This window comes from Thermotalea metallivorans, assembly GCF_001562415.1.
Taxonomy (GTDB): Bacteria; Bacillota; Clostridia; order Peptostreptococcales; family Thermotaleaceae; genus Thermotalea; species Thermotalea metallivorans.
The window spans coordinates 1-41,085 of record NZ_LOEE01000036.1 but is presented as its reverse complement, the minus strand read 5'-3'; the positions used below and the strand labels follow the sequence as shown (position 1 = coordinate 41,085).

The 41,085-nt window shown below is 42.9% G+C and carries 35 protein-coding genes; 24 read left to right on the top strand and 11 right to left on the bottom strand.

The window, feature by feature from the left end; genetic code table 11:
* Positions 1 to 224 precede the first annotated feature (224 nt).
* The 17 genes from AN619_RS09200 to AN619_RS09120 all read left to right on the top strand — a co-directional run bounded on the left by AN619_RS09200 (position 225) and on the right by AN619_RS09120 (position 16,116).
* The gene (locus AN619_RS09200) at positions 225 to 617 is read left to right on the top strand and encodes a hypothetical protein (RefSeq protein WP_068556414.1); all 393 of its coding nucleotides are present in this window, start codon (positions 225 to 227) and stop codon (positions 615 to 617) included.
* A gap of 954 nt (positions 618 to 1,571) precedes the next feature.
* Entirely contained in the window at positions 1,572 to 2,891 is a 1,320-nt protein-coding gene (locus tag AN619_RS09195; RefSeq protein ID WP_068556413.1) for an ABC transporter substrate-binding protein, read from the top strand.
* Between the two features lie 131 nt (positions 2,892 to 3,022).
* On the top strand, positions 3,023 to 3,877 hold the full coding sequence (locus tag AN619_RS09190) for a branched-chain amino acid ABC transporter permease (protein WP_068556412.1): 855 nt from the start codon (positions 3,023 to 3,025) through the stop codon (positions 3,875 to 3,877).
* Positions 3,871 to 4,866 carry a branched-chain amino acid ABC transporter permease gene (locus AN619_RS09185; RefSeq protein ID WP_083525065.1) on the top strand — a complete coding sequence of 332 codons (996 nt, stop codon included), beginning with the start codon at positions 3,871 to 3,873 and terminating at the stop codon, positions 4,864 to 4,866. Before AN619_RS09190 ends, AN619_RS09185 begins: the two co-directional genes overlap by 7 nt.
* Entirely contained in the window at positions 4,859 to 5,602 is a 744-nt protein-coding gene (locus AN619_RS09180; protein ID WP_083525064.1) for an ABC transporter ATP-binding protein, read from the top strand. The genes AN619_RS09185 and AN619_RS09180 overlap by 8 nt, the downstream gene beginning before the upstream one ends.
* Positions 5,580 to 6,284, top strand: a complete 705-nt coding sequence (locus tag AN619_RS09175) for an ABC transporter ATP-binding protein (protein WP_068556411.1) — start codon at positions 5,580 to 5,582, stop codon at positions 6,282 to 6,284. Before AN619_RS09180 ends, AN619_RS09175 begins: the two co-directional genes overlap by 23 nt.
* A gap of 157 nt (positions 6,285 to 6,441) precedes the next feature.
* A complete protein-coding gene (gene mutY / locus AN619_RS09170; RefSeq protein ID WP_083525063.1) occupies positions 6,442 to 7,560 on the top strand; it encodes an A/G-specific adenine glycosylase in 1,119 nt (372 codons plus the stop codon).
* 79 nt (positions 7,561 to 7,639) lie between these two features.
* Complete coding sequence (locus AN619_RS09165) at positions 7,640 to 9,019, top strand: MATE family efflux transporter (RefSeq protein ID WP_068556410.1); 1,380 nt, start codon at positions 7,640 to 7,642, stop codon at positions 9,017 to 9,019.
* A gap of 182 nt (positions 9,020 to 9,201) precedes the next feature.
* Positions 9,202 to 9,696, top strand: coding sequence for a rubrerythrin family protein (locus AN619_RS09160; protein ID WP_068556409.1), 495 nt, complete (start codon positions 9,202 to 9,204; stop codon positions 9,694 to 9,696).
* A 252-nt stretch (positions 9,697 to 9,948) separates the two neighbouring features.
* The gene (locus AN619_RS09155; RefSeq protein ID WP_068556408.1) at positions 9,949 to 11,277 is read left to right on the top strand and encodes an S-layer homology domain-containing protein; all 1,329 of its coding nucleotides are present in this window, start codon (positions 9,949 to 9,951) and stop codon (positions 11,275 to 11,277) included.
* Positions 11,278 to 11,328: 51 nt separating this feature from the next.
* Complete coding sequence (locus AN619_RS09150) at positions 11,329 to 11,967, top strand: hypothetical protein (RefSeq protein ID WP_068556407.1); 639 nt, start codon at positions 11,329 to 11,331, stop codon at positions 11,965 to 11,967.
* A 63-nt stretch (positions 11,968 to 12,030) separates the two neighbouring features.
* Positions 12,031 to 12,327 (top strand): helix-turn-helix domain-containing protein, encoded by a 297-nt coding sequence (locus AN619_RS09145; protein ID WP_068556406.1) that lies wholly within the window; start codon positions 12,031 to 12,033, stop codon positions 12,325 to 12,327.
* A 286-nt stretch (positions 12,328 to 12,613) separates the two neighbouring features.
* Positions 12,614 to 12,820 carry a type II toxin-antitoxin system HicB family antitoxin gene (locus AN619_RS09140; RefSeq protein ID WP_068556405.1) on the top strand — a complete coding sequence of 69 codons (207 nt, stop codon included), beginning with the start codon at positions 12,614 to 12,616 and terminating at the stop codon, positions 12,818 to 12,820.
* Complete coding sequence (locus AN619_RS09135; protein WP_068556404.1) at positions 12,820 to 13,047, top strand: type II toxin-antitoxin system HicA family toxin; 228 nt, start codon at positions 12,820 to 12,822, stop codon at positions 13,045 to 13,047. The genes AN619_RS09140 and AN619_RS09135 overlap by 1 nt, the downstream gene beginning before the upstream one ends.
* A gap of 163 nt (positions 13,048 to 13,210) precedes the next feature.
* Positions 13,211 to 13,660 carry a hypothetical protein gene (locus AN619_RS09130; RefSeq protein WP_068556403.1) on the top strand — a complete coding sequence of 150 codons (450 nt, stop codon included), beginning with the start codon at positions 13,211 to 13,213 and terminating at the stop codon, positions 13,658 to 13,660.
* Between the two features lie 234 nt (positions 13,661 to 13,894).
* Positions 13,895 to 14,740 (top strand): aminotransferase class IV, encoded by an 846-nt coding sequence (locus tag AN619_RS09125; RefSeq protein WP_068556402.1) that lies wholly within the window; start codon positions 13,895 to 13,897, stop codon positions 14,738 to 14,740.
* 152 nt (positions 14,741 to 14,892) lie between these two features.
* Positions 14,893 to 16,116 (top strand): S41 family peptidase, encoded by a 1,224-nt coding sequence (locus AN619_RS09120; RefSeq protein WP_068556401.1) that lies wholly within the window; start codon positions 14,893 to 14,895, stop codon positions 16,114 to 16,116.
* Between the two features lie 19 nt (positions 16,117 to 16,135).
* On the opposite strand, the gene AN619_RS09115 is transcribed toward AN619_RS09120, so the two are convergent.
* From AN619_RS09115 to glgB, 6 genes are all read right to left on the bottom strand, one after another.
* Complete coding sequence (locus AN619_RS09115; protein ID WP_068556400.1) at positions 16,136 to 18,100, bottom strand: glycoside hydrolase family 13 protein; 1,965 nt, start codon at positions 18,098 to 18,100, stop codon at positions 16,136 to 16,138.
* Between the two features lie 52 nt (positions 18,101 to 18,152).
* Positions 18,153 to 20,585: a glycogen/starch/alpha-glucan phosphorylase gene (locus AN619_RS09110; RefSeq protein ID WP_068556399.1), complete on the bottom strand. Its 2,433-nt coding sequence runs from the start codon at positions 20,583 to 20,585 to the stop codon at positions 18,153 to 18,155.
* Positions 20,586 to 20,603: 18 nt separating this feature from the next.
* Entirely contained in the window at positions 20,604 to 22,043 is a 1,440-nt protein-coding gene (gene glgA, locus AN619_RS09105) for a glycogen synthase GlgA (RefSeq protein WP_068556398.1), read from the bottom strand.
* A gap of 18 nt (positions 22,044 to 22,061) precedes the next feature.
* On the bottom strand, positions 22,062 to 23,171 hold the full coding sequence (gene glgD / locus AN619_RS09100; protein WP_068556397.1) for a glucose-1-phosphate adenylyltransferase subunit GlgD: 1,110 nt from the start codon (positions 23,169 to 23,171) through the stop codon (positions 22,062 to 22,064).
* Positions 23,172 to 23,234: 63 nt separating this feature from the next.
* The gene (locus AN619_RS09095; protein WP_068556396.1) at positions 23,235 to 24,452 is read right to left on the bottom strand and encodes a glucose-1-phosphate adenylyltransferase; all 1,218 of its coding nucleotides are present in this window, start codon (positions 24,450 to 24,452) and stop codon (positions 23,235 to 23,237) included.
* A 13-nt stretch (positions 24,453 to 24,465) separates the two neighbouring features.
* Positions 24,466 to 26,382 (bottom strand): 1,4-alpha-glucan branching protein GlgB, encoded by a 1,917-nt coding sequence (glgB, locus tag AN619_RS09090; protein ID WP_068556395.1) that lies wholly within the window; start codon positions 26,380 to 26,382, stop codon positions 24,466 to 24,468.
* Between the two features lie 335 nt (positions 26,383 to 26,717).
* Between glgB and AN619_RS09085 the strand changes: the two genes are divergently transcribed.
* Complete coding sequence (locus AN619_RS09085; protein ID WP_068556394.1) at positions 26,718 to 27,974, top strand: PDZ domain-containing protein; 1,257 nt, start codon at positions 26,718 to 26,720, stop codon at positions 27,972 to 27,974.
* A gap of 51 nt (positions 27,975 to 28,025) precedes the next feature.
* On the opposite strand, the gene AN619_RS09080 is transcribed toward AN619_RS09085, so the two are convergent.
* Positions 28,026 to 29,288 carry a sensor domain-containing diguanylate cyclase gene (locus AN619_RS09080; protein WP_068556393.1) on the bottom strand — a complete coding sequence of 421 codons (1,263 nt, stop codon included), beginning with the start codon at positions 29,286 to 29,288 and terminating at the stop codon, positions 28,026 to 28,028.
* A 240-nt stretch (positions 29,289 to 29,528) separates the two neighbouring features.
* Here AN619_RS09080 and uvrB point away from each other — a divergent pair, with 240 nt between their 5' ends.
* The 3 genes from uvrB to AN619_RS09065 all read left to right on the top strand — a co-directional run bounded on the left by uvrB (position 29,529) and on the right by AN619_RS09065 (position 35,298).
* Positions 29,529 to 31,514, top strand: coding sequence for an excinuclease ABC subunit UvrB (gene uvrB / locus AN619_RS09075; RefSeq protein ID WP_068556392.1), 1,986 nt, complete (start codon positions 29,529 to 29,531; stop codon positions 31,512 to 31,514).
* Between the two features lie 4 nt (positions 31,515 to 31,518).
* Complete coding sequence (uvrA, locus tag AN619_RS09070; RefSeq protein ID WP_068556391.1) at positions 31,519 to 34,356, top strand: excinuclease ABC subunit UvrA; 2,838 nt, start codon at positions 31,519 to 31,521, stop codon at positions 34,354 to 34,356.
* Positions 34,357 to 34,656: 300 nt separating this feature from the next.
* Complete coding sequence (locus tag AN619_RS09065) at positions 34,657 to 35,298, top strand: flagellar brake protein (RefSeq protein ID WP_068556390.1); 642 nt, start codon at positions 34,657 to 34,659, stop codon at positions 35,296 to 35,298.
* A 27-nt stretch (positions 35,299 to 35,325) separates the two neighbouring features.
* Here AN619_RS09065 and AN619_RS09060 read toward each other — a convergent pair whose 3' ends face one another.
* Positions 35,326 to 35,883 carry a stalk domain-containing protein gene (locus tag AN619_RS09060; RefSeq protein ID WP_068556389.1) on the bottom strand — a complete coding sequence of 186 codons (558 nt, stop codon included), beginning with the start codon at positions 35,881 to 35,883 and terminating at the stop codon, positions 35,326 to 35,328.
* Positions 35,884 to 35,919: 36 nt separating this feature from the next.
* Here AN619_RS09060 and AN619_RS15950 point away from each other — a divergent pair, with 36 nt between their 5' ends.
* From AN619_RS15950 to hprK, 3 genes are all read left to right on the top strand, one after another.
* On the top strand, positions 35,920 to 36,201 hold the full coding sequence (locus AN619_RS15950) for a hypothetical protein (RefSeq protein WP_157064967.1): 282 nt from the start codon (positions 35,920 to 35,922) through the stop codon (positions 36,199 to 36,201).
* Between the two features lie 286 nt (positions 36,202 to 36,487).
* Positions 36,488 to 38,374 carry an excinuclease ABC subunit UvrC gene (gene uvrC / locus AN619_RS09050; protein ID WP_068556387.1) on the top strand — a complete coding sequence of 629 codons (1,887 nt, stop codon included), beginning with the start codon at positions 36,488 to 36,490 and terminating at the stop codon, positions 38,372 to 38,374.
* The gene (gene hprK / locus AN619_RS09045) at positions 38,371 to 39,312 is read left to right on the top strand and encodes an HPr(Ser) kinase/phosphatase (RefSeq protein ID WP_068556386.1); all 942 of its coding nucleotides are present in this window, start codon (positions 38,371 to 38,373) and stop codon (positions 39,310 to 39,312) included. The genes uvrC and hprK overlap by 4 nt, the downstream gene beginning before the upstream one ends.
* A gap of 15 nt (positions 39,313 to 39,327) precedes the next feature.
* On the opposite strand, the gene AN619_RS09040 is transcribed toward hprK, so the two are convergent.
* From AN619_RS09040 to AN619_RS09030, 3 genes are all read right to left on the bottom strand, one after another.
* Positions 39,328 to 39,819: a MogA/MoaB family molybdenum cofactor biosynthesis protein gene (locus AN619_RS09040; protein ID WP_068556385.1), complete on the bottom strand. Its 492-nt coding sequence runs from the start codon at positions 39,817 to 39,819 to the stop codon at positions 39,328 to 39,330.
* Positions 39,820 to 39,998: 179 nt separating this feature from the next.
* A complete protein-coding gene (locus AN619_RS09035) occupies positions 39,999 to 40,682 on the bottom strand; it encodes a HesA/MoeB/ThiF family protein (RefSeq protein WP_330382062.1) in 684 nt (227 codons plus the stop codon).
* A complete protein-coding gene (locus AN619_RS09030; protein WP_068556415.1) occupies positions 40,682 to 40,906 on the bottom strand; it encodes a MoaD/ThiS family protein in 225 nt (74 codons plus the stop codon). Before AN619_RS09030 ends, AN619_RS09035 begins: the two co-directional genes overlap by 1 nt.
* Positions 40,907 to 41,085: the final 179 nt, after the last annotated feature.

Below are 41,085 nucleotides of genomic sequence, written 5' to 3'. Positions count from 1 at the left end.
AAGAATTAATATTTGATACTTTCGTATCCAGCTTCGAAAGTGCCAAAATTTATTCAACCGTTAAAGAAGCTGTGCAGAGCTTCCTTGACAAAGATCAGGTAGCTTAGTCAAACTTGTAAAGTGGTATCCTGTTTTATATAGTGTAGGGCAAAACGAACTGGCCAGAGAGTAGATTGCCTAACAAAATATAAAAAAATATAAAAATGAAAAGGAGATGGTGTTTTATGCCTAGCGCAGGAGATATTAAGAGCGTAAAAGTAACAATGTACAAAGAGGATGCTTGGAGAGCAAAAGAAGAGATCAATAACATGCAAAACTTTGATTTAGATGATATGATTGCATGGGGTGGTACTTTTATTGGCTTAGCTGGTCTATCAATAAGTCTTGCATCCTCAATAGTTGCAGCTGCATTTGGACTTACTGACATGTTTGCAGATGATTACCTTGAAGCACAAGAAGATTTTTATGAATACGTATATAGAGAAATGACTAAAGCAACCAATCCTGCACTCTATGCAGTAATTACTCAAAACTATAAGTACATTGTGACTGGTAAAGGTAGTGGCTGGATTTTAGATGGTCAACCAAAAGCAAACTATTATTTTACAGATTATTAAAAAAGAGGGAAATCCCTCTTTTTTAGTATCTACGTTTTGCCCAAGTTAGTAGAATACAGATAAATATAAAAATAATCCAACCTATTTTTCCTATTAAAGATAGATCATTTGAATGCAATAAGAAAAATGCTGCTGCTAGAATACAAATTAAAAGTACTCTGATTTCTCGGCTCATACTACACCCCTTATTTTCCGATATAATAAATGTTATACAAACATCAATCTATTTTCTACTCTAAAAATATATTCTAAGTATCTAAATTTTGTACAAAGACCTAATGCTAGATTGGATAACTTATCCATTAGAACATATCCCAAAAATAACGCAAGGTAATACCACATACCTGTCGAAGTGGTATTCTTACAATAAAAACTCTACGAAAGGTGGTATTACTTTACAAATAATATAACATTTCACCAGGGTAATTGCAAGGAAGAGACTGCTTCAGTATATAAGGGATATTCAGAAGATCAATTTAGTGATGATGATCCTGTTATGTTAATGCATATGAAATAATAGAATCAACACAAATTAGAAAAACATAAAAATATTGTAAAAAGGGTAAAGGGACAAGTTTATAAAAAGAATCGTTCCAAAGAATAAGGTTTTCCATTTTTGTTTATTAATACATATTTCAGGTTATTTTTCAAGAGGGTCCTATAGAGACCCTCTTATTTTTTTGGGTATTTTCAAGCTTTTATTTACCAATGGAAAATTGTACAACTCAGTAATATATCCGGTGTTTTAATAAATATAAATAGAATAGGATATTTTATCGGAGGGATATGTCCTATGATTTTTAAAAAATACAAACTGATCTTTTTCATTATGGCTGTATTTCTTATTGGTTTGTTTCTTTATATGAACAGACCCATTTCCCATGTACCGGCCTGACCATATCTTTAAAGGCTGGATTGCCTTTTTAAAAATGAGAATAAAGGGGGAATTCGTTTATGAAAAAAATTTTTATGGTTCTTTTGGCAGGACTGCTGGTATTTTCCTTAGCACTGTCAGGCTGTGCAAAGCAGCAGGTCCAGCAATCGGCACAGCCTGAGCAGGCCAAAACCCCAGAAGAAAAAGTGGATGTGGTAAAAATCGGTGCCATATTTCCTCTGACAGGTTCCGCGGCGTCCACCGGTGTGAAACTGAAATATGCAGTAGAAACGGCGGAGGAGATCATTAACGGTGAGCATCCGGAACTGGATATGCCCCTGGCTAGAGAAGCTGGATTGCCCAATCTGGGGAATGCAAAGGTAAAATTTATCTTTGCTGATCACCAGGCAAACCCGGAGGTGGCAAAATCGGAGGCAGAACGATTGATACAAAATGAAAAGGTTGTAGGCCTTATCGGCTGCTACCACAGCTCGGCCACAAAGCCTGCCAGCCAAGTTGCTGAAAGATTCCGGATTCCCTTTGTGGCGGGATCATCCAGTTCTGCAGCATTAACGGAAAGGGGATTGGAGTACTTTACAAGGATTGCACCCAATGACGATATGGAGACTGCATTTTTCTTTGAGTATCTAAAGTATCTGAATGCAACATACGATGCCGGCATCAAAACCATCGGCGTAGCCTATATCGACAATGAATATGGCGTGCACGCGGCCCAGATGGTGGATAAATGGCTCAAGGATAAATATCAAGGGGAAGGCTTTGAAAAAGTAGTGGATGTAAAATATCCAAAGGATCTCTCCAATGTGGATACGGAGGTACAAAAGATTAAGGCAGCTAAACCCGATGCCATTTTCCATGCTTCCTACATAGGAGACATCACACAATTTGTGAAAAAATATAAAGAGTTTGATGTGGTGCCAAAGGCTGTTGTCAATTACTGCGGAGGGTTCCAAGATCCTCAGTTTGTCGTAAACCTAGGCAAGGATGCTGACTTCTTCTCCGGTTCCAATGCAACGGCTCCCAGCTTGTTTGCCAAAATGGATACTTTAAATAAAATTAATGAAATCTATAAGAAAAAATCCGGTGTGGATTTTGACGGCCCTGCTTTGGAAGACTTTGCTTCAGCTATGGTTATTGCCGATGCCATTAACCAAGCGGGCACCATTGATTCTCAAAAAGTAATGGAGGCAATCAAATCCGCTGTCTTTGAGGCACCCTATTTTGTTTCAGGAAAGATCAAATTTGGCAAGAACGGACAAAATGAATATTCTGCTTCTGTCATGGTGCAAACCCAGAATGGAAAATATGAGGCTGTATGGCCTGTGGACTATCAAACGGCTGAACCTATTCCTACTTTTCCGGCATGGAAGAATCGATAAGCCCAACATGCAGATGGGAAATGGCAAAAGCATATAACAGATATGGAGGAAATTAGGGGAGAAGGGATTCTCCCCTAATTTCCAAAAATTTTACGGCTGTATGTCTATGAAAAAGAAAGGAGGAGGCACGGTTGATTTTACAAATCATTGTTTCGGGCATTCTGATGGGATTTGTCTATTCCCTGGTTGCCGTGGGGCTAACGTTAACCTGGGGTGTATTGGATATCATCAACTTTGCCCATGGAGAATTTTTAATGATGGGCATGTATTCAGCTTTTTGGATGTACAGTCTATTTGGGATGGATCCTCTGCTTTCCATTCCTTTTGCCATGGGGATTGTATTTGTAATGGGATATTTCACCTATAGGCTGATCATCAAAAAAGTAATCAATGCCCCTGGATTGACAGCCTTGCTGGCTACCTTTGGTCTAAGCTTGCTGTTGAGAAATCTGGCCCAATTCATCTGGTCACCCAACTATAGATTTATCAATCAGTCCATTGTCATGGACAAAAAGATTGTATTGGGCAGTATTACCCTCGGCGTTCCCCAGATGGTGGCTGCTATCAGCAGCATTGTCATGACCATGGCCGTCTTCTATTTCGTAGAAAAAACCAAAACAGGCAGAGCCATTCAGGCTACGGCCTTGGATAAAAATACGGCGAAACTAATGGGAATCCATACGGAAAAAATCTATGCCTTGACCTTTGGAATTTCCGGGGCTTGTGTTGGGATTGCAGGGGCATTGACGGCTACTTTCTTTCCCATTCACCCAGAATCGGGGGCCTTGTACAGCCTGCTGGCCTTTGTCATTGTCGCCTTGGGAGGCTTTGGCAATATCAAGGGGGCCCTGTATAGTGCCATTATTATTGGCATTACAGAAGCCTTGGGAGGTTTTCTGTTCGGAACACAATTCAAATATGCCCTCGTATTTCTCATCTATCTCATTGTAATACAAATAAAACCAAAGGGGTTGTTCGGATGGTAGAGACAAAGAAAATATTCAGCCAAAAGCAAGTCCTTTCGTGGATGTGCATCCTCATTGCGGTTCTCCCCTTGGCAATTCCCAATATGAATTTTCACCATGTAATGATCATGTTTGTCATCTTTGCAGCATTAGGGCAGTCCTGGAATATCATTACCGGCTTTGCGGGGCAGACATCCTTTGGACATGCAGCCTTCTTCGGCATAGGGGCCTATACATCCTCCGTACTGTTTTGGAAATATATGGTGAGCCCTTGGGTAGGCATGCTATTGGGAGCCCTGATTGCAATGGGGGTTGCCGTCATAGTGAGTTACCCCTGCTTTCAATTGAAAGGCCACTATTTCGCCATTGCTACTCTGGCTATAGGAGAAATCATTCAACAAATATTTGTCAGTTGGGAATATGTGGAGGGAGCTACGGGCATTTCTCTGCCCATATTGCCGGAAGGGTTTCTTCAATTGCAATTTCATCAATCAAAGCTGCCATATTTCTATATCGCCTATGTTTTGTTTGTCCTTGTGATTGTTGTTGCCTACGGCATTGAGCATTCAAAAATGGGCTACTACCTAAAGGCAATCCGGGAAAGCCAGGAAGCCGGAGAGGCCATCGGCATCAATCCTACACGGTATAAACTTTTTGCCATGATGATCAGTTCTTTTATGACAGCCATCTTTGGCTCCCTGTATGCCCAATATATTCTTTATATTGACCCTTTTATGGTGTTTAGCCTGCCCTTATCGATGAAAATTGTACTGCTGACGGTGTTGGGAGGCCTTGGAACTCTGTATGGTCCCATCATCGGGGCGGCAATTTTAATTCCCTTATCGGAGTATACCCGGATTCTTTTCGGGGGTACGGGAAAGGGCATCGACTTGATTATATTCGGATTGCTGGTAGTTCTTGTAGCTTGCTACCAACCGAAGGGGATGATCGGGCTGTTTGGCGGGTGGGCCCGAAAAGGACAAAGAACAGGTGGTGAAAAGGGTGAATAAGGTCATGTTGAAAGTAGATGGCATTACCATGAGATTTGGGAATTTGATAGCCAACGAAGATGTGGAGTTTCAAGTGCATGAAGGGGAGATTGTCAGTTTGATTGGTCCCAATGGGGCAGGAAAAACCACACTGTTCAACTGCATCACGGGCTTTTATAAACCCTACGCAGGGAGGGTGATCTTTCGGGGGAAGGATATTACGTTTTTGCCGCCCCACCAGATTTGCAGGTTGGGGTTGACAAGAACCTTTCAGATCGTAAAAACCTTAAAGGAAATGACGGTGAAAGAGAATATCTTGACGGGAGCCTTCCTGCATGCCAGGAAAAGAAAGGAAGCAGAGGCAATTGCCGAAGAGATTATAGAACTGACCCATCTGACCGGCAAAAAGGATCAGTTGGGGGCCAATTTGACCATTGCAGATAAAAAACGACTGGAAATTGCCCGGGCTTTGGCCACAAAACCCTTAATGCTTATGCTGGATGAAACGATGGCAGGACTCAATCAGACAGAAATCAAGGAAGCCATGGAACTTTGCGTCAAACTGAAGAAAGCTGGGGTTACATTGGTCATCGTGGAGCATATTATGGAGGCGATTATGCCCATATCCGACAGGGTGATCGTATTAAATTCAGGGAAAAAAATTGCAGAGGGAGCACCGGAGGATGTGGTGAAGGATGAACAGGTAATCAAGGCATATTTAGGGGAGAGATACTATGCTAAAAGTAAAAAATGTTAGTGCAGGCTATGAGCATATTCCTGTGCTGTTTGATGTGTCCTTTGAAATCCAAGGTGGGGAAGTAGTAGCCATTGTAGGGTCAAACGGCGCAGGAAAAACGACGATTTTGAGAACTATCTCGGGAATTTTGAAGCCCATGGCGGGGGAGATAGAATTTTTGGGAGAAAGGATTGACAATATTCCTGCCCATAAAATCGTGGAAAAAGGCATTGCCCATGTGCCCGAGGGCAGGCATGTTTTTGGAAAAATGACGATCCTCGATAACCTGCTTCTGGGAGCGTATACGTTGAAATCCCAAGAAGATATTCGTAGTGTTTTGAAAGAAGTATATGATATTTTTCCAAAGCTCAAAGATCGGGAAAATCAAAAGGCTGAGACATTAAGCGGCGGCGAGCAGCAAATGCTGGCCATCGCCAGGGCCATGATGTCAAAACCGAAGCTGCTGCTGGTGGATGAAATGTCCTTAGGACTAATGCCTCTGTTGGTAGATAAGGTTTTGAGCATTCTCAAGGCAATCAGCGAGCGGGGGGTGACGGTTCTTTTGGTGGAGCAGAAGGTTCAAGAAGCTTTGGAGATCGCCGACAGAGGCTACGTCCTCCAGACGGGCCGTGTGATCGCCGAAGGAACGGGAAAGGCCTTGCTGGCGTCTGAAAGGGTAAAAAGGGCTTATCTGGGCATGTGATGTTGACAATTCCCATTGCTTTGTCTAAAGTCTGAGGGGTCCATAAGACCCCTCTCTATGTAGAGAGGAAAATCCTTACATCTTTTAGGGACTAGGAAAGTTGGACATGATATTGTGCTATAATAAATAAAAGATAGGACCAAAGGAGAAGAAGAATATGGAAATGTACAAAACAAAGGATTGGGAAAAATTTGATCAGGATTGGGTAAAGGGAATTCAAGAGAATTTGATTTGCTGGTATAGACAGAATCATCGAAAACTGCCTTGGAGAGAGACCCAAAATCCCTATGCCATATGGGTTTCGGAGGTAATGCTCCAGCAGACTAGGGTAGAAACGGTGATTCCATATTTTCAGCAGTTTATGGAGAAATTTCCCACCGTCGAAGCCTTGGCCAAGGCCCATGAGGAGGAAGTATTGAAGGCTTGGGAAGGTTTAGGCTATTACTCCAGGGCTAGAAATCTTCACAGGGGCGCAAAGGTGGTGGCGGAACATTATGGAGGAAGGATTCCCCATCGCCTGAAGGAAATCAAAAAAATACCGGGCATCGGTTCCTATACGGCAGGGGCCATATTGAGCATTGCCTACGGACAACCTGTGCCTGCAGTGGATGGCAATGTCATGCGGGTTTTTTCCAGGGTTTTCTGTGTCCAGGAAGACATTGGGGGGGAAAAGACCAAAAAAGAAATGGAGAAAATAGGAGCTGTGGTGATTCCACCGGAAAATCCTTCCTTTTTCAATCAGGGACTGATGGAATTGGGCGCCCTCATTTGTACCCCCATAGCTCCCAAGTGTATTGCCTGCCCCATTTTTGAAGCATGCTGCGCACGACAAAAAGGGATTCAGCACGAGCTGCCCATCAAAAAGAAAAAAACAAAGGTGAAAGAGGTTTTCTTAGAGGTGGGGCTTGTCTGGAAAGGGGACAAGCTGCTGATTACCAAAAGGCCCGGGGATAGTCTTTTGGCAGGCCTGTGGGGTTTTCCGGCAGTGGAGCGGGAAAAAGGCTGGGAGCGGGGAAAAAGTATCCGGCAGGAGTTAAAGGATACCTACGGTATGGAAGTGACAGGAGCGAAGCATGTATTGGATGCCACCCATATTTTTACCCATCTGAAATGGCACATGGAGGTCTACGTCGCCTGTTTCATGGAAGAGGCAAAAATTGAATATCCTCCCGTCCAATGGGTCACCCTGAAGGAAATCAAACAATATCCTATTCCCACGGCATTTCGAAAGGTGCTGAAAAAAATAAAAGAAATCGATGATTGCGGAAAAATTTAATATTATATTTGAAAAATTTATTATATAATAGAATAGTTAGAGTAGCGAAATAAATTTTTGTGCAAAGTGGGTTGGGGATATGATTGCAGAAGAAAAAAGGCATCCTTGCAAGCAGGAGATTCGCAGGAAAATATACGGTATGATTCTGCCCATCTGTTTGGAAAATATACTGCAGATGCTGGCAGGCTTTCTATCTACAGCTATGATCGGGAGGACGGGAGCCGTGGCCGTTGCAGCCGTAGGGCTGAGCATGCGCATTACCTATATTGTATGGGCACTGTTCAAAGGAGTTGCCACGGGGGGAACGGTATTTGCAGCCCAGGCCTTCGGGGCCCAGGATCATAAAAAACTGAGGAATGTAATACAGCAAACCCTACTGTCGTCCATTTTGCTTGTGATTGTCATTCAGCAGGGGATCTATTGGAAAGCCGATTTTTTTATCCAGTGGTTCCATGCGGAAGGGGAGCTGCTGGCCCAGAGTATCCTTTATTTAAAAATTGTTTCTTGGGGCCTGCCCTTTTTAGCCATCATGCTGGTAGTGGCAGGGGTATTGCAGGGGATGGGCAATACCAAGACACCTATGAAAATTGCATTGATCATGAATGTAGTCAATGTGATGGTCAGTTATCTGCTGATTTTCGGAAAATTAGGGTTTCCTAAGCTCGGGGTTGCCGGGGCTGCCGTAGGAACAGCCCTTGCCCAGCTTGTGGGAGCTTTGGTGGGACTTTATACATTGTTCCATCGGGATGGTGTGATGGCCGGGTTGCTGGGCCCCTCTTTTTTCAAATTTCAAGGGAAAAGAATCAAAGACATTTATCAAATGGGTATGCCTACGGCCTTTGAATCGATCTTCTGGCAGATTTGCACTATCCTGCTGACGAGGCTGATCCTGAAATTTGGCGTAACTTCTCTGGCAGCCCATCAATTGGGACTACAGGCAGAGGCCATCTCCTATATGCCTGCGGTGGGTTTCAGTGTTGCCGCCACGGCTTTTGTGGGCCAGGCAATCGGTGCCAGGGATCCAGATTTGGGGAAAAAATATATGGAGGAGATCATCAAGGGATCTATTGTACTTACCAGTATCAGTGTTTCCATACTATTCTTTTTTCCGTCACAGGTCATGGGCATCTTGACCAATCAGGCAGATGTAATTGCCTTAGGAGTAAAATATTTAATGCTCATGGCGATTGTCCAGATACCCCAGAATGTGGCAGGGGTGCTAAACGGAGCCTTGCGGGGAGCGGGCTTCACAAAAGCCCCCATGATTGTGGCGGGAACAGGATTATGGTTGGTGCGGCTTCCCTTCGCCTATATTTTGTCCCTTTATTTTGATTTCCATGTCTTGGGGGTTTGGCTGGCCATGACCCTGGATCTGGCCTTCCGCTTTGTATTGAGCTGTATTTTATACAGGCGCAAAAACATCTACCAATATATGTATCCCCAGGAAGAAAGGGCCTAAAGGCAGGAACTTTCAGTTTTGAAAAAGAAAAGTGTTTGACGACAAGCTCCTCGGGTATATACATCACTGTGCAGTATCCGTGGGATACTTCCAAAAATGGAAAAAAGCCTTGATTTTTCAAAAGAAATATTTTACACTTAATATTAATTAATAATAATTATTCATTATGGAGGGGATGTAGAATGGAAAACAAAAAAACATTAGAAAATTTAATGGCTGCCTTTGCAGGGGAATCCCAGGCAAACAGAAAATATTTGGCTTATGCCAAAAAAGCGGAGGCTGAAGGGAAAACCAACGCCGCAAAACTTTTCAGAGCTGCCGCCGATGCAGAAACACTTCATGCCCACAAGCACTTTGAAGTAGCAGGAAAGATCAAGAGCACTGCAGAAAATCTAGAGGATGCTGTAGGCGGTGAAACTTATGAATACAAGAGCATGTATCCGGAATTTTTAAAAGCAGCGGAAGAAGAAGGCCATCAAGAAGCCATCAGAACATTTACATATGCATTAAAGGCTGAGGAAGTCCATGCAAGACTGTATGAAGAAGCTCTTGCCAATTTAGACAGCACAGAGGAAGTGTTCTATTATCTGTGTCCTGTCTGTGGAAATATTGAAAAGGCTGTGCCGGAAAAATGCTTTATCTGCGGCGTGCCAGGAGAGAAGTTTATAAAATATTAGTAGAGAAAATTGAAAAGAATTATTTTTATAACCATCACTGTTTCCTCCTGTCAAGAGGGAATGGTGATGGTTTTGATGTTTATGTCGGAAAACGTCGAAGAGTTTTGTGGAAATACAAAAGGGAGAAAGTAAATTTTTGTAGAAAAGAATTATTAAAGCAATTATCCATACATATGAATCTTATATTGGGAAAGCAATATGATGCATGGAAATTATACAAGCAAAGGAGTCAATAGAAAGGAGATTTATTTTATGAAAAAAACAATTCCCATTTTGTTAATCTTAACTTTGATTTTATTTATCGTGCCAGTATCAGCAAATCCAATGAATTTAGCAAAGAAATTTATAGATATGGGCAATCATTGGGCAGAAGTAACCGTCAACAAACTCATAGAACTGGGTGTGATCAAAGGCTATGAAGATAATACATTTAGACCTGATAATACCATCACAAGAGCAGAATTTTCTACAGTTATCCGAAAAGCCTTTCAACTTGACTTTATAGACGGAAACAGCTTTACCGATACCAATCACCACTGGGCAGGAAAAGAAATTCATACATTAGTTGCGAAGGGGATTATAGATAAATCTGAATACGGTACAAAGTATTCACCAGATGAAAAAATCACAAGAATAGAAATGGCAAAAATGATCGTAAGAGCTATGGGCTTGGATGCCGAAGCAAAAGAAAAGGCAAATCAAACAACAACGTTTGCAGATGATAAAAATATAAAAGCAAAAGATAAGGGATATATCATCATAGCCAGTGAAAATAAAATTATCAACGGGTACCCTGATAATACTTTTAAACCCAATGGCAAGGCAACAAGAGCAGAAGCCAGTACAATGGTGATAAAAGCATTGGATGTATTAAAGGAACAACAGGCAAAGAAAGAACAAATTGACAAACTTAGAGATGCAGATGGAATTATTGATACTGCGAAACTTGAAAAAAATACAATTCAGGAATTAGGATATGATAAACCCGTCAGAAACGGCGATTTAGATCCTAAGATATATAAAGATAGGTCTATTCAAGAAAGAATGACAGCCATAGATCAAATCAGCAAAAAAATTATGTATCAGCCGGAAATTGTCAAACAAGCAGACATGAGTATGCTACCCATAAAGTTTAATAAAATCGTTATTACAGACATACACAAAGTTCCCTACGAAGAAGCCCCATATAAAGGGGATACACAAACCCTATGGAGTTTGTCAAAAGACAGCGATTGTATCGTTATCGAAGGCTATCCTGTAGAGATTGGTGATAAATACACAAAACTCTATCATACCAGCAGTATAGGATTAGGCATATTAAACAAAAAAGGAGAATTTGCATATGTCAATAGTGCTTGTTCATTTGACGAATGGAATGCCCAGAGACCTACTGAAAAGAAAATCAAAGAAATGTTTCCATACATTAAGTTCAGCATATCTCCTGCCTATGCTATACACGAGAAGTTTCATGCTTTTTATGTGCTTCCGAAGGATTTTGAATTAGAAAATATAGAAAAAATATTTATTGCTACTAGCTTTGATGACCACAACGAAGTATTAGAAATGGAATTCTCCAACTAAAAGGTTGGGGAATTTCTATTTTGAAATCTAAAAATAAGGAGGATTGGCAAATTGAGAAGAAAAAGAACTGTTGCTTTTCTGTTGATTTTTATACTATGTATAAACATTTTTAGCGGATTCATAAACCCCAAACAACCAGTCTACGCCAATACACCTTCTCCCTATCGTTATCGATTGGTAGTTGCATATTTTGAGTATTGGAAGCAGGCGGATGGGGTATTTAAGTGGCAGGATAGTCAAGGAGTTGTTCATACGATCGGAACAGGAAATCCTAACAGCTACCTTGTAAGCAACTATACATTCCCTGTTGCATTGATGTCAGGAAATTATGAAATTGAAAAGATTATGAATTATAATCAATATACCGGCAGTTGGGAGGATTTGAATTATACAGGGGGTCTGAGAGAAGACGAAATAAGAAAATTTTACATGGATTCTGCAGTGATTACCAATTCCAATGCATTGATAGGAGAAAAAAACACAACGGTATCTTTTACCGCCAGTTTTTATCCATTGTCAACAGATGATGCAAAAAAAATGTCTGAAACTGTATATCGTTCCTATATTGCTATTGTCATTAAATATGTGGACAGTGCATATAAGGAAGATCCCATCCAATGGGAAATTGACCATGGAATACGGACGGATAATATTACGGCTTCCTTGACAGGAAGTCGCCCACTTCTGTAAGTGGGGGATGAATGTCGCATTATTTGATATATAAACTATATGTAAATGCAAGGAGGTGTAACCTTGCTAAAAGCCTATAAATACAGGATATATCCAACAAAAGAACAAGAGGAATATTTTGCTAAAGTATATGGTTATGTAAGATTTATATACAACAAAATGCTCCATGACAAGATAGAACACTATAAAGAAACAGGAGAAATGCTAAATAATACACCTGCACAATACAAAAAAGAATTTCCATTTCTAAAGGAAGTAGATAGTCTTGCTCTTGCCAATGCACAGCTTAATTTAGAGAAGGCATATGTTAGCCATGTAATGGTAACGTGGGGGAAGGAACAGCCCTTTGAGCGTGGGTAAACTTGCTCCGTTGGGAGTATTGACCACGAAGTTCCCACTTCTATAAGTGAGGGTAGTTCACTTGTATATACCAATGAGGAAATAGAGGCAATGAAGAAAGAAAAAAGAAGTTTTATTATAAAAAAACCCTTGAAGAAGGAAAGGTGATATATGATGCCCTTTGGAAAAGAGAAAATAGTTTAGGCTATTTTATCCCCTGCAGAAGGTCTGGGATTGGCAGTATCTTTCATGTGTTCTTGTGATATAATACCAATATAGAAGGATAACTTAAAAATGAGGTGATATCGTGAAAATCAAGGTTACTGTTATCGTTCAAAAGGAAGAAAATTGGTATGTGGCGAAATGTATAGAAAATAATGTTGCTTCTCAAGGGAAGACAATTGAAGAATCAATTGAAAATTTACGGGAGGCTTTGGAATTATATTTTGAAGATGAAACTCCAGAAATTTCGGATATCCCTACTTTTGTAACAACAATGGAGGTAGCTTTATAATGGGGTCGAAATATCCTGTACTAACACCTGAAGAAATTATAAAGCTGCTTGAAAAATTTGGCTTTGAAAAGGTTTCACAAAAAGGTAGTCATGTGAAGTATAAAAAGATTGGAAATCCATCTCGCATCGTTATTATACCAATGCATAAGGAAATTGCTAAAGGTACTTTCAAAAGTATTTTAGAGCAGGCATCTATCAAGTTAGATGATTTTTTAGCACAATTATAATTTTATCATAGGATCCTTATGATCGTGACAGGGGACGGTTCTCTGACACGAGTTAAAAACAAATAAGCCCCGTAAGGGGACGGAAACAGAAATGATGTAAATATAAAGAATATGTGCTAATATAAATATAAGGAATATAAGTGCCTCAAGAGGAGGGATCTTTGTGGACAATGGCGGTTTTTATGGGGTGATGGTCTATGGTATTCCTGAGTTTTTAGGGGAAACTTTTCTTATCACCCATGATGAGAAAAAACTTTTATTAAAGCGCCAGAAAAAAGGTTTGTTCGGGCCTAGAGCGAAGGAAGTCTATGGGATTTCTCTGTCAGATGTTCTGTCTTTGGATATTTGCGAAACAGAGGCACTTGAGAAAAAGAAAAAAAGTATACTGGTTCGTGGTACTGCTGGTGGTCTGGCTTTCGGATGGGCAGGGGTCATTGCAGGGGTAATGAGCGGAGTCGGATCTAAGCATGTGGCAAAGAAGAAGCATTATGCAATTTTAGAACTTCGGCTTGATGGAAAATCGGAGTCCGTCATATTTGAGTTGGATGGCCTTGCAGCTACTTTTGCGAAGATGTATAAAAAGTTATTGGATATGGAATTAAGCACTCTTTAGGGGGCTTATTTTGTTAGGAGGGAAAACTTAAAAACAAATAAGCCCCCAAGGGGACAGGGATTAAGCTGAGTGAAAAATTGGGAACAGAATTTCAACATACATGTTTCGTCCATGGAAACATGATCTTTTCTTTTTGACAAATAATTTTAGATCTTTTTTCAGTACACTTGCAGAAATTGCTGTATAATAGGAATAGGAATGTTGAAATGATTCTGATAGATTAGAGGTGACGGAATGAAGCAGGAGGCAATTTTAGAGTATTATATGGTCAATGGGAGATTATATCCCACAGCAGATGTAAGATTTTTTGATGAAATTGATCCCAAAAGTATTTATGAAGTCATTCGAATCATTGATGGTGTACCCCTTTATTTGGAGGCCCATTTGGAACGGATGAGAAAATCAGCCCATATTTTGGGGTTTCAGATTCATAAAAGTGATCAGGAGATAGTTTCCGAGCTAGTACAGTTGGTGGAGGCCAACGGATGTCCCAATCTAAACGTAAAGCTTTTGTGCAGCCATCTTCAGAGCAGCAGCCAAACCTTTCTACTATGTTTTATAGAAAGCCATTATCCCGAGAGGGAAGTATACGGAAGGGGAATTGATACGATTTTATTCCATTCGGAGAGGGAAAACCCCAATGCCAAGGTGGTCAATGTGGGTTTAAGGGAGAGAATCCAGGAAGAAATAAAAAAAAAGGGAGCCTTTGAAGCTATTCTTGTAAATGATGAAGGATATATCACAGAGGGCAGCCGATCCAACATATTTTTTGTAAGGGGTGATATGGTTTACACGGCACCTGCGGGGGAAGTGCTTTTGGGCGTGACAAGGACGCGCATTATGGAAGTTTGCAAAGCATTAGGCATAGGGGTGATAGAACAGCCTATTCCGGTGAAAGACCTTGCAGGCATGGAAGGGGCTTTCATGACGGGAACCTCTGTCAATGTGCTGCCCATTGCCAGTATAGACCAACAAAAATTTGATTCTGTCAACCATCCCATCATTGAAAAAATTGCCCGGGGATATGAAAATGACATGGAAGCCTATAGGGCCTCCAGCAAAGTCCGGGCAAAATGTTAAGATACGGGATGTATGTTCAAGGGAAAGGAATAAGGAGGCAAGGCCTGCCGAAGATTTTGTTATAAACAAATTCCCTGAGGAATAATATAGATTATGTTGATGAATTGACAAAATTAGTATCAAGTTCACAATCAAATGAGGTGAAGCATAATATGATCAGTAAAAAGAATGCCATCATTAGTGCCATCATTTTGGTGCTGCTCACAAGTATTGCAACCTTTGCTTTTACCAATGCCTTTGCTTTAACCGTTGGGGAGAAGGTAGTGATTTCAAAAAAGAACTACGAGTATTATAAAGATCTGCAAAAAACCTATAACAAGGTCCTCGGTTTGAAGGAATTCATTGAGAAAAATTACTACAAGCCGGTAGATGAAAGCAAGATAGAGGACGGAATTTTGAAAGGATTGTTCCAGGCTTTGGAGGACCCTTACTCCGTTTATATGACAAAAAGTGAATTTGAAGACTTTATGACCCATACCAAGGGGAGCTATGGGGGGATTGGCGTGATCATGACTCCTGGGGAGGACGGCCTGATTACAGTGGTTTCTCCCATAGAAGACACACCGGGGGAAAGGGCGGGAATCAAATCCGGGGACAAGATCCTAAAGGTAAACGGGAAGGAAGTAACCGCCGATAAACTGGAAGAAGCAGTGGCAATGATTAAGGGTGATCCGGGGACGAAGGTAACCTTAACGGTTTACAGGGATGGAAAGGAGAAGCCCTTCGACGTGGAGATCGTAAGGGAAGAAATCCGATTAAAAACCGTAAAATCCAGGATGATGGAAAATGATATCGGATATATACGCATTACGATGTTTGATGAGCAGACTGCAGAAGATTTCAAGTCTCATTTGAAAAAGCTTCAACAGCAGCAGGTAAAAGGCCTGATCATTGATTTAAGGAATAATCCGGGCGGTTTATTGAGCGAGTGCGTAAAGATTGCCGATGAATTGCTAGGAAAGCAGGTCATCGTCTATACCCAGGACCGAGCCGGCAATCGGGAATATGAATATTCCGACGATAGGAAAATCAATATTCCTTATGTAATCCTGGTGAACAAAGGAAGTGCCAGCGCCTCGGAGATCTTGTCGGGGGCTGTGAAGGATACGAAGTCCGGAACACTGATTGGAACGACGACTTTTGGAAAAGGTCTGGTACAGCAGGTCAAAGCCCTGGAAGACGGTACAGGGTTTAAATTGACTACTTCCCAATATTTTACCCCCAATGGAACTTACATCCACGGAAAGGGAATTGAACCGGATATTGTGATAGAAATGTCCGAGGAGAAGATGGAGCGAGGGGATATAAAAGATCAGGAAGATTTGCAGTTGCAAAAGGGCATAGAGGTTTTGAAGAAAAAGCTGGGGATACAATAATTGCAAATGGTGCAGCGGCCTATGGCTGCTGCACCATGATTTTTCCTTCCAGGGGTTTTAAGGCAATATGGAGAAGTCCATCTACCACAAGGGTTTCCTTATCGTCCGCCAAAAGATCCTTCCAAGGTTGATGGCCCCATGCACTTGCGTCGAAGGACAAGGAGACAGAGTGATGGAGATTTCTGTTGATAAGCACAAGAATACTGCTGTTTTCCTTCTTCTGTCCCAAAACATCCTGATGATTTGCAATCCTCCGCAAATAGCCATAGACATCCTGGTGGAGGGGAAGGGAAATCCATTCCCCTGTAGTGAGGGCATCATATCGGTGGCGGAAGGAGATGATTTTTCTATACCATTCCAGTAATTCCTGATCTTCCTGTCCCCAGGGATAAGTGCGACGGTTTAAAGGATCATTGTAGCCCTCTACCCCTGCTTCATCGCCATAATAAATGCAGGGTACTCCCGGAAAGGTCATTTGGAGGAGAGAAAGCATCTTCAATCGGGCTACAGCTTTCTTTTTTTGCTCCGTGGACAACTTATAATGCTCCCGTTCTTCTTTGGTCAATAAAATTTCATCGGGAGCTTCTCCCAACAAGGTCAAAATCCGAGGTACATCGTGGCTTCCGATCAGATTCATGGCAGCATAAAAATGATGAAGAGGATAATTTTCATATAGGCTCATCAGGGCGCCATGGGTTTCAAAACTATCCTTGCGTCCTAGCATGAAGTCCAAGAGAATGTTTCGAAAGGGATAATTCATTACGGAATCCAGTTCTTCTCCCAACAGGTATTCCCGCAGCTCTCCATAGCTGGTCTTGCGGGATGCATCTTCCCAGACTTCTCCAATCAAAAGGGCGTCAGGATCATTTTCTTTTATTCTTTTCCGCAGGGCTTTGATGAATGCACCGGGCAGCTCATCGGCCACATCCAGGCGCCAGCCCTTGACGCCCATCCCCATCCAATAGTTGATGACACTGTCCTTCTGATGAATGATAAAGTTCTGATAGGAAGGCTCCATTTCATGCACATTGGGCAAGGTATCGATACCCCACCAGCATTCATATACATCGGGGTATTGTATAAAACGATACCAAGGGTAGTAAGGGGAATCTTTCGATTGATAAGCTCCCAGCTCCGGGTAGTTGCCTTCCTTATTGAAATAAATGCTGTCACTGCCTGTATGGCTGAATACGCCGTCAAGGATGATAGAGATTCCTTGTTCTCGAGCCTTTGCGCACAACAGTCGGAAGAATTCGTTATCTCCCAGCATGGGATCGATCTTTTTATAGTTGGCTGTATCGTATCTATGATTGCTCGGGGATTCAAATACGGGATTCAGGTAAATCACATCAATACCCAGGGATTTCAAATAGGGCAGTTTTTTCAATATTCCCTGCAGATTGCCACCGAAGAAATCATACTGCCGGATCCTGCCTGTTTTTTCATCACGGATATAGGCGGGCGGGGCATTCCAGTCAGGGTAAATATAGGCATTGGTCTTGGGATTTAAAATCTCTCCGTTCTCACAACCGTTGTAGAAACGGTCCGGAAAAATTTGATACATCACCGCAGATGCAAACCAATGGGGAATTGTTGCACCCTCTTTGTAGACGGTGATTTGATAGGAGGGCGGTTCATGGAGATAGATTTGCCCTACCCCTCCCGTTTGATTTTGGTTGTTCCCGTAGAAATAAATGCCTTCCCTTGTGGTGATGATGAAATAATACCACAAAAGACCTGGGGCAGCGGGTGCGGAAATTTCCGTTTCATAGGATTTTTGATCATGGGCTGTATGGCACAGAACCATGGGAATTTTTCTTTCTCCCTCCTGGTGGTCCCAAAGCCTGAGGATTATTTGAAGAATTTCTTCTTTTTTCCCTTGAAGGCTGATGCGAATAGAAATCCTCTGGCGGCACGGGACGGCCCCAAAGGGTTTGCGAAAAAAAGCTTGATGGGAATCATGGAGGATCCAATGGTCATTCATTGGATTCACCCACCTTTCTGCAATATTGTGGAATGATGGTAAAGGAGCAGATTCAATTGCCGATATAGACCGGTCTTATCTGCCAAATACCGGCGGCGTATTCTCCTATGGTTCTGTCACTGGAAAATCTTCCGGAATGGGCAATGTTGCAAATGCTCATGCGGGTCCAGCGATTTTTATCTTGATAGAGAGTATTGATCCGATGCTGGGCATCCGCATAAGGGGCAAAATCCTTTAATACAAAATATTCATCGTTGTGATAGAGGAGGCTGTCATAAAGATTTTTAAATTCATCCTGGGCTGCAGGGAGAAAACCATTGATCAGTTGGGATAAAATGGTTTTGATTCTCGCATCATGGTGGTAGACTTCCCAAGCACTGTAGCCGCCGTGGCGATAGTAGTCGAGCACTTCATGGGCCGCTAAACCGAAGATGACGATGTTTTCATCCCCTACGGCATCTCTGATTTCAATATTGGCGCCATCTAAGGTGCCGATGGTGATAGCTCCGTTCATCATGAATTTCATATTGCCGGTACCGGAAGCCTCTTTGCTGGCCGTAGAAATCTGCTGGCTGACCTCTGCTGCAGGAAAAATTCTCTCTCCCAAGGATACATTATAATTCTCCAGGAACACGACTTTGATTTTGTCCTTGATGGTTCGGTCATGATTGATCTTATCGGCTACGGCATGGATCAGCTTGATGGTTTGTTTCGCCTGATAATAGCTGGGGGCAGCCTTGCCGCCGAAGATGAAGGTTCTTGGGAAAATATCCAGATCGGGATTTTCCCTGAGTCTGTTGTAAAGGTCCAGAATGTGAAGGATATTGAGAAGCTGTCTTTTGTAGGCATGAATTCTCTTGATGTGCACATCAAAGATGGACTCCGGATGGATTCGGATGCCGCTTTTGTCTTCTATAAACTTGGCTAAGGCCAGTTTGTTGCTGTATTTGACGGCAGCTACCTTTTCCCGGAAGGAAGGGTCATCGGCGAATTTCATCAGGTGGATCAAATCCGTCGAGTGATGAAGCCAGCTTGGGCCGATGGCATCGGTAATCAATCGGGAAAGGGATGGGTTTGCCTTCAGGAGCCACCTTCTGGGGGTGATGCCGTTGGTTTTATTGTTGAATTTATAGGGAAAAACTTCATAGAATTCAGCCATAACCTGTTTTTTTAAGATTTCCGTGTGAATTTCTGCTACGCCGTTTACGCTGTGGCTGCCTGCCACAGCTAGATGAGCCATATGAACATATCCGTCGGCCAATATGGCCATGCGATGAATTTTTTCCCAGTCCCCCGGATACCGCTGCCAAAGCTCCCTGCAGAATCGTTCATTGATTTCGTGGACAATCATATAAATTCTTGGCAGAAGGGTCTGAAACAAGTCAATAGGCCATTTTTCTAAAGCTTCCGGCAGAATGGTATGATTGGTATAGGAGATGGTCCCGGTGGTAATCCGCCAAGCTTCATCCCAATCTATTTCTTCTTCGTCGATCAAGATCCGCATTAATTCCGGTATGGCCAGCACGGGGTGGGTATCGTTGATGTGAATAGCCACTTTTTCAGCAAAACCCTGCAGGCTGCCGTTTTTCTTTTTGTATCTTTGGATAATGCTTTGAAGACTGGCAGAAACAAGAAAATATTGTTGCTTTAATCGCAGCGTCCTTCCCTCCTGGTGGCGGTCGTCGGGATAGAGAATCTGAGAAATGGATTCTACTTCGTATTTATATTTTACGGCATTCAGGTAATCTCCACGGTTAAAAGTGGAAAAATCAAACTCCCGCATGGTTGTCTCTGCGCTCCAAAGGCGAAGGGTATTGACCGTGTTGTTTCGGAATCCTAAAATGGGCGTATCATAGGGAACAGCCAGAACGGCGTCATAGTTTTCATGGATAAATACGGTTCTGCCGTTGTTTTGATCCATTCGGACATTTCCGCCGAAACGGACTTCAACGGCTTTATCTGCCTTCCGGATTTCCCATACATTGCCGTTTTTCAGCCAAGAATCCGGAAGTTCTACTTGATAACCGTCTACAATTTTTTGCTCGAAAAAGCCGTATTTATAACGTATACTGCAGCCATGGCCCGGAAGCTGTAGGGAGGAAAGAGAATCCAAAAAACAGGCTGCCAGCCTGCCAAGGCCGCCGTTGCCAAGACCGGCATCGGGTTCAATGGACAGGATTTCATGCAGGTGAATGCCCAGTTCTTCCAAGGCTTCTGCAACAGTTTCTTTTAAATCCAAATAAATAAGATTTCTTTCCATCATTTTTCCCAGCAAAAACTCCATAGAAAAATAGTATACCTGTTTTTCTCCTTGTGCAGCATAGGCTTGATTGGTGGCAATCCATTTGCGGCTGATGAAATCCCGGATGATGGCACCAAGGGTCACATAGCAGTCCAAAGAAGATGCTTCCGAAATCATTTTCCCATGGATGGCTTCAAATTTTTCCAAAAACAGTTTCTGAAAATATTCTTTATCGATGTTCATCAAATCACTCCCTAAAATTTATGGGGCTTGAAAAAATAAAGTTTTATATAGGTTGATATACTGCTGGGCGGATTGGCGCCAACTGTAATCGCTATGAATGGCGTTTTCAAAAATCCTGCTCCATAATTTTTTATCCTGATAGTATTGAAGGGCTCTTCGGACCGTAAAAAGCATATCGTGGGCATTATAGTGGGTAAAGCTGAAACCGTTGCCGGTGCATGTATAGTCATTATAGGCTTGAACTGTATCCTTAAGACCTCCTGTTTCTCTTACAATAGGAACAGAACCGTAGCGCAGGGCAATGAGCTGTCCGATGCCGCAGGGCTCAAAACGGGAAGGCATGAGAAAAAGATCCGATGCTGCGTAGATTTGGCGGGCTAATTTTTCATCGAATTGTATATGGGCAGAGAGCTTATGGGGAAATCTTTCTGCTGCCCGGCGAAATAAAAGCTCATATTTTTCTTCGCCTGTACCCAAGACAACCATTTGCAGATCCAGAGACAGGAGTTCATCCAGAACGTGGGCGATCAGATCCAAACCCTTGGAGCTGACCAAGCGGGAAACAATGGCAACCATGGGAGTATTAGAATCTATAGGAAGACCAAGACTTTCCTGAAGTTTAATTTTATTAAAGGATTTATCCTGCAAGCTGTCATGATAAGGAAGAAAAATATAAGGGTCGTTAGCCGGATTGTAAAGGTCATAATCAATGCCGTTGACGATGCCGAACAAATGCTTCCTCCTTTTTTTCAACAGACCGTCCAGATTTTCACCATAGTAGGGCGTCTGGATTTCTTCTCCGTAGCTTTTGCTGACGGTGGTGAGAAGATCGGAAAAGACGAGACCTCCCTTCATATAATTGATTTGTCCGTAATATTCTAAACTGTCCATGGTAAAATAACTTTCATCTAATCCCAATACGTCACTCAGCAAGTGTTTTGGAAATATGCCCTGGTACTGGAGGTTATGGATGGTAAAGACCGTACGGATTTTCTCATAAAAGGGCAAATGACTGTAAAAGGATTCTAGAAAGACGCTGACAAGGCCTGTATGCCAGTCATGGCAGTGCAAAATTTGGGGTTGAAAATCCATATGGGGAAGAATCTCTAATACAGCACGGGAAAAATAGGCAAACCTTTCTCCGTCATCATCATAACCATAGATGTGCTTGCGATGGAAATAGTATTCATTGTCGATAAAATAGAAGGTGATACCGTCATGCTGCACTGTTTCAATACCGCAAAATTGATTGCGCCACGCTAGGGGAACCGTAATGCTTTTTTTCCATCTCATCTGACTTCTCCACTGTTCGGGAATCGTACCGTATTTCGGCAAAACTACACGGACATCCATTCCTTTTTGCTGAAGGGCCTTTGGAAGGGAGCCGATGACATCTGCCAGTCCCCCGGTTTTCACAAAGGGAGTTGCCTCTGATGCCACATGGAGTATTTTCAGCATTTGTTCATCATCCTTTCTTTAGATCATTGTCTTTTTCTGAACAATCATAGGATATTCCTTAGAGCCTGAAAGCCTTTGGCCCTTTGAGACAAGGACTTCCTTGTCAAGAATGACGCTTTCTAAGGCGGCACCTTCTTGTACCTCACAGTTCTGCATGAGGATGCTGTCTTTGATCCTGGCGCCTTTATGTATGCGCACCCCCCGGAATAAAATACAATTTTCAACGGTTCCTTCAATGACGCAGCCATTGGCGATCAAAGAATTTTTGACTTCTGCGTTTTCCATGTATTTTACTGGGGCTTGGTCCTTGACCTTTGTATAGATGGGGCCAGATTTGATAAAAATTTCTTCCCAAATGTTCGGATTGAGCAAAGCCATGTTGTGTCTATAGTAGCTTTGAACGGAGTGAATCCGACCCACATATCCCTGATGGCAATAGCCATAAACTTTCAGTCTTGAAAGGTTTTTTACAACACAATCCATCAAGAAGTCATACCCACCCTTGGCAAGGGTCTCGTCGATGATATCCATAAGGAAGTTTTTTTCCATGATGTAGGTGTCCATGGAAACCTTGTTGGTTTTAGGTTTATGGGGGCCCACTTCCATATCTGTAATCCGTCCGTCGGATACCAAATGAAGAATGGTGGAAGAAGAGAAGTCTTCCTTTGATAAATCTTCATCTGTATATAAAACGGTGATATCTGCATCGCTCTCCTTATGGAATTTTAAAGGATGGGTATAGTTGATATTGCAGACCAAGTTGCTGCGGGAGATTACCACGTATTTTTGCTTGCTTTTTCTCAGATATTCAAAGTTGTAGTGAAAATTCTCCAGATCCCCCTTCCGTATCCCGTCATAGTAGGGGGGAGGAAGGATAAACAAACCATCCCTTTTTGTGGCAAGGCCCCATTCTTTCCCGGAACGAAGGTGATCCATCAAGGAACGATATTTTCCCAATACGAGGATACCTACATTTTTGATCCCCGAATTTACCATATTGGACAGTACAAAATCAATCATTCGATAGCGGCCTCCGAAGGGAACAGAGGCAATATAGCGGTTTTCAGTAATTTCCTTCAACAGGTTTCCATTTTTTGTATTATTGATAATACCCATCAACTCACCCATATGTTCACACTCCTATTCTATAAAACTTCCTGGGGATTATTTTCTAGCCCATGGAAAAATATTCTAAATATAGGACAAATCATTTATCACAGAACCTTTGGGAATTTTTGTCCACCGGGGGATATCCATACCTTCTGCGATGACGGTAATACCGCTGTTTTCAGGCAGGTTCCCGCGGAATAGAAAATCAATTTCGTCGTACCCAATGAGACTGTCGCTGCGAACCAGAGTTCCTTCACAAATAATGGCTTTTTCAATGGTGACATTAGCACCGACTTTTACATTGGGCATGATTACGGAATCCACAATACGGGAACCAGGTCCTACATAAACGCCGGGAAAGATGACAGAATTTTCTACCTCTCCATGGATGAGACAGCCCTCGTTGATCAGAGAGCGATGAACCTTGGCACTGGGTGAAATATAGTTGGGGGGTTGGGTAGGATTGACGGAATAAATTCTCCAATCAGGGTCATAAAGATCCAGCTCAGGGTAGTCCGAAAGCAGGTCCATGTTGGCTTCCCAGTAACTTTCTATGGTCCCTACATCCTTCCAGTATCCTGAGAAACGGTAGGCGAACATTTTCTGGGAACCTTGCAGCATCTTGGGAATAATATTTTTGCCGAAGTCGTGGCTGGAAAGAGGATCCTGTTCATCGGCTTCCAGATATTCTTTTAACAGATGCCAGCGAAAAACATAGATACCCATGGAGGCCAAATTATTTTTAGGATATTCGGGTTTTTCTTCAAATGCAATGATTCGCCCCCATTCGTCGGTATGCATGATGCCAAAGCGGCTTGCTTCTTCCCAGGGGACCTGGATGACGGAGATGGTGGCATCGGCTTGATTGCTTTTATGTTCCTCAAGCATGAGGGAATAATCCATCTTGTAAATGTGGTCTCCCGATAGTATCAAAACATATTCCGGGTCGTATTGATCAATGAAATCCATGTTTTGGTAGATGGCATTAGCCGTTCCTTTATACCATTCGCCACCCAACTCTTTCACATAGGGAGGAAGAACGGTGACACCTCCATCCTTGCGGTCCAGATCCCAAGGGGCACCCGTGCCGATATAGGAGTTCAGCACCAGAGGCTTATATTGAGTGAGAACACCAATGGTATCAATATCGGAATGGCAGCAGTTGCTTAAGGTAAAATCAATAATACGGTATTTTCCACCAAAGGGAACGGCGGGTTTAGCTAATTTTTTTGTCAAGGTGCCCAGTCTGCTTCCTTGTCCTCCGGCTAAAATCATGGCAATACATTCTTTTTTGTGCATCTTCTTACCTCCTCTACAAGTTTTGTCTTGCATCCCTGCTCTTTTGCTGGGAAGAATCCAGTTTCAAATATAAGGTTGCCAAAGGCGGTACTTTGATTACCAGAGAATAGGATTGGTTATGCCATGGCACGGCTTCTGCCTCCAGCAAATTTTTATTGAGCTGACCGGAACCCCCGTATATTTCAGCATCGCTATTGAAGACTTCGATGTATGCACCCGGGAAGGGAACGCCAATACGGTATCCTTCATAGACGACGGGGGTAAAATTGCACAGGATCACCAGAAAATCTTCCGGATCCTTTGATCTTCTCATAAAAGTGATGATGCTCTGATGGCAGTCATGGGGGTCAATCCATTGAAATCCTTGCCAATCATGATCGATCTCCCATAGCACCTTTTCCCTTTTGTAAAAGTGGTTTAGATGCCGCACATATTGATGAAGCTTGCGGTGCATATCATAGTCTAACAAAAGCCAGTCTAATCCTCGATGTTCATTCCATTCAGCAAATTGACCCAATTCTCCGCCCATGAAGAGAAGTTTTTTGCCGGGATGGGCCATCATATAGCCATAGAAGGCCCGCAAGGCTGCAAATTTTTGCCAATAGTCCCCAAACATCTTATTGAGCAAGGATTTCTTACCATGAACCACCTCATCGTGGGAAAGAGGAAGAATAAAATTTTCAGAAAAAGTGTACATAAAAGAAAATGTTACAAGATCATGATGCCACTGCCGATGGATGGAATCCATCTCCATGTATCGAAGCATATCATTCATCCAGCCCATATTCCATTTATAGTTGTAGCCCAATCCCCCCAGATACGCAGGTTTCGTTACCAGGGGCCAAGCCGTCGATTCTTCTGCAATCATCAGGGCATGGGGGAATTTTTCAAAAACTGCTTCATTGAGCTTTTTCATAAATCCAATGGCTTCCAGATTTTCTCTGCCTCCAAAGACATTGGGGATCCACTGACCCGGTTTTTTTCCATAGTCTAGGTACAGCATGAACGCCACGGCATCGACCCGCAGTCCGTCGATATGATAGATGTCCATCCAGAAGAGGGCGTTGGAAATAAGAAAAGACCAAACCTGGGGTTTAGAGAAGTCAAAATTCAAAGTGCCCCATTGATCATTGCGTCCCCTGCGGGGATCGGCATATTCATAAAGGGGTGTACCGTCAAAATTGGCCAGCCCGTGGGCATCTGAGCAGAAATGGGCGGGGACCCAATCCAGAATGACGCCGATTCCTTTTTGGTGGCAGCGGTCTACAAAATACATGAAATCATGGGGATTTCCATACCGGCTGGTTACTGCATAATAGCCTGTGGTCTGATATCCCCAGGAACCATCATAGGGATGCTCCGACAAAGGAAGCAATTCGATATGGGTATAACCCATCTCCACTGCATACTCTACCAATTCCTCCGCCAATTCCCTGTAGGAATAGAAGTCCCCATTTTCTTTCCTTTTCCATGATCCCAAATGGACCTCATAGATGTTCAGGGGCTGGTTGAAAAGGGTTGTTTTTTCTTTTTGCCATTTTTCATCCTGCCAGGAGTATCCTTCCAATGGAAATACCCTGGAGGCGGTTCCCGGCCTGTATTCACTATAGAATCCGTAGGGATCGGCTTTATGGAGTACCTGGCCATGCCAGGTGTGAATTTCATATTTATACAAACTGCCTTTCTTTACGCCGGGGACAAAAATAGACCATATGCCCGTATCCCCTATGGGCTCCATCGGATGGCAACAACCCTGCCACTCATTAAAATCTCCGATCACGCTAACTTCTTTTGCATGGGGAGCCCAGACAGTAAAAACAACGCCTTCCAATCCGTTTTTCTGAAGGATATGGGCTCCAAAAAGCCGGTGGCACTGGAAACAATATTCTTGATGAAATTGTTGAATGTACTCCGCAGATGGTGTTTTCATAGGACAAAACCCACCTTTCTTGATGCCTGTTGATTTATAAGCCTATATACCCATTTATATGATGAGACAACCCATAAATCATCGGATAAATTATTTTTTTGCGAAAGAAAAAGTAATAGTTTATGAGAAATTTTGGATAAGATTGCGAACTACTGGTATGGATGATGACTCCAGGGCATAGGGCAGTTTTTTCACACAAAGTTATATATATGACCGCTGGGGAAATATTAGTACAGAATTTGATAAAAAAAAGAAAATTTGTGATAAAATGTACTTATGGCTTTAGCAATTATCGTAAAAAATAAGGCAAAGGTGTAACCATAGGAGGGGGGGCCATGATGTTTCCGCTTTTGGAATTGATCAACATGGCATTGCTGTCATTGCTGACGGTACTGATGAATCCATTGTTCTGGGGAGTATTGTTTTTGGTTTATATGCAGTATAAAAGGATTCATGAGCTGGAAGCAAGAATGCTGGGTTCAGAGAAGTCTACCATGGGAGAAAAAATGATGAACGCTGTGGTTATGGGAATCCTTGGGGGGATTTTGGGTACCGTGGTCATCATGGTTTTGGGAGTAACCGTTACCCTTGGCGATTTTACATATCTGTTGCCCCTTGCCATACTGCTCATGGTGATCCACGTGCGGTATTTGTGTTTTTCCTACGGGGGAGGATTATTGGCGTTGTCCAGTCTTATTTTTGGATTTCCTAAAGTCAATGTACCCGGTGTGATGGTCATTGTAGGCATACTGCATCTGGTAGAAAGCATATTGATGTGGTTGGATGGGCACAAGAATGCTACACCCATTTTGATAGAAGACAAGAGATATGGGATCATCGGAGGATTCATGCTGCAGCGGTTTTGGCCCGTTCCCTTTGCCATTCTGCTCGTTGCACTGGGGTCCCTGGAAGGTGCCCGGGAACTGAATCTTCCCGACTGGTGGCCTATATTCAGAAACAGTATAGAAGGAATCGGGATAGAAAATCTGTCTCTACAAATTTCCGTGGTGGTAGCGGCTTTAGGGTATGGAGATATGGCCCTTTCCGGTACGCCGAGGGAAAAGAGCAAGAAGTCTGCCGTAAAACTTTTATTTTTTAGCATCATCCTGATTCTTTTGTCTGTTTTAGCTGTCCGGTATGCCATATTCCAGTGGCTAGCCGCCCTTTTTTCGCCCTTAGGTCATGAAGCCCTGATTATCTATGGCCAAAGAGAAGAAAAGAAAAAGGAGCCTATGTTTCGACAATATGGCAGGGGAATTACGGTGCTGGATACAAAAAAAGAGGGGCATGGGGAGAAAATGGGCCTTGCGCCGGGAGATGTTATTCTGACCGTAAATAATTATCCTGTTGAGCGTAAGGAAGATATGGAAGCTATACTGAAGGATTATCCGCCCTTCCTATGGGTGGAAGTCTTGGATAGAAAAGGACGGTATAGAACTTTGGAATATAAAAATTATCAGACGGGCATCGGCAGCCTGGGAATTATCATTGTGCCCAAGGAAGCCCAGATTGTGTTTGATCCCGATGCCTCCATCAGCCTGTTGAAGAAGTTGATATCGGCATTTCGAAGGAAAGGAAGCCCCTTATCTTAAAATTAAGGAAAAAACTTTTTATTAAAGTATAAACTAACTTTTCCCGTTGTACTATATGGTTTTTTGATGAAGCTTATGTTTATACATACGCAAGTCGGCAATTTTAAACAGCTCTTTGCTGTCTGCGGCATCCTTTGGGAAACAAGCGATACCATAGCTGAAGGAAATTTGAAAACTTGTATGGTTTAACTGGATCGGTGTATCTTTCAGCCGCTGGGCGATCATTTCCAGTTTTTCATGGCAGTTTTCCAACATAGTGTTGAGAAAAACCATTACAAATTCATCGCCTCCGTATCGGCCAATCAAATCGGAATCCCTGGTATTTTCACTCAATACAGTGGAAAAGGTCTTGATTACGAAATCTCCTGCGGAGTGACCATGGAGGTCATTGATGATTTTCAAGTCGTTCAAATCGATGACACACAGACAAAAACTTTCCCCGTAGCGTTTTGCCCTTTTATAGATGCTGTCAAAAAGTTCGTCAAAATAATGCCTGTTGTATACTTTGGTCAAACCGTCATATCTTGATAAAAATAGGGTTTTTTCAAACAATCGGGCATTTTTGATGGCAATACCCAACTGATTGGCAAAGTAGGATATAATCATCTTGTCTTCTTCTGTAAAAACTTGGTCGGTCCGGGTATTGTCTACATTAATCATGCCGTATAATTCATTGTCCACGACGATGGGAGCAGAGATAGTGGATTTGAGAATCAAAGCATCGGCATCCATCAATTGATCATAGGTTTCTCTGGCCATATATCTTTCGTTAAAATTCAAGGGATTATGGATGATGCAGGGATTGAAACAGTTTCCTTCCGTGTATTGGTATAGGAAAGTTTCTTCAATGGCCAGGGTGATCCCGGACAGTTTTTCTAAATCATAGCCAAAGGCAGCTTTAAATTCCAAGCGGCCTTCTTCGTTTTTTATAAGAATGCTGCCGGAATCTGCATTGTCAATCAATTGGACAGCCGTTGCAATGACGGAATTCAGCAGTTCATCCATATTTTTAATATTCAAGACGGAGTTGCTGATTTCCAGCATGGCTTCTTTGATCAGATTGTTTTTTTTCAATTCATGATTGATGTAGGTCATGTGCGTGATGGTTTCCCTTTGCTTTTTTGCAATGCGGTCATAATCTCTCATGCACTGGTAGATATAAAAGCAAAAAACAGCCATGAAGAGGGTTGTAATCAAGGGATAAAAGAATCCGTATTTTCTACCGGGCAAGCCCAAAACCCACCAGGAGATGAAAGGGAAAAAAGGGGCAAGGACGATAAGCCTGTATAAAATTTTCTTTGTTTTTGCAGCCATGCTTTGTCACCTTCGGGTTTCACAATTTTTATCCTATTAACAATTCTATACAGAAAGATAGAATCCTTCAAGTTTTTTTCCAATGCATAGGAAATTTACTTCTTTCTGGTTGACTTTCAAAAAAGGGAGCGATATAATGAAATATACGAACAGACGTTTGATTTTGGTAGATGTTGCTTATCGCTAAAAAAGAAAGGTATGCTATAATTTCTATGGAATCTGAAAAGAGGAGTTTTTAGAATGAGGAAGTTTGAAATTGTTTCAGAATATAAGCCTACGGGGGATCAGCCGAAAGCCATTGAATCCTTGAGCAATGGCATTTTCAAAGGGTTGAAGCATCAAACCCTTTTGGGGGTAACGGGTTCAGGAAAAACTTTTACCATGGCCAATGTGATTGAAAGGGTACAAAAACCTACTTTGGTGATTGCCCATAATAAAACGCTGGCTGCCCAATTGTGCAGCGAATTCAAGGAGTTTTTTCCCAATAATGCCGTTGAGTTTTTTGTAAGCTATTATGATTATTATCAACCCGAGGCCTATGTAGCCCATACGGATACCTACATTGAAAAGGATGCCCAGATCAATGACGAAATCGACAAATTGCGACATTCGGCAACGGCTGCCCTTTTTGAGCGAAGGGACGTCATTATCGTAGCCAGTGTATCCTGCATTTACGGGCTGGGTGACCCTATTGATTATGAAAACCAGGTGTTGTCGATTCGGCCCGGTATGACAAAGAGCCGGGATGAAATTTTGAGAAAGCTGGTAGATATTCAGTATGTGCGGAATGATCTCAACTTTGTGAGAGGAACATTCCGGGTGCGGGGAGATGTGGTGGAGATTTTTCCGGCTTCTTCTTCAGAAAATGCCATTCGTGTGGAGCTGTTCGGAGATGAGATTGACCGTATCACAGAGGTCAATGCCTTGACGGGGGAGATCGTGGGCCTTAGAAAGCATGTGTCCATTTTCCCTGCTTCCCACTATGTGACGACTTCCGACAAGTTGGCAAAAGCTATCCAGGATATTGAGGAAGAGTTAAAGGAAAGGGTGCAGTATTTTAAAGAAAATGAAAAGTTGATTGAGGCCCAGAGAATTCAGCAGAGAACCATGTATGATATTGAGATGCTGCGGGAGGTAGGTTTTTGCCAAGGAATTGAAAATTATTCGAGGCACATTTCCCAAAGACCAGCGGGCAGCAGGCCTTTTACCCTGATTGATTATTTCCCTAAGGATTTTCTCATGATTATTGATGAATCCCATGTGACTATTCCCCAGCTTCGGGGCATGTATGGGGGAGACCGATCCAGAAAGGAAAGTCTTGTAGAATATGGATTTCGCTTACCTTCCGCCTTTGACAATCGTCCTTTAAATTTTGAGGAATTTGAGGGTCTGGTCAACCAGATTGTCTACGTCAGTGCTACCCCAGGTCCCTATGAAAAGGAACATAGCGAAAACGTGGTAGAGCAGATCATCAGACCCACAGGTCTGGTGGACCCGGAGGTAGATGTGCGGCCTATTCAAGGGCAAATTGACGATCTCATTGGAGAGATTCATCAAGTGATCCAGAAGAACCAGAGGGTGCTGGTGACTACCTTAACCAAGAAAATGGCGGAGGATTTGACAAGTTATCTAAAAGACATAAACATTAAGGTTCGATACCTTCATTCGGATATTGACACTTTGGAGAGAATGGAGATTATCCGGGACCTGCGTTTGGGTGTGTTTGATGTACTGGTGGGAATTAATCTTCTAAGGGAGGGGCTCGACCTACCGGAAGTGGCCTTGGTAGCTATATTGGACGCAGATAAGGAGGGTTTCCTCCGGTCGGAGACATCTTTGATCCAAACCATCGGCAGGGCTGCAAGAAATATTCATGGTAAGGTCATTATGTATGCAGACCAAATCACGGACTCCATGAGGCGGGCTATTGATGAGACCAACCGCAGAAGAAAGATTCAAGAAGACTACAATCGAAAACATAATATCATCCCCCAAGGCATTGTCAAGAAGGTACGGGATATCATAGAGGCTACCAAGGCAGCGGAGGATACGGTGAAATACGGCATGGCAGAGGGTCCGGCAGGACTGGCCAGGGAGGATATTTTGGATATCATTGCAAAACTGGAGAGAGAGATGAAGGATGCGGCCGCAAACTTGCAGTTTGAGAGGGCGGCAGAATTGAGAGACAAGATTTTAGAGCTCAAAGAGCAGTTGGATAAGAGGTGACCATATGGCAAAGAACAGCATTATCGTAAAGGGTGCGAAGGAGCACAACTTAAAAAATATCGATGTGGAAATTCCCAGGGATAAATTTGTGGTGATGACGGGGCTGAGCGGTTCCGGGAAGTCTTCCCTTGCTTTTGATACCATTTATGCCGAGGGGCAGAGGCGCTATGTGGAAAGCCTGTCGGCCTATGCCCGTCAGTTCTTGGGACAGATGGAAAAACCCGATGTGGAATACATTGAGGGTCTGTCTCCGGCAATTTCTATCGACCAAAAGACAACCAGCCGCAATCCCCGTTCTACGGTGGGTACCGTAACAGAAATTTACGATTATCTACGATTATTATTTGCCCGGATCGGCACACCCCATTGCCCCATATGTGGCCGTGAGATTACACAGCAGACCATTGATCAGATTGTAGATAAGGTGATGGCCCTGGAGGAGCGAACAAAAATTCAAGTTTTGGCTCCCATGATCCGAGGAAGAAAGGGAGAACATGCAAAGGTACTGGAAAATATCAAAAAGGACGGGTATGTTCGGGTCAGGATAGATGGAGAAATCCGGGAGATCCATGAAGAAATTCAGTTGGAAAAGAATAAAAAGCATACCATCGAAGTGGTAGTAGACAGGGTGATCATCAAGGAGGGCATAGAAAAGAGACTGACGGATTCCATTGAAACAGCCCTATCTTTGTCGGAAGGGCTGGTGGTTGTCAGCATCATTGATGGAGAAGATATGCTTTTCAGCACAAAATTTTCTTGTCCAGAACACGGCATAGGTATCGAAGAACTGGAGCCAAGGATGTTTTCCTTCAACAGTCCCTATGGGGCATGCTCCCAGTGCAATGGCATTGGCTATCTCCAGAAGATTGATCAGGATTTGGTTATTCCCAATCTCTCTCTAACAATCCGGGAAGGGGGTATTGCCCCTTTGGCCAATTCGTCGGAGGGAACCTATTATTATGAAATGATCGAGGCTTTGGCCCAAGATCATGGAATAGATTTGGATACTCCCATTGAGAAGCTGCCGGAAACCTTTGTGCAAGAGCTTTTATACGGTACAGGGAAAAGAACTATAGAGTTTACCTATGAGAGCAAATTTGGGGGCATGAGAAAATATCGCTCCCCCTTTGAGGGAATTATCAAAAATTTAGAGAGGCGATACAAAGAGACAAATTCTGATTATATGCGGGAAAAAATTGAAGAATTCATGAGCCTTACTCCTTGCGACGGTTGCAAAGGGGCAAGGTTAAAACCGGAAGTTCTTTCTGTAAAAATTGCCGGCAAGAATATTGCGGAAGTAACGGAATTTTCTGTAAGGCAAGCACTAGACTTTTTTAAAAACTTGGATCTTTCCGAGAAAAACAGGATGATCGCAAGGCAGATATTGAAAGAAATTAATGAGCGATTAGGTTTTTTGGTGGATGTAGGATTAGATTACTTGACTCTGTCAAGATCGGCAGGAACCCTGTCTGGCGGAGAATCCCAGAGAATTCGGCTGGCGACCCAGATCGGTTCTAGTCTGGTGGGAGTACTGTATATACTGGACGAACCTAGTATCGGACTCCATCAAAGGGACAATGAAAAATTGCTGAAAACCTTGAGAAATCTCACAGATTTGGGCAATACCCTCATTGTTGTGGAACATGACGAAGATACCATGTTCGCAGCAGACCATATTATTGACATAGGTCCCGGTGCCGGAGCAAACGGGGGAAGGATTATTGCCCAAGGAACTGTCCAAGATATTATGGCCTGTGAAGAATCCATCACCGGCCAGTATTTGAGCGGCCGAAGGAAAATAGACGTTCCGAAGGAGAGAAGAAAACCCAACGGCAAGTGGATAGAGGTGATAGGGGCCCAGGAAAACAACTTAAAAAATTTAACGGTGCGATTTCCCTTAGGGGTATTTGTTTCCGTAACGGGCGTTTCGGGTTCCGGGAAAAGTACCTTAGTGAATGAAATCCTCTATAAGCGGCTGGCCATGGAACTCCACAAGGCGAAGCGCAAGCCCGGAAAGCATGAAAACATAAAAGGTTTGGAACATATTGACAAGGTGATTGATATTGACCAGTCCCCTATTGGCAGGACGCCCCGATCCAATCCTGCTACCTATACAGGTGTTTTTGATCTTATTCGAGATGTCTTTGCCCAAGTACCTGAGGCAAAGATACGGGGATATCAGAAGGGACGCTTTAGCTTCAATGTAAAGGGAGGAAGGTGTGAAGCCTGCAAGGGCGATGGAATTATTAAAATTGAAATGCACTTCCTGCCTGATGTATATGTGCCCTGTGATGTATGCAAAGGAAAACGCTATAATCGGGAGACCTTGGAAGTAAAATACAAAGGGAAATCTATTTCCGATGTACTGGATATGACTGTGGAAGAGGCCCTTGACTTTTTCCAGAATGTGCCTGGCATCAGGAGGAAATTGGAAACCCTCTATGAGGTGGGGTTGGGGTATATCCACTTGGGGCAGCCGTCAACCCAATTGTCCGGCGGGGAAGCCCAAAGAATCAAGCTGGCTACGGAGCTGAGCAAGCGAAGCACCGGCAGAACCCTGTATATACTGGATGAACCTACAACGGGACTTCATATTGCAGATATTCATAAATTAATAGGCGTATTGAATAAGCTGGTGGACGGGGGGAATACCGTCCTGGTCATCGAGCATAACTTGGATGTGATCAAGACCAGCGATTATATCATTGACCTTGGCCCAGAAGGCGGCGACAAAGGTGGCTGGATTGTGGGCGAAGGAACGCCGGAGGAGATTATTCAAATTCCTGAATCCTATACGGGAATTTTCCTTAAAAAAGTGCTGGAAAAGGAGCAGGGTGCCTAGGGAACTTCTGCTGCGTCAGTAAAAAAGGCAGTGGAATGATCAAGAACCCTTGAGATTTAGGCTTCGTCGCGAATCAGCAAGCCGCTTTTTTCCTCATTGTATGATTTAGAAAAGCGGCGCAGATCTGAGCAGGAATCCAAATCTCAAGGGTTTGTATTCAAACTCTGCCTAGAGAATTTCTCGGCTTTTTCCTTCGGGGAGGGAAAATTAAAACTGAGGTCCTAGGGGAAGCAGGAGGAATTTTCAAGGGTACTGTCCAATAAAATATAGGAGAAGCAGTCAAGGAGTAGGAGGCTGGACATGGCGGGTTCCTTGTCAGAAAATCAGAGGATACAAATCAAGCTGATCAATGATCCCAGCGATGTGGCGCTGGAAGGCGCCATTGAAAGTATTACATCGGATGCCATCCACGTCTGCCTGGATTACATGTTTGTCCATAATAAAAACAATCTAAAGGTTGCCTGTACTGTATGGGATGAAATAAGCAGGATCTATGCCTTTGATACCTCCATTGTGCATATTGAGGGACAAAAACTGGTATTGACGAAACCGGAAGAACATAAGATTCAACGATCGGACCATCGCCAGCAGGTCCGAATAGATGTCAATATACCTGTATCTTGCTATCTTCGAGGCATTGGCGACGTAAAAGTAACCAGCGAAAAATTTTTACCGGCCGTGGTAAAAAATTTAAGCACAGGAGGGGTGTTGATCCATTCGCCTTTGTCTTTGCCTGTCGGTACGGTGATGGTATTTGAATTGCCTTTGGATAAGGGCATGCTGCTGGTGACAGTGGAGGTACTGAGAAATGTTCCCTATGGGGATGGTTATAGCATGGGAGCCAAATTTCTTGCTTTGGATGACCGGGATATACAGAAAATCGGAGCATATGTCTTTCGGGAACAAATTCGATTAAAGAGAAAAAAGAAGCCAGTGACATAGTTGTCATGATATCACTGGCTTTTTTGCCTATGCATCATTTAAAATGATTCCACGGACGATTCCATCCTTATTCAGCACCAATCCTACGTGATCACCAATCCTTAGGTCTGAAAAATCCAAATTCATTTTCTTATCATTCCGCTGCAGAATAATGACAACTTGGGGAGATACGGAAAGTTCAGGCTCTGTAAACCTGCTGTGGTCATCATAATGTTCTTCGATGGTAAGAAGTTTTTTGTCCTTGTCCATGGATAGGATTTCTCCATAGACAAAGCGTTCATTTTCCCAAGGATTTGCTTCGGGAAAATCCTGAAAGGATTGTGATTGTTGGATAGTTACGGTGTTTGTGGCCCCATGCCAATTCACCTGGCAACCCAGCCCTTCAGCCGCTAATCTTAGGGGAACATAGATGCGTTCATTGTAAAAAATGACATTGGCAGAGAAAGACACTCCATTGTTCCATTGAAGATTTACATTTCTCATCAATCCTTTGATCTCTTTTGCATTTGGGGCTGCCAGGCCTGTAGAAGTTATGAATGCCAACAGCAACAGGATGATTGCAGTTTTTCTGATCAGATGTTTCATGATGGTTTCCTCCTTCTGATCGGTATTATCTGGAGGATGAACCAATACTTCAAAAAATATACATGTTTTTCTAAATATTTTTTGATGGGACACCCTTGGCTTGAAAGAGTCCCATCAGTTGTTTTTGCTTTTCAGGCTCTACAAACAGATCCAATGTTCCCTTATGGTTGTGGAGTACTAGTTGAAGGCGGTTTCCCGAAAGGGTATAGTGCAGGATGTCAAAATAGGGATAAAAACCGGCATGGTTATAGACCGGACTATGAAAAGGGATATCAATTCTTGCATCAAAGCCTCGGAGCAAGATACCGTTCTGGGTAAAATGGACACGCAGGGTGTGTTTTGAATACCAAAACAAAAACTCTATAACGGCCAGGGAAAGGATGAATTGCATGATGAAAATGTAAGATAGGTTAGAGGATCTCCTTGTTTTGCATCATATTGTGGATGTGTTTCTGAATGGTAAGGGTATGATCCTATTTTGCCAAAACTTGCCCACCTGTAGTATATTATATACAAATTTTATTTCCGCAGCAATTTTGATAAAATAATATATAGTATTTTACTTTTCCCATTTGATGAATCAAAGAAACGTGAGGAATGAAAGATGTTTGAAATCAACGAACAATTAAAAAAACTCCCTGATCAGCCGGGGGTTTATCTGATGAAGGATGAACGGGGCGAAATTATCTATGTGGGAAAGGCAATTTCCTTAAAAAACAGGGTAAGACAATATTTTCAATCTTCAAAGAACCAACCGCCCAAAGTGAGGGCTATGGTGGGACATATCCGCGAGTTTGAATATATTATTACCGATTCAGAAGTGGAAGCCCTAATGTTGGAAAGCAACCTGATTAAAAAGCACAGGCCCAAGTATAATGTATTGCTTCGGGATGATAAGCACTATCCCTATATCAAAGTTACCCTGGGAGAAAAATATCCCCGGGTATTGAAAACCAGAAGGGTTGTAAAGGATGGATCCAGATATTTCGGACCCTATATTGATGGAGGGGCTGTCAATCGGACCATTGAAATACTGAAAAAATTCTATCCCCTCAGAACCTGCGGCAAAAACCTTGAAAGACCCCAGGACAGGCCTTGCCTGAACTATCACATTCGCCAATGCCTGGGACCTTGCACAGGGGAAGTGGATCATGATCAATATATGAAAATGATTCAAGAAATTATTCTCTTCCTCAGCGGCAAACAGGATGAGTTGGTGAAGGAGATTACTCAAAAGATGGAAGAAGCGGCTGCTGGGATGAATTTTGAAAAAGCTGCCGAATATCGGGATCAAATTCTGGCCATCCGGAGCATCCTAGAGAAACAAAAAGTAATCCTGACATCAGATATAGATCAGGATGTTATAGCTATGGCAAGGGGAATGGACCAAGTATGTGTGATGGTATTTTTCTTAAGAGGCGGCAAATTGATGGGAAGGGAGCATTATATGCTTACGGGTGGAGAGGATGATGACAGGAGAGAAATATTCAGCTCTTTTATCAAACAGTTTTATGCAGGGACTGCCTTTGTGCCGAAAGAAATATTGCTGGAGGAGGAACCTGAAGATAGGGAATTGATTGAACAATGGCTTTCCGCCAAAAAGGGTTCCAAAGTCAGGATCAAAAATCCCCAAAAGGGCGAAAAGAAGGCATTGCTGGATATGGTGTATAAAAATGCCGTCGAGATATTAGAACAGTTCAGTGAAAAGCTGATGAAAGAGAGAGAGAGAAGTCTCGGAGCCCTGGATGAATTGGCCCGATATTTGGGATTAGAGAAAAAACCCTATCGGATCGAGGCCTTTGATGTATCAAATACCCAAGGAGTTCATTCCGTAGCCTCTATGATAGTATTTGAAGGAGGAAAACCGAAGTATAGTGATTATAGGAGATTTAAGATAAAAACCGTGGAAGGGCCCAATGACTATGGAAGCATGCAAGAGGTAGTCTACAGGAGATTGAAGAAGGGGCTGGAAGAAAAGGAGATCATGACAGAAAAGGGTATTTTGGACGAGGAGGGGAAGTTTTCGAAACTGCCGGACCTTATCCTGATTGACGGGGGCTTGGGACAAGTCCATGGGGTGGAAGAGGTTCTTGCAGCCTTAGGGGTTCATATACCTGTGGCCGGCATGGTAAAAGATGATCGCCACAGAACCAGGGATTTGGTATATCAAAATATGGATTTACATATGGACAAATCCTCCAATGCTTTTCTCCTTGTGGCAAAGATTCAAGAAGAAGCCCACCGTTTTGCCGTCACTTATCATAAGAGCCTCCGGGGGAAAACGGTTGTTCAATCGGTGCTGGATGAGATACCTGGAATCGGGTCCAAGAGAAGGATTGCCCTATTGAAGCATTTTGGTTCCATTGATAAGATAAAAAAAGCATCGCTGGAAGAACTATGTAAAGTGGAAGGGATGAACAAAAAAGCAGCAGAGCAAGTAAAAGATTTTTTTCAGCAGAAAGCTGCGGAAGAAAGGCAGGTAGAGGGATGAGTGATGTAACCATTGTACAGCTGATTCAAGATTTAGAGCTGGAGGTAATCTATCCGTCCAAAAGGCAGGAGGAAGTGAAAATAACCATCAGCGATGTAAACAGACCGGGATTGCAGTTGGCAGGTTTTTATAAATATTTTGCCTACGAACGGGTACAGGTGATAGGAAGAGTAGAATGGACCTATTTTGGCAGCCTGTCATCCCAAGTCAGAAAACAACGGGCCAAGGAATTATTTTCTTATCCTATCCCGTGCCTGATTCTTACAAGGGAGTTGGAGGTCTATGAAGAATTGCTGGAGGCAGCGGTGAAATTCGATATTCCCCTGCTGCGGACAAAAGCTTCTACGACCAAATTTATCAGCAGATTGACAAATTATTTGGAGGATAAGCTGGCCCCGGTGATTACCAGGCATGGCGTATTGGTAGAGGTTTACGGCATTGGCATTTTGATGATCGGAGAAAGCGGGATCGGGAAAAGCGAAACGGCTTTGGAACTCATCAAAAGAGGACATCGTTTGGTTGCCGACGATGCGGTGGAAATTAAAAAGGTGGACAATAATACCCTGGTGGGCAGTGCTCCCGAAATTATCCGTCATTTTATGGAAATCCGGGGCATCGGCATCTTGGATGTGGTGCAATTGTTTGGGGTAGGGGCTGTGCGAAATACGAAAATGATTGATATGGTCATTGAATTAGAGAATTGGGATGACAAGAAACAATATGACCGGTTGGGACTGGATGAAGAATATATCAATATCCTGGGATTGGATATTCCTAAAAATACAATCCCCATCAAACCCGGCAGAAATCTGGCTATGATTGTGGAAGTAGCAGCAAGAAATCATCGCCAGAAAAGAATGGGATTTAATGCGGCAGAGACGCTGAACAATAGAATTTTAAAGCAAATGAATGGAGAGAACGAGAAGGAAAGGCAGTGACAGCACTGCCTTTGCCTATTTTCGAGCGCATTCGGAGGCTGTACCCTTCAAGATTTCTAGGCCATGGGCGATGCTGGGCAGGATATACTGAAGACTTTCCCGAACGGCCTTAGGACTGCCGGGAAGATTAATGATCAAGGTATTTTTTCGAATACCCGATACAGCCCTGGAAAGCATGGCTCTGGGTGTAATTTGAAGACTATTGTAGCGAATGGCCTCGGAGATGCCGGGCGTTAATCTTTCAACAACGCTGAGGGTAGCCTCCGGGGTTACATCCCTATGGGAAAAACCTGTTCCTCCGGAAGTCAGTATTAGATCAATGCTCAAATCATCACACATATGAATCATTTCTCGAGCCAAAGCTTCCTTTTCATCGGGAAGAACCACATATTTTCTTGTGATGTAATGATGTTGTTCCAACATTTCTCTGATAACTGGGCCGCTTTCATCCACCCGCAGGCCTTTCGATCCTTTGTCGCTGGCGACAATAATCCCTAATGTAAACATCAAAAGTCCTCCTTTGTATTCCTAATTGATAAGAATTTCTAAAATTTCACAGGGGTTGTTTTGTTCAATAAATTTTTGTTACAGCTGCCAGTTAGCAGTCATCAGTTACCGGTTACCAGTAATTCGCCCACCGGCGGTTATCAGCCATTAGCCGACGACTAGCAGCCATGGGCTAAAAACTATCGTAAGTCAATAATTTCATACTCGCTGTCCAGCAAGTTTAGGTATAGAATTTTCCTGCGCAGCAGATTGCCCCGGCCGATGAGGATTTTTAAGGCTTCGCTGACTTGTATGGAGGCAACCAGGGCAGGGGTAAAGGAAGGGTTGCCCAACTCCTGTTCAATTCCTTTTTGTGTATCAGGAGGGTAGATAAAATCCAAGGCCCGATCTCCTGGGAAAATGGTGGTTACCTGCCCGTACCAGCCGGCGATGGCACCGTGAACCAAAGGAATCTTCAACGCTTCTGCCGTATCCTGCAGGGCGAGTCTTGAAGGAACATTGTCTAGGGCATCAATTGCCACATGATGACCTTCCAAGATAGCTCGGCCGTTTTCTGGGGTAAACCTTTCAGCAACGGGATGAACTTCGATCAGGGGGTTTACAGATTTCATTCGTTCTTGAGCTTTCAAGGCCTTGCTCGTTCCCAAGGAGGGCACATCGGACAGGAGCTGACGGTTTAGGTTAGATTCTTCAAAAGTATCTCCGTCTACGGCAGTAATATGACCGATACCTAGCCGGCCCAGCATTTCAATAATATAGCCTCCCAAGCCGCCACAGCCTATGACGCAGACTTTGCAGAATTTTAATTTTTCGTTTTCTTCATAGGAAAGGGTTTTCATGTTTCTGAGGTATCTTTCCATCATCAACCGCCTCCTACAGGGGGGAATATGGCTACAATATCTCCGTCTGCCAATGGCTGATCCAAAGTACCATCCCTGCCGTTGATCAATAAAATGGCAATATCCTTCTCTGCAATCTCCAACATGCCGATTGCATCCTTCGGGGTAGCCCCTTGTTCCAAGGAAATAGACAATTCTTTTCCCCGTCCGTGGCGCAGGGTAGCAAATAATTTTATTCGAATGTCCATTGGATCACCTCTCATTCACCTTCATATCCTTATATATATGATTATATTATACTACTATAGTTTTGCACTTTTTAAATAATTACCAAAAATTGACGTAATAATTTGCAAAATAAAAGAGGAATATATGTACACAATACCTCTAATCAAAGGAGTGAAGCTTGTGTACATTTATATTCCTC

What these genes read in the sequence shown, in the direction of transcription:
- AN619_RS09200 (WP_068556414.1), top strand. Translation starts at nt 225, where the DNA reads ATGCCTAGCGCAGGAGATATTAAGAGCGTAAAAGTAACAATGTACAAA.
- AN619_RS09195 (WP_068556413.1), top strand. Translation starts at nt 1,572, where the DNA reads ATGAAAAAAATTTTTATGGTTCTTTTGGCAGGACTGCTGGTATTTTCC.
- AN619_RS09185 (WP_083525065.1), top strand. Translation starts at nt 3,871, where the DNA reads ATGGTAGAGACAAAGAAAATATTCAGCCAAAAGCAAGTCCTTTCGTGG.
- AN619_RS09175 (WP_068556411.1), top strand. Translation starts at nt 5,580, where the DNA reads ATGCTAAAAGTAAAAAATGTTAGTGCAGGCTATGAGCATATTCCTGTG.
- mutY (WP_083525063.1), top strand. Translation starts at nt 6,442, where the DNA reads ATGGAAATGTACAAAACAAAGGATTGGGAAAAATTTGATCAGGATTGG.
- AN619_RS09165 (WP_068556410.1), top strand. Translation starts at nt 7,640, where the DNA reads ATGATTGCAGAAGAAAAAAGGCATCCTTGCAAGCAGGAGATTCGCAGG.
- AN619_RS09160 (WP_068556409.1), top strand. Translation starts at nt 9,202, where the DNA reads ATGGAAAACAAAAAAACATTAGAAAATTTAATGGCTGCCTTTGCAGGG.
- AN619_RS09155 (WP_068556408.1), top strand. Translation starts at nt 9,949, where the DNA reads ATGAAAAAAACAATTCCCATTTTGTTAATCTTAACTTTGATTTTATTT.
- AN619_RS09135 (WP_068556404.1), top strand. Translation starts at nt 12,820, where the DNA reads ATGGGGTCGAAATATCCTGTACTAACACCTGAAGAAATTATAAAGCTG.
- AN619_RS09125 (WP_068556402.1), top strand. Translation starts at nt 13,895, where the DNA reads ATGAAGCAGGAGGCAATTTTAGAGTATTATATGGTCAATGGGAGATTA.
- AN619_RS09120 (WP_068556401.1), top strand. Translation starts at nt 14,893, where the DNA reads ATGATCAGTAAAAAGAATGCCATCATTAGTGCCATCATTTTGGTGCTG.
- AN619_RS09115 (WP_068556400.1), bottom strand. Translation starts at nt 18,100, where the DNA reads ATGAATGACCATTGGATCCTCCATGATTCCCATCAAGCTTTTTTTCGC.
- AN619_RS09110 (WP_068556399.1), bottom strand. Translation starts at nt 20,585, where the DNA reads ATGAACATCGATAAAGAATATTTTCAGAAACTGTTTTTGGAAAAATTT.
- glgA (WP_068556398.1), bottom strand. Translation starts at nt 22,043, where the DNA reads ATGCTGAAAATACTCCATGTGGCATCAGAGGCAACTCCCTTTGTGAAA.
- glgD (WP_068556397.1), bottom strand. Translation starts at nt 23,171, where the DNA reads ATGGGTGAGTTGATGGGTATTATCAATAATACAAAAAATGGAAACCTG.
- AN619_RS09095 (WP_068556396.1), bottom strand. Translation starts at nt 24,452, where the DNA reads ATGCACAAAAAAGAATGTATTGCCATGATTTTAGCCGGAGGACAAGGA.
- glgB (WP_068556395.1), bottom strand. Translation starts at nt 26,382, where the DNA reads ATGAAAACACCATCTGCGGAGTACATTCAACAATTTCATCAAGAATAT.
- AN619_RS09085 (WP_068556394.1), top strand. Translation starts at nt 26,718, where the DNA reads ATGATGTTTCCGCTTTTGGAATTGATCAACATGGCATTGCTGTCATTG.
- AN619_RS09080 (WP_068556393.1), bottom strand. Translation starts at nt 29,288, where the DNA reads ATGGCTGCAAAAACAAAGAAAATTTTATACAGGCTTATCGTCCTTGCC.
- uvrB (WP_068556392.1), top strand. Translation starts at nt 29,529, where the DNA reads ATGAGGAAGTTTGAAATTGTTTCAGAATATAAGCCTACGGGGGATCAG.
- uvrA (WP_068556391.1), top strand. Translation starts at nt 31,519, where the DNA reads ATGGCAAAGAACAGCATTATCGTAAAGGGTGCGAAGGAGCACAACTTA.
- AN619_RS09065 (WP_068556390.1), top strand. Translation starts at nt 34,657, where the DNA reads ATGGCGGGTTCCTTGTCAGAAAATCAGAGGATACAAATCAAGCTGATC.
- AN619_RS09060 (WP_068556389.1), bottom strand. Translation starts at nt 35,883, where the DNA reads ATGAAACATCTGATCAGAAAAACTGCAATCATCCTGTTGCTGTTGGCA.
- AN619_RS15950 (WP_157064967.1), top strand. Translation starts at nt 35,920, where the DNA reads ATGAACCAATACTTCAAAAAATATACATGTTTTTCTAAATATTTTTTG.
- uvrC (WP_068556387.1), top strand. Translation starts at nt 36,488, where the DNA reads ATGTTTGAAATCAACGAACAATTAAAAAAACTCCCTGATCAGCCGGGG.
- hprK (WP_068556386.1), top strand. Translation starts at nt 38,371, where the DNA reads ATGAGTGATGTAACCATTGTACAGCTGATTCAAGATTTAGAGCTGGAG.
- AN619_RS09040 (WP_068556385.1), bottom strand. Translation starts at nt 39,819, where the DNA reads ATGTTTACATTAGGGATTATTGTCGCCAGCGACAAAGGATCGAAAGGC.
- AN619_RS09035 (WP_330382062.1), bottom strand. Translation starts at nt 40,682, where the DNA reads ATGATGGAAAGATACCTCAGAAACATGAAAACCCTTTCCTATGAAGAA.
- AN619_RS09030 (WP_068556415.1), bottom strand. Translation starts at nt 40,906, where the DNA reads ATGGACATTCGAATAAAATTATTTGCTACCCTGCGCCACGGACGGGGA.